This window comes from Flavobacterium sp. P3_A6, assembly GCF_056403035.1.
This window is the reverse complement of the sequence record NZ_JBFUGG010000015.1, coordinates 1-57,671: the sequence shown is the minus strand read 5'-3', so window position 1 is coordinate 57,671 and position 57,671 is coordinate 1. Positions and strand designations below refer to the sequence as shown.

General features: G+C 32.5%; 45 protein-coding genes (1 of these 45 running past the window's edge). 11 read left to right on the top strand and 34 right to left on the bottom strand.

Going from position 1 to position 57,671, the window contains the following annotated elements; translation table 11 throughout:
• Together AC1DVP_RS14710 and AC1DVP_RS14705 are read right to left on the bottom strand one after the other, a co-directional pair.
• On the bottom strand, positions 1 to 488 hold the 5' portion of the coding sequence (locus AC1DVP_RS14710) for a PhoH family protein (protein WP_477184241.1). 466 nt of this gene lie to the left of the window's left edge; only the first 488 of its 954 coding nucleotides appear in the window; its start codon is at positions 486 to 488; its stop codon lies off the left edge, out of view.
• A 143-nt stretch (positions 489 to 631) separates the two neighbouring features.
• Entirely contained in the window at positions 632 to 889 is a 258-nt protein-coding gene (locus tag AC1DVP_RS14705; RefSeq protein ID WP_477184240.1) for a hypothetical protein, read from the bottom strand.
• Between the two features lie 127 nt (positions 890 to 1,016).
• On the opposite strand from AC1DVP_RS14705, the gene AC1DVP_RS14700 reads away from it, so the two are divergent.
• From AC1DVP_RS14700 to dnaN, 5 genes are all read left to right on the top strand, one after another.
• The gene (locus tag AC1DVP_RS14700) at positions 1,017 to 1,847 is read left to right on the top strand and encodes an SAM hydrolase/SAM-dependent halogenase family protein (RefSeq protein ID WP_477184239.1); all 831 of its coding nucleotides are present in this window, start codon (positions 1,017 to 1,019) and stop codon (positions 1,845 to 1,847) included.
• A gap of 111 nt (positions 1,848 to 1,958) precedes the next feature.
• Positions 1,959 to 2,255: a putative quinol monooxygenase gene (locus AC1DVP_RS14695; protein WP_477184238.1), complete on the top strand. Its 297-nt coding sequence runs from the start codon at positions 1,959 to 1,961 to the stop codon at positions 2,253 to 2,255.
• Between the two features lie 47 nt (positions 2,256 to 2,302).
• A complete protein-coding gene (gene gldF, locus AC1DVP_RS14690) occupies positions 2,303 to 3,028 on the top strand; it encodes a gliding motility-associated ABC transporter permease subunit GldF (protein ID WP_477184237.1) in 726 nt (241 codons plus the stop codon).
• The gene (gene gldG / locus AC1DVP_RS14685; RefSeq protein WP_477184236.1) at positions 3,028 to 4,713 is read left to right on the top strand and encodes a gliding motility-associated ABC transporter substrate-binding protein GldG; all 1,686 of its coding nucleotides are present in this window, start codon (positions 3,028 to 3,030) and stop codon (positions 4,711 to 4,713) included. Before gldF ends, gldG begins: the two co-directional genes overlap by 1 nt.
• Before the next feature lie 107 nt (positions 4,714 to 4,820).
• Positions 4,821 to 5,939 (top strand): DNA polymerase III subunit beta, encoded by a 1,119-nt coding sequence (gene dnaN, locus AC1DVP_RS14680; protein WP_477184235.1) that lies wholly within the window; start codon positions 4,821 to 4,823, stop codon positions 5,937 to 5,939.
• 145 nt (positions 5,940 to 6,084) lie between these two features.
• Here the strand turns inward: dnaN and AC1DVP_RS14675 are convergent, their stop codons facing one another.
• From AC1DVP_RS14675 to AC1DVP_RS14655, 5 genes are all read right to left on the bottom strand, one after another.
• Positions 6,085 to 6,666 (bottom strand): porin family protein, encoded by a 582-nt coding sequence (locus AC1DVP_RS14675; RefSeq protein ID WP_477184234.1) that lies wholly within the window; start codon positions 6,664 to 6,666, stop codon positions 6,085 to 6,087.
• Between the two features lie 40 nt (positions 6,667 to 6,706).
• Positions 6,707 to 7,483 (bottom strand): membrane metalloprotease, encoded by a 777-nt coding sequence (locus tag AC1DVP_RS14670; protein ID WP_477184233.1) that lies wholly within the window; start codon positions 7,481 to 7,483, stop codon positions 6,707 to 6,709.
• Between the two features lie 308 nt (positions 7,484 to 7,791).
• A complete protein-coding gene (locus AC1DVP_RS14665) occupies positions 7,792 to 9,564 on the bottom strand; it encodes a MutS-related protein (protein WP_477184232.1) in 1,773 nt (590 codons plus the stop codon).
• Between the two features lie 110 nt (positions 9,565 to 9,674).
• Complete coding sequence (locus AC1DVP_RS14660) at positions 9,675 to 10,514, bottom strand: universal stress protein (protein ID WP_477184231.1); 840 nt, start codon at positions 10,512 to 10,514, stop codon at positions 9,675 to 9,677.
• Positions 10,515 to 10,805: 291 nt separating this feature from the next.
• A complete protein-coding gene (locus AC1DVP_RS14655; protein WP_477184230.1) occupies positions 10,806 to 11,633 on the bottom strand; it encodes a universal stress protein in 828 nt (275 codons plus the stop codon).
• 181 nt (positions 11,634 to 11,814) lie between these two features.
• Between AC1DVP_RS14655 and mnmE the strand changes: the two genes are divergently transcribed.
• The 4 genes from mnmE to AC1DVP_RS14635 all read left to right on the top strand — a co-directional run bounded on the left by mnmE (position 11,815) and on the right by AC1DVP_RS14635 (position 14,566).
• A complete protein-coding gene (gene mnmE, locus AC1DVP_RS14650) occupies positions 11,815 to 13,227 on the top strand; it encodes a tRNA uridine-5-carboxymethylaminomethyl(34) synthesis GTPase MnmE (protein ID WP_477184229.1) in 1,413 nt (470 codons plus the stop codon).
• Positions 13,228 to 13,575: 348 nt separating this feature from the next.
• Positions 13,576 to 14,019 (top strand): helix-turn-helix domain-containing protein, encoded by a 444-nt coding sequence (locus AC1DVP_RS14645; protein ID WP_477184228.1) that lies wholly within the window; start codon positions 13,576 to 13,578, stop codon positions 14,017 to 14,019.
• Positions 14,016 to 14,330 (top strand): hypothetical protein, encoded by a 315-nt coding sequence (locus tag AC1DVP_RS14640; RefSeq protein ID WP_477184227.1) that lies wholly within the window; start codon positions 14,016 to 14,018, stop codon positions 14,328 to 14,330. The genes AC1DVP_RS14645 and AC1DVP_RS14640 overlap by 4 nt, the downstream gene beginning before the upstream one ends.
• Before the next feature lie 20 nt (positions 14,331 to 14,350).
• On the top strand, positions 14,351 to 14,566 hold the full coding sequence (locus AC1DVP_RS14635; protein WP_477184280.1) for a phage integrase SAM-like domain-containing protein: 216 nt from the start codon (positions 14,351 to 14,353) through the stop codon (positions 14,564 to 14,566).
• 128 nt (positions 14,567 to 14,694) lie between these two features.
• On the opposite strand, the gene AC1DVP_RS14630 is transcribed toward AC1DVP_RS14635, so the two are convergent.
• A complete protein-coding gene (locus AC1DVP_RS14630; protein ID WP_477184226.1) occupies positions 14,695 to 15,234 on the bottom strand; it encodes a GNAT family N-acetyltransferase in 540 nt (179 codons plus the stop codon).
• Positions 15,235 to 15,965: 731 nt separating this feature from the next.
• Here AC1DVP_RS14630 and AC1DVP_RS14625 point away from each other — a divergent pair.
• Together AC1DVP_RS14625 and AC1DVP_RS14620 are read left to right on the top strand one after the other, a co-directional pair.
• Positions 15,966 to 18,110 (top strand): tetratricopeptide repeat-containing sensor histidine kinase, encoded by a 2,145-nt coding sequence (locus tag AC1DVP_RS14625; protein WP_477184225.1) that lies wholly within the window; start codon positions 15,966 to 15,968, stop codon positions 18,108 to 18,110.
• A 3-nt stretch (positions 18,111 to 18,113) separates the two neighbouring features.
• Positions 18,114 to 18,755 carry a response regulator gene (locus AC1DVP_RS14620; protein WP_477184224.1) on the top strand — a complete coding sequence of 214 codons (642 nt, stop codon included), beginning with the start codon at positions 18,114 to 18,116 and terminating at the stop codon, positions 18,753 to 18,755.
• 6 nt (positions 18,756 to 18,761) lie between these two features.
• Here AC1DVP_RS14620 and AC1DVP_RS14615 read toward each other — a convergent pair whose 3' ends face one another.
• From AC1DVP_RS14615 to AC1DVP_RS14490, 26 genes are all read right to left on the bottom strand, one after another.
• The gene (locus tag AC1DVP_RS14615) at positions 18,762 to 19,682 is read right to left on the bottom strand and encodes a PorP/SprF family type IX secretion system membrane protein (protein ID WP_477184223.1); all 921 of its coding nucleotides are present in this window, start codon (positions 19,680 to 19,682) and stop codon (positions 18,762 to 18,764) included.
• 3 nt (positions 19,683 to 19,685) lie between these two features.
• The gene (locus tag AC1DVP_RS14610) at positions 19,686 to 25,331 is read right to left on the bottom strand and encodes an HYR domain-containing protein (protein ID WP_477184222.1); all 5,646 of its coding nucleotides are present in this window, start codon (positions 25,329 to 25,331) and stop codon (positions 19,686 to 19,688) included.
• A gap of 160 nt (positions 25,332 to 25,491) precedes the next feature.
• Positions 25,492 to 26,379, bottom strand: coding sequence for an Lcl C-terminal domain-containing protein (locus tag AC1DVP_RS14605; RefSeq protein ID WP_477184221.1), 888 nt, complete (start codon positions 26,377 to 26,379; stop codon positions 25,492 to 25,494).
• Positions 26,380 to 26,390: 11 nt separating this feature from the next.
• Positions 26,391 to 26,870, bottom strand: a complete 480-nt coding sequence (locus AC1DVP_RS14600) for a T9SS type A sorting domain-containing protein (protein WP_477184220.1) — start codon at positions 26,868 to 26,870, stop codon at positions 26,391 to 26,393.
• Positions 26,871 to 26,998: 128 nt separating this feature from the next.
• The gene (locus AC1DVP_RS14595) at positions 26,999 to 27,673 is read right to left on the bottom strand and encodes a hypothetical protein (protein ID WP_477184219.1); all 675 of its coding nucleotides are present in this window, start codon (positions 27,671 to 27,673) and stop codon (positions 26,999 to 27,001) included.
• A gap of 2 nt (positions 27,674 to 27,675) precedes the next feature.
• Positions 27,676 to 28,068, bottom strand: a complete 393-nt coding sequence (locus AC1DVP_RS14590; protein ID WP_477184218.1) for a hypothetical protein — start codon at positions 28,066 to 28,068, stop codon at positions 27,676 to 27,678.
• Between the two features lie 120 nt (positions 28,069 to 28,188).
• Positions 28,189 to 28,944 carry a hypothetical protein gene (locus tag AC1DVP_RS14585; protein ID WP_477184217.1) on the bottom strand — a complete coding sequence of 252 codons (756 nt, stop codon included), beginning with the start codon at positions 28,942 to 28,944 and terminating at the stop codon, positions 28,189 to 28,191.
• Between the two features lie 257 nt (positions 28,945 to 29,201).
• Entirely contained in the window at positions 29,202 to 29,768 is a 567-nt protein-coding gene (locus AC1DVP_RS14580; protein ID WP_477184216.1) for a hypothetical protein, read from the bottom strand.
• 2 nt (positions 29,769 to 29,770) lie between these two features.
• Positions 29,771 to 30,559: a hypothetical protein gene (locus tag AC1DVP_RS14575; protein WP_477184215.1), complete on the bottom strand. Its 789-nt coding sequence runs from the start codon at positions 30,557 to 30,559 to the stop codon at positions 29,771 to 29,773.
• Positions 30,560 to 31,163: 604 nt separating this feature from the next.
• Complete coding sequence (locus tag AC1DVP_RS14570; RefSeq protein ID WP_477184214.1) at positions 31,164 to 32,252, bottom strand: hypothetical protein; 1,089 nt, start codon at positions 32,250 to 32,252, stop codon at positions 31,164 to 31,166.
• 267 nt (positions 32,253 to 32,519) lie between these two features.
• Positions 32,520 to 33,608, bottom strand: a complete 1,089-nt coding sequence (locus tag AC1DVP_RS14565; protein WP_477184213.1) for a hypothetical protein — start codon at positions 33,606 to 33,608, stop codon at positions 32,520 to 32,522.
• Between the two features lie 69 nt (positions 33,609 to 33,677).
• On the bottom strand, positions 33,678 to 34,853 hold the full coding sequence (locus AC1DVP_RS14560; protein ID WP_477184212.1) for a hypothetical protein: 1,176 nt from the start codon (positions 34,851 to 34,853) through the stop codon (positions 33,678 to 33,680).
• A gap of 7 nt (positions 34,854 to 34,860) precedes the next feature.
• Positions 34,861 to 36,780, bottom strand: a complete 1,920-nt coding sequence (locus tag AC1DVP_RS14555) for a hypothetical protein (protein WP_477184211.1) — start codon at positions 36,778 to 36,780, stop codon at positions 34,861 to 34,863.
• A gap of 17 nt (positions 36,781 to 36,797) precedes the next feature.
• A complete protein-coding gene (locus tag AC1DVP_RS14550; RefSeq protein WP_477184210.1) occupies positions 36,798 to 38,492 on the bottom strand; it encodes a leucine-rich repeat domain-containing protein in 1,695 nt (564 codons plus the stop codon).
• Between the two features lie 26 nt (positions 38,493 to 38,518).
• Positions 38,519 to 40,456: a tetratricopeptide repeat protein gene (locus AC1DVP_RS14545; protein ID WP_477184209.1), complete on the bottom strand. Its 1,938-nt coding sequence runs from the start codon at positions 40,454 to 40,456 to the stop codon at positions 38,519 to 38,521.
• Between the two features lie 37 nt (positions 40,457 to 40,493).
• Positions 40,494 to 41,654: a hypothetical protein gene (locus tag AC1DVP_RS14540; RefSeq protein WP_477184208.1), complete on the bottom strand. Its 1,161-nt coding sequence runs from the start codon at positions 41,652 to 41,654 to the stop codon at positions 40,494 to 40,496.
• An 895-nt stretch (positions 41,655 to 42,549) separates the two neighbouring features.
• A complete protein-coding gene (locus AC1DVP_RS14535; protein ID WP_477184207.1) occupies positions 42,550 to 43,689 on the bottom strand; it encodes a DUF7005 family protein in 1,140 nt (379 codons plus the stop codon).
• Between the two features lie 2 nt (positions 43,690 to 43,691).
• Complete coding sequence (locus AC1DVP_RS14530; protein ID WP_477184206.1) at positions 43,692 to 46,598, bottom strand: NHLP bacteriocin export ABC transporter permease/ATPase subunit; 2,907 nt, start codon at positions 46,596 to 46,598, stop codon at positions 43,692 to 43,694.
• A gap of 10 nt (positions 46,599 to 46,608) precedes the next feature.
• Complete coding sequence (locus tag AC1DVP_RS14525) at positions 46,609 to 48,807, bottom strand: NHLP family bacteriocin export ABC transporter peptidase/permease/ATPase subunit (RefSeq protein ID WP_477184205.1); 2,199 nt, start codon at positions 48,805 to 48,807, stop codon at positions 46,609 to 46,611.
• 9 nt (positions 48,808 to 48,816) lie between these two features.
• On the bottom strand, positions 48,817 to 50,079 hold the full coding sequence (locus AC1DVP_RS14520; RefSeq protein ID WP_477184204.1) for an NHLP bacteriocin system secretion protein: 1,263 nt from the start codon (positions 50,077 to 50,079) through the stop codon (positions 48,817 to 48,819).
• A gap of 13 nt (positions 50,080 to 50,092) precedes the next feature.
• Positions 50,093 to 51,628, bottom strand: coding sequence for a TolC family protein (locus AC1DVP_RS14515; RefSeq protein WP_477184203.1), 1,536 nt, complete (start codon positions 51,626 to 51,628; stop codon positions 50,093 to 50,095).
• Between the two features lie 39 nt (positions 51,629 to 51,667).
• On the bottom strand, positions 51,668 to 52,207 hold the full coding sequence (locus AC1DVP_RS14510) for a cyclic nucleotide-binding domain-containing protein (protein WP_477184202.1): 540 nt from the start codon (positions 52,205 to 52,207) through the stop codon (positions 51,668 to 51,670).
• A 226-nt stretch (positions 52,208 to 52,433) separates the two neighbouring features.
• Positions 52,434 to 53,087 carry a helix-turn-helix transcriptional regulator gene (locus AC1DVP_RS14505; protein WP_477184201.1) on the bottom strand — a complete coding sequence of 218 codons (654 nt, stop codon included), beginning with the start codon at positions 53,085 to 53,087 and terminating at the stop codon, positions 52,434 to 52,436.
• Positions 53,088 to 54,258: 1,171 nt separating this feature from the next.
• Positions 54,259 to 54,921 carry a hypothetical protein gene (locus tag AC1DVP_RS14500; protein WP_477184200.1) on the bottom strand — a complete coding sequence of 221 codons (663 nt, stop codon included), beginning with the start codon at positions 54,919 to 54,921 and terminating at the stop codon, positions 54,259 to 54,261.
• Positions 54,922 to 54,927: 6 nt separating this feature from the next.
• Positions 54,928 to 57,015 (bottom strand): tetratricopeptide repeat-containing sensor histidine kinase, encoded by a 2,088-nt coding sequence (locus AC1DVP_RS14495; RefSeq protein ID WP_477184199.1) that lies wholly within the window; start codon positions 57,013 to 57,015, stop codon positions 54,928 to 54,930.
• 52 nt (positions 57,016 to 57,067) lie between these two features.
• Positions 57,068 to 57,223: a hypothetical protein gene (locus tag AC1DVP_RS14490; protein WP_477184198.1), complete on the bottom strand. Its 156-nt coding sequence runs from the start codon at positions 57,221 to 57,223 to the stop codon at positions 57,068 to 57,070.
• Positions 57,224 to 57,671 lie beyond the last annotated feature (448 nt).

Here is a 57,671-nt window from a genome sequence, read left to right as displayed (position 1 = left end):
GCCGGTCTAGTAAGGATAATACGCTTGACTTGTTTTTCCTTCAGCGCTTTTACCGCCATGGCAACACCTGTATAGGTTTTTCCAGTTCCGGCAGGACCAACAGCAAAGACCATATCATTTTTCTCCATAGTATCAACCAGCAGCTGCTGATTAGGAGTCATGGCTTTAATGATTTTTCCGCCTACGCCATGAACTAAAATCTTGTCGTGACCAAATACTCGGGTTTCTTCTTGAGAATCGCTTTGAATAACTCGCTCAATTACATTATCATCTATAGTATTGTATCTGGTAAAATGTAACATCAAGCGCTGAAACCGCATTTCAAATTCATCTAAAACATCTTTGTCGCCAAATGCTTTTAGAGTTGTGCCTCTTGCGACAATTTTCAGTTTAGGATAAAATCTCTTAATTGACTCTAAATGAGAGTCGTGTGTGCCCCAGAAATCTTTGGGAGCAATGTCGATGAGCTCGATGATTCTTTCGTTCAAAATAAGAAGTTTTTAAGTTAATTAATTGATATTAAACTAATCAATTTTACGCTGCAATTATTATACCGCAGTTTTTAATTTCTAAATAAAGTAAATAACACTAAAAAACATCTTTTCTAAAATTTGGGTAATTCTAGTTCTAATTATACGTTAGCTTTTAATTTTTTTAACATTTCTTCATTCAACAAATCAGAAGGCTTAATTGATAAAATTTCACAAAGGTTGTTGTTAAGAAGCAACTCAATCTCTGTTCCATTAAATACTTCCATTTTTTCTTTCTTAACTTTAATTTTTTTGTCTAAAATATCTGACTTGGCCATTTTGTTTTCCATTTTTTTTTCTTGGCCAAATGAATTTACAGCACTAAATAAAAGAAATAAAATAAAAATAAACTTTGACATAGATTTTGTTTTAATTCAAATGAAATTGTGTTTAAATAAAGTATAAAATACTTTAGCTTTGCATTTTTCAAATTTAAGAAAAAATTAGTTTCGGTTACTGCAAAACTCAATAGTTATAAACAATTTTATGTCAATAATTACCCTTACCACCGATTACGGCTTGAAAGACCACTTTGTCGGTGCGCTGAAGGGAAAGATATTGTCTGAGTATTCTGATGCTTCAATTGTTGATATTTCGCATTACATCGATCCATTCAACACAGCAGAAGCCAGTTACATCATTTCAGCCTCCTATAACAATTTTCCAAAAGGGACTGTTCATATTATTGGAGTTGATTTAGAATCCAACAAAGAGAATCAGCATATTGTGATGCAATGGAACGATCATTTCTTTATCGCGGCTGATAATGGCATTTTAAGTATGCTTTCGCAAAAGATAATGCCGCAAAAAATAGTCGCCATAACCATTCACGATCGGCTTCATAGTGAAGCTACCGATTTGGATGTTTTTGTTAAAGTCGCTTGCCATATCGCAAAAGGCGGCGTTCTTAATGTTATTGGTAAAGAAATAAATAATCTAAAACAAGTAACCGATTTACAAGTAGTTTTATCAGATGATGGAAATCAATTAAAAGGAAACGTAATATATATAGACCACTTTGGAAATGTGGTAACCAATATTTCAAAAAAACAGTTCTTGGAATCTGTCAAAGGAAGAGATTATGAAATTGTATACCGAAACCAAACCATCAAGACTATTTTACCCTATTATTCAGCAATTGCCAGTTCCGATAAATATCCTGTAAAATATTATGAAGGTCAAAAATTAGCCATTTTCAATGAAGCCGGTTTTCTCGAAATTGCCATTTTCAGAAGTAATCCTCTAACCGTTGGTTCAGCGAGCACTTTATTAGGGCTTAATTATAGAGATGTTGTTTCGATACGGTTCAAAACTTAATGATTTAAAATTTTAAAAAAGAACCAAGAATAGAGAAAATAAAATTTTGAAATTGATATTGTAATTGCCATTGAAATTATCATTGTTTTTGCATTAAATAATAATATAAACATGTTTGTACGAATAGTAAAACTGAGTTTTCACGAGGAAAATATTCCTGCTTTTCTTGAAAACTTTGAATTAATTAAAAATAAAATACGGAATGTTCCCAGAAATCGTTTCCTCGAACTGTATCAGGACAAAAACAACAAAAGCATTTTTTTTACCTACAGTTATTGGGAAACCGAAACTGATTTGGAAAACTATCGCAATTCGGAACTTTTCAATGCTGTCTGGACTTTCACCAAACAATTATTCAATGCAAAACCGGAGGCTTGGAGCGTCGATAAATTAGTAAGTTTGCAATAAATTTTTAAATACAATTAAACGAATTAACAAATAACGAATAAACACAAATGAAATCAATCGTATTTCGCGAAATAAAATCCTTTTTTGGTTCCCCAATCGGGTATTTAGTAATTGCTCTTTTCTTAATTGGAAACGGCTTATTCCTTTGGGTTTTTGAAGGAGATTATAATATTCTAAATACCGGTTTTGCCGATTTAACACCTTTTTTCACTTTAGCACCATGGATCTTGATATTTTTAATTCCAGCCGTAACGATGCGCAGTTTTTCAGACGAAAAAAAACAAGGAACACTTGAATTATTGCTTACCAAACCCATCAGTCTTTGGGAAATTGTAAACGGAAAATTCTTGGGCGCTTTTTTATTAATCATAATGGCTATCATCCCGACTTTTATTTATGTGGAAGTGATCTGGAGTTTAGGTTCGCCTGAAGGAAATCTGGATTTAGGAAGCACTCTTGGTTCTTATTTTGGGTTATTGTTTTTAATCGGAGCTTATTCTTCTATCGGAATTTTTACTTCATCAGTTTCCGAAAATCAAATCGTTTCATTCATTATTGCGGTTTTTTTATGCTTCTTTTTCTATTTTGGATTTCAGGAATTGGCGTCTATATTACCTGGCTTTTCTTCTTTCATATCCTATTTCGGAATGCAGGATCATTACAAAAGCATGAGCCGAGGTGTTATAGATACTCGAGATGTAATCTATTTTATTAGTATTGCCGTTCTATTCCTTTCTTTCACAGTCTTTAATTTAAAATCTATCAAATCGTAATGAAAGCATTCAATATAAAAAACGCCAAATCATTATTGATTACTGTTGTGGCAGTTTTACTCTTGAACATCATAAGCAATTTCTTTTTTCACCGTTTTGATTTAACTCAAGACCATCGCTATACCCTATCCCCTACTACTTTAAAAATCATCAAAGAAGTAAAAGCCCCTTTATCCATAAAAGTGTATCTGCAAGGGGAATTACCTGCTGAATTCAAGCGGTTACAGCTGGAATCCAAACAGCTTTTGGAAGAATTTCAAGCTTATAATTCCAATATTATTATCGAATTTGTAGATCCGCTGGAGAACAAAGACGAAAGCATGGATAAAATTAAGGAATTGTATCGAAAAGGGCTTACGCCAATAAACATTACCGTTGACGATAAAGGAAAACAATCCCAATCAATGGTTTTTCCTTGGGCAATTGCAGTGTACAACAACAAAGAAGTTAACATCCCATTGCTAAAAAACATTATGGGAACTAATACGACTCAAAAAGTAATTGGTTCTGTTCAGCATCTTGAATATTCAATATCTGACGGAATCAATAAAATATCTAAAGGCAAACAAAAGAAAGTTGCTATCATAAAAGGAAACGGAGAACTAGAAGAAAGACACATTGCCAAATTCCTGATGCAAGTGCGCGAAAGTTATTTCATTGGTCCATTTACATTAGATTCGGTTGCCAAAAATCCAGCGGGAACTTTAAAATCATTACAGAATTATGATTTGGCCGTCATTGCCAAGCCAACCGAAGCTTTTACGGATGAAGAGAAACTGGTTCTGGATCAATTCATCATCAACGGTGGGAAAACCCTTTGGCTGATTGATCAGGTCAATGCCGAAATGGACAGTCTTTACAACCCAACTGGGGCAACTTTGGCTTTTCCAAAAGATTTGAACCTAAATGATATGTTCTTCAAATACGGAGTTCGCATCAATCCTGAGTTGGTTAAAGACGAACAAGGAAGCCCTATAAAACTAGCCAGCGGAGAACAAGGAAGCGGTACACAATACCAGGATTTTAATTGGAAATTTGCGCCTCAGGTTTATCCTATCAGCAAACACCCGATTGTTAAAAATCTGGGGGGCATCAAATTTGATTTTGCCAATGCAATGGATACTTTGAAAAACGGAATTACAAAAACGGTTTTATTGCAGTCTTCCCCTTATTCTAAAAAAATAGGAACTCCAGTCCAAATCAGCCTAAATATGGTTGCTGAGCAAACTTCTCCTGCTGAATATCTGAATAAAGGAAACATTCCGATGGCGGTTTTACTGGAAGGTTCTTTTCATTCTATGTTTGAAAACCGTGTTTTGCCATTTGAAGAAAAAACATTTGCTGTCAAAGGAAAAAAGAGCAAAATGATTGTGATTTCGGATGGAGACATCATAAAAAATCAATTGGATAAAACAGGACAGCCTGTCGAGTTAGGATACGACCAAAGATCAGGAAATTTATATGACAATAAAGATTTTATGATGAATTGCGTCAATTACCTTTTGGACGACACCGGACTTATTAACATTAGAAGCAAGGATCTCGATTTGCCTCTATTGGATAAAGAAAAGGTTTATGAAAACTATACTTTCACTCAGTTCCTAACTATCGGGATTCCAATCGTATTTTTAGGGCTATTTGGTCTAGGATTTACATTCCTTAGGAAAAGAAAATACAGCAAATAGATGTTAATAAAAAATTTGCAATACTAGAATAGTTTACAATATATTTGTAAAAGTGTATTCTAAATTTTATTTAAAAAAAGTACACCATTAAAAACAAAACAATACAGATGAAATTTATAGTATCGAGTTCGTACTTATTAAAACAATTACAAGTTTTAGGTAGCGTTATCAACAGTAACAATACTTTGCCAATCTTGGATAACTTCTTATTTGAATTAAATAATAACGAATTAACTGTTTCGGCATCCGATTTGGAGACTACTATGTCTGCCACATTGTCTATCGACTCTACCAGTAAAGGAAGTGTTGCAGTACCTGCAAAATTATTATTGGAAATCCTTAAAACTTTTCCGGAACAGCCCTTAACTTTCACTGTTGAAGAAAACAGCACTATAGAAATCAGTTCAAACTCTGGAAAATATGCTTTGGCGTATGCTCCAGGAGAAGAATTTCCAAAATCTGTAAACTTAGAAGAGCCATCAGTAACACTTGTTCCAGCTGATGTTTTAGCAACTGCTGTCAGCAAAACCATTTTCGCCGCAGGAAACGACGATTTGCGACCGGTAATGTCAGGGGTTTTCTTTCAATTTTCCCCAGAAGGCTTAATTTTTGTGGCAACAGATGCCCATAAATTGGTAAAATATGCCCGCACCGATGTAAAAGCATCGCAAGTGGCAGAGTTTATTATGCCAAAGAAGCCTTTGAACATTTTAAAAAGTATCCTAAGCACCTCCGATGCTGAAGTAAAAATAGAATACAACGATTCGAATGCTACTTTCTCTTTTGACAACTACATTTTATTATGTCGTTTAATAGATGGAAAATACCCAAATTATGAAGCTGTTATCCCAAAAGAGAATCCAAACAAATTAATGATGGATCGTTCTCAATTCTTGAGTTCTGTACGTCGTGTTGCTATTTTCTCAAACAAAACAACACACCAGATTCGTTTGAAAGTTGCCGGAGCCGAATTGAACATTTCTGCCGAAGATATCGATTACTCGAACAAAGCAGAAGAAAGATTGACTTGTGATTACCAAGGAGACGATATGCAGATAGGTTTCAACTCACGTTTCTTGACCGAAATGCTGAACAACCTGCAATCAGACATGATTATGCTGGAAATGTCATTACCTAACAGAGCCGGAATCCTAACTCCAATAGATGGACTGGAAGAAGGCGAAACTGTAACCATGCTCGTGATGCCAGTAATGCTAAACAGCTAGTTACCTCAAAATACTAAACTAACCAAAACCATTTTTATATTTGAAAAGACCGAAACTTCTAACCAGAGTTTTGGTTTTTTTTGTTTTCACCAAAATCAAAAAGGATTTGACTTATGAATTTAAGTCAAATCCTTTTCTTGTTTAATTACAAATCAAATCCAACATAAAACTGCCAAACCCGATTATATGCTTTACTACTATCGTACAAATCTCCCAAACCTAAATGATAACGTACTCCAAAACTTATATTAGAATTTGCTTTAAATCCTGCCCCAAAATTCATTCCCCAATCAAAACTATCCGGGTCATACTCTTGGGAACTACTCAAAAATCCATTATATTCTTCTTTATGCTTAATAGCTAACCCAATTTGGGGACCAGCTTCTAAAAAGAAATTCCTTGAAGGATAAGCTTTAAGCATTACCGGAAAATTGATATAATCCAATTTTTGTTTAAATGTTCCGCCGGCATCTTTTATCTCATATCCTTGTTGTGAATACAATAATTCAGGCTGAATAGAAAAATTTTCACTGATAAAAGATTCACCGTAAACCCCAATATGAAATCCATGGCGCTGATCTGTTTCACCATTCCCATCAAAACTTACTGAGGCCAAATTATATCCCCCTTTTATTCCTCCACTCATTTTATGACCATAATTTTGTGATTGGGATACTGTTATTCCCCCAAAAAATAGAGCTATTGCTAAGTAGGTTGCTTTTTTCATGCTTTTTTGTTTTAATTTTCTAATTTCTATATTCTAAATTTTACTTTCCTCCATTTGCTCTGAGATCGGCGATACATTGGGCATCTAATTTTGGTACTGTTCCGCCTGAGACCATATTACCAATACTGCTTCCGGACTCTGAATCCCAATACATCAAACAGCTTTGCACATTGCAATGTTTTGAATGGGCAGTATCTTCATGATTAGTTTGCATTTTTGCCCCCAAATTAACCAACCCAAATAAGTGTCCAAATTCATGCTCAATGACTGTCGTTTCTAGTAAACTTCTACTTGGTTGAAATGGGCTGCTACTTAATCCCTGAATAGTTTTTTCAAAAATCACAAAAGAAGTATTTCTGTAAGCCGTTCCCAAAATATAGGAAGTGCTTGTATTACTGGACGAAGTTCCATCGACAAAAAAAGCCCAAACAGCAATTTGATTTGAAGAATTATATTCCGTTCTGTTGGCATCTTCTATCGCAACAATTTCCTGATTGGTAAACGTCGCTTTTCCTGGTGAGGCAATAGGTTTTTTTACAACATTTATTCCAAGAGGTTTATTCACTCGTTCACTCAAAAAAGCAACAAAATTATTGATTGCTGTAGCTGACGGTTCATATCCTTGAACATAAGCCACTTCAATAACCATACTTTTGAAAGTATCATCGGCCAGTAAATCATGGGATGAGGCCCCTAATGTTTTTTGATTATTGGCAACCGGATTCCCATCTACATTCATTCCGCCTTCATCATCTTCTTTGGAACAAGAAATGACTAAGACAAAAAACAGTATCAAAGCAATAATTTTTCCTTTCATCTTTTCATTATTAATTAAAAACAGCAGTCTCCAAAATCAATAATAATTGCTAAAAAAACTTCAAATCAATATTGGTTAAACGTATCTAAGAGGTGTTGGGATATAAATTACAACACTTACTATTTCTAATAAACTCAAATTAGATATTAAAATTGTGGCAGGAAATCTGATTTTTGACAATACAAATGCTAATAAAAGAACAAAACACCAATTTGTTTTCTATTTAAAATACTGAATTTTAATATTTTAAATACAGTTTTTAAAGAGTGATTTCTACCGATGATAAAAATTCAAAATAAATTATTTTTTTAAATAACCCCCATCTTTTTCATCAGGAAAGTAGCACTTTTGTTTTTACAAATACCATCGCGAAGTCGATAGTCAAAATGCAGTTCATTGTTGCTTATTTCGACTTCGAAGCATTTGTTGGTGAGAATATCTGGAAACTCATTGGTGGTCAAACAAACCTCTATATCGTGTGTAGCAATAGCTCCGATGGCTTTTTTGGCAATTACTTTTTTGACCACTTCAATAGTTCCGTTTCGTTTATCATCGGAATTGGTACCTCTCAGGATTTCATCCAAAAGAACAAATGCAGGATTCGCTTCCAATTCGTCCATGATTTGTTTCAAACGCTTAATTTCGGCAAAAAAATACGATTCACTGTCGGATAACGAATCAGAAAGACGCATAGAGACTAAAACAGGTAAAGGATGCACATTCGCACTGCTAGCACAAACAGGCGAACCTATTCCGGAAAGCACCATACTAATTCCTAAACTACGCAAAAAAGTACTTTTCCCGGACATATTTGAACCTGTCAAAATCATAAAAGATTGCGGCTGAAACTGCACCTCGTTTCCTACTCTAGTCACTGGATTTAATAAAGGATGGCTTAGATTAGAAAAAGAAAATTCATAATTAGAATTCAATTCAGGACACACAAAATCTGGGTTATTATAACCAAAATTTGCTAAACTATTGAGCATTTCAAACTCACCTATAACTTCTAGCCATTCTTCCAAAACCTCAGAATGTTCTTTTTTCCAAGCAATCATCGATTTTAAAACGTGAAGATTAAAAAGAAATGTTCCGTTAAATAATAAAGCAGTAACAAAATTCCCAATAGTTTCCATATTAGAAAACAACTCAGCTAATTTTTGAAGATGCGCGCTGGCCTTTTGGTTTTTAAAGTTTAATTTTTGCTGCAAATCTTTCAGTTTCTCCGACTTAAAATTTTCATTTTCAATTTTTTGAACTAATAAGCTGTATTGACTAATTATTGTATTAATATTTTCGGATTGTGCAATTTCCATTTGAATTCGCTTTGTAAAATTCCCCAAAACACCTAAATTAATTACAAACAAAAAAGATGAATACGACAAGAAAACCATGTTTGAAGTCACCAAATAAGCTATAAGGCAACTTGCAAAAAACGCTGGAAATAAATACGAAATTACCACAGCTCCTTTAGATAACGGTTTACTATTATATACTCTCCACTTCAACAAGGTTTTATAAAACATTTCACTGTCGTGTCCAACTTTAGCGACAGCCAAAAACTCCTGACGCCAATTTAACTTTTCTTTTAATTCCTGTACTGCTTGATGATTTTTGAGTATTTCATCATTTGGCAAAAGAGTCAATAATTGCTTTGCCAAAGTTTTTTTTCCAATAAAAGTGGCTGTTCTGTTCAGATTTTGAAATAATGAATGTTCTCCAAAAATATCCAAATCATAAGCATACGGATGATGAGAATCATTGAATTCGGCACCGTTTTCAAAAGGGATTAATTTTCGTTCCAAATAGGTGATTTCATTTTCATTGATTTCGACCAGAGCAGTTTTTATTTTTTTCTGAAATGATAATTTAGAATGAATTCTTATCAAAATAACAAAACCAGCAAACAATACAATTGCCATTATGACAAACACTGATTCGCTGGTTTTTATGTAATAAAATATGCTCCCTAAAAAAATTAAAATACTAATAAACCTTAGAACGCTAATAGTATTGTATTTGTTATTGATTGTTTTTAACTCCTGAGAATAGCTTTGACTATTGCTTTTATATATTTCCATCTTTTGATTTAATGATATACAAATGTAGGAAATCAGAATTTCAATATCAATGGCAATATCAATTACAATGACAATTGAAAAATCTTAAATCTTTTTTTGCTTTCTGCAATCTATTCCTCATCCTCATGCATCGCCAATACTGGAACAATTGAAATATTGGACATTTTTTGAGTGAGGCTTGGATTAAACAGCTCAGAGAAGAAATTTCTTTTGTGGGTTATCATTGCCAAAATATCGATGTTTTTATGGGATACAAAATCCAAAATAGTTTCTTTAACCAAATCACTATTCGTAATTATAAAGTCAACGGCTTCGTTCCCGAACTCATTTTTCCATTGATTTATTGTTTCCTCGGTAACATCTGATTTACTCGTTTTTACATACAGACACTTAACTTTTGCATGGGCTTTTTTGGCAATTTTAAGAACTTGTCTCAAAGCCGATTTGTCTTTGTCTCTAAAACGTGTTGTAAAACCAATTGTTTTGATTTTAGTGAATTCGGATTCAACAGGAACGCTAAGTACCGGGACGTTTACCGCTGTTACTACCGACCCCGTATTAGAGCCTATAAAAAAGGATTCCCATCCTGTGGCTCCTGAAGTTCCCATGATAACAAAATCAATATTTTCTTTTTCTATGGCTCTTTTAATACTGTAAATTAAATCGCCTTCCATGATTTTATGATTGAGTTTAATGTTCTCCAAATGCTGTTTTTGAGCCAATTCACGAAGCTTTGGAATTTCACCTTTAAACATATCGTACTGTGCTACCTGCAAAGAATCTAAAATGTTATAATAGTTATCTGGAATAAATTGATTGTCAATAATGGGCAATTCGAAAGTATGCAATAACAGCAGTTCTCCATTGACAATCTTTGCAAATTCTAAAGCGTGAATAAAAGCATTATTGGCGACTTCAGAAAAATCGGTTGGAAATAAAATCTTTTTCATTGTATATGAATTAAAAGTTTAATTAATACGAAATTGTTCTGCCACATATTTTCTTACTTCATTAATTAGTTTTGCATAGAACTAATTTTGTTATTCAGCGAACACGTGAAGGATTACTTCACTTTTTAATTTATTATCATAGGAATTCAGTAAATTCCATTTGAAACTGGCTTCCAAAGTAGCCCGAATAGCCCGACCGCGTTGAGGAAAGCAGCTGTATAAACGGTACTCTAAATAAGCCTCTTTTTTTAACGGGGCGCACCCAAATTGTAAAGACCATCCATCATATAACTACTTAATGGATAAAAATGGTATATTGATATTAACAGCCAGTTTTTTGGAAAGGCTCACCTGAAACATTTTTTCAAAAAAACCCTTGTGCTTTATATGAACAGCAATCATATTTATGTTTTTTTGCTGTATGAAATCTAAAATTGCTCCTTCGGTATCATCGCTTAAAACGGAATGAAAAGCAATATTGGAATCATTGAAAACATTTTTAAAATCGGCTGCAAAATCATCATTATGCACCTTATGAGGCGGTTTTATATTCAAGCAGTCGATGTGAGCGTTTAATACTTTAGCTAAATTTTGTGTTTTTTCCAAGGCTTCAATATCCTCAAAATGGTACTTTGTTGTAAACAATATCCTGTTGATAGTCTTGTATTCACAATTTTCGGGAATACCCAAAACGGTGATTTTGGATTCATCCATTATTTTTGTCAGTGTAGTTCCCAAAAATATTTGTCTTAAATGGGTTGCTCCTTTAGTCCCCATAACAATAAAATCAATCTTCTCTTTTTTGGAAATCTGGAGAACTTCGGCAACCAAATTGCCCTGCATAAGAACGTTACTAATTGGAATATGCCCTAAATCATTGGCTTGGGCTATGTTTCGCAACAGAGGTACTGCATCTTTGTAATTTTCGAATTCGCCCAATTCTTCATACTCATAAATTTCCTGTAAATAAATAGAAACATCTAAATATGCGGGTGAATCTGGTTCGTAAACATGGAGAGTTATAATCTCGCCATTTACCGCATCGGCTAGTTTTAATGCATAAATAAAAGCGTTTTTTGAAACGTCTGAAAAATCAGTTGGAAACAGTATTTTTTTCATAATCATCTATTTAAGCAGTAATTAATAATAAATATAAAGTTACAAAACTTAATAGAAAAAAAAGCATGATAATTGTCATTTACAGCTTTTTAGCAGATCCGCTGTGAATGATGAATTGCGAACTGAACAGCAAACAGCCGTCAGCCAGAAAAATTGTTTACTTTTGCATAAATTTTAAGTTATGATTAAAAACGATTCTATAGTTGCTTTGGCCACTGCTTCGGGAGCAGGAGCTATTGCAATAATTCGGGTTTCCGGAGAAGACGCCATTACTATTGCAAATTCAGTTTTTAAGTCTGTAAAAAACAAGGATTTAACCACACAAAAAACACATACGCTGCATTTAGGCCATATTGCAGATGGAGAAAAAACATTAGACCAGGTTTTGGTTTCCATTTTCAAAAACCCAAATTCCTATACAGGCGAAAATACTGTCGAAATTTCCTGTCATGGCTCAACTTATATTCAACAGCAAATTATTCAATTATTGCTTCGAAAAGGCTGCCGAATGGCCGATGCGGGTGAATTTACCTTAAGAGCATTTTTGAACGGTAAACTCGACCTTTCGCAAGCTGAAGCTGTAGCTGATTTGATTTCGTCTGACAATGAAGCTTCTCACCAAATTGCGATGCAGCAGATGCGTGGCGGTTTTTCTAACGAAATTGCCAAACTGCGCGAGGAATTATTGAATTTTGCTTCGCTAATCGAATTAGAATTAGACTTTGCAGAAGAGGATGTAGAGTTTGCCGACAGAACACAATTTCATGAATTATTGAACCGAATTGAATTTGTCCTAAAACGTTTAATTGATTCGTTTGCCGTCGGGAATGTTATTAAAAATGGAATTCCCGTTGCCATTGTTGGTGAACCGAATGTTGGGAAATCGACTTTGTTAAATGCTTTGTTAAACGAAGAACGCGCTATTGTTTCGGAAATTGCAGGTACAACGCGCGATACGATTGAAGATGAATTAGTTATTGGCGGTATTGGCTTTCGATTCATTGATACAGCGGGAATTCGCGAAACGGCGGATGTTGTAGAAAGCATCGGAATCAAAAAGACCTTTGAAAAAATAGAACAAGCGCAGGTCGTTTTATTTTTAGTTGATGGTTATCAGTTGCTGGTTGATAGTAAATTGAACTCGTTAAAAATTGAAATTGAAAAAATAAAAAATAAGTTTCCGCAAAAAGCAATTCTAATTATAATAAATAAATCGGATAAAATTTCGCAGCAAGAACAATCAAATATTAACCAACAACTGACAACTGACAGCCAACAACCAAAAACCATTTATATTTCTGCTAAAGAAAAAATTGGCGTGGATAATCTAAAGAATGAATTGCTTTCTTTTGTCAATACCGGAGCTTTGCGCAATAACGAAACCATTGTTACCAACACGCGTCATTACGATTCTTTATTAAAAGCCTTAGATGAAATTCAGAAAGTGAAATTTGGCTTGGAAACTAATCTTTCAAGCGACTTGATGGCACTTGATATTAAGGAAGCGCTGTATCAATTTGGGATGATTACAGGTCAGGTTACAAATGATGAGCTGCTGGGGAATATTTTTGCTAATTTTTGCATTGGAAAATAGATTTCACAAAACATCACAAAATAAAACAAAGAACCCCAGTTAAAATGTCATAAAACGGCATTTTAACTGGGATTCTTCTTTCTGTTTATTTAGCTTTATTTGCAGATAGTTTGTTCCTTTTTGTACCATTATTGTACCACGGAAAAAAAAATCCCGATGTGGATTTTTTTTGGTGAGATTATGACACATAGAGAGACACATAGACACAATGGGACACAAAATTAGTCACATTATGAGTTCTAAAATGAGGTCATCAGAATTTGTGAACACTGCAAAAAACAGTTCACAGCCAGAACAACTCGGACACGATATTGTTCACCCATTTGCAACAGTCGTGGTTATAAAGCATTGGTACGTAAAGGAAAAGTGGAAAAAAGCAATAACGAAACCGTTCAGCTTTTAAACATAGATTTGGAAAAAACAAAGTCGCTTGAGTTTCTAAAAATTACTCAGGCAAGCCTTCTTTTCGGGATCAGCAGGAGTACTATTTACAGGTTAGTTAACAATGGATATCTGGACATTGCAAAGTTTGGCAAACGGACTGTTCTCCGCAGATGCGACCTTGAAGCTTTCTTTGCTATTCCCATTCAGGATGTTACTTTGAGGACTGGACAGCAATTTCCTGGGTTTGATAATTGCTATACTATCACGCAAATTCAGCAGAAGTACAATATTTCTTCAGGAGCACTCTATCTATTGATTCAACGGCAGGGTATAGTAAAATATTCCGTTGGAAAGTTCACCTGTGTAGCCAAACAGGATATTGATATAATTTTTAATGCTGGAAGATGAAAAATATAAATGTTACGCTAAGAAAAAGAAAGCTGCCAAGTGGTAAGATTACATTATATCTTGATTTTTTCCCTGCAGTCTATAACCCTAAAACTCGTGAATTCTCACGAAGAGAATATTTAGGCTTGTATCTGGTTTCAAAACCTAAAAATAGTATTGATAAAAAAATGAATTTAGAGAATCTGTGCAAGGCTGAAATTATCTGTGCAAATAAGGTAAATGAACTCAATAAGCAGCAAATCTATACCCCATTTGAACAAGAGCGCCTTCGTCTGATTGAAATCGGAGAAAATCATTTCTACAGTACTTAAAAAAAACAGCAGAAAGTAAAATTGGCATTAACAGTGAAATCTGGAGGTCTGCAATTATCCACTTTGAAATGTTTCTTAACAATGAGGATATATTGATGCGGGAAATTGATGTCACAGTTATTGAAGATTTTAGGGAATACATTGTCGTTAAATTCGCATCTTGTTTAATTTTTAGTCAACCTATTTATAGGACAAAGTACTGTCAAAAACAGAAGACAACGTCTCACTGGTTTTAATCTGTATGGCTTTTAGTCACCGGCCATTGCTAATATACTGAAAAGCCAAAAAAAACGACATTTAAAAGAAGAAATATTAGCAAAAAAAATCCTACACACTATAGTATAAACTAGCTGTTGTGGTTCGTTTATTTATTTTTCCATTCAATTAAATCTATTCTATAAATATTTACCGACATCCCTTTGAATTCGGTTTTTTTATATTTTTTCATTCCGTTCTTTTTTGCAACTTTTTCAGAACTTATATTTTCAGTATGAATTATTGATATTAAACTTTCTGAAAAGTTACTCTCAAATGCAAAATTTTTACATTTTTCAGTTGATTCAGTTGCAAATCCTTTTCCTCTGAAATTTGGTAAAATAGAATATGTAATTTCAATTTCTTGTTTCCCTTCAATTTCTCTTAATAAAAGTCCACTTTGTCCAATAATTTTATTTGTATTTTTTTCTATCAGTATATTTTGTCCGCCTAAATCATTTTTATATCTATCAAATGTCATTTCAAACCAAAGTCTACATCTTTCATTTGGTGTCTCAATTTTGTCAACTCCTAAAAATCTACAAACTTCATTGTCTTTGAACAATTCAATACAATCATCAAAATCTTCAATATTTAATAGCCTAAATTTTAACCTTTCCGTTTCTTGTCCTTCTAATGTATATTTCATTCTTTCATTCTTTAATTCTTATTCTACAATTTATAAAACTATTTTGGTTTGGTTTCTTTTTTCTATTCTGTTCGGTCAAAATGACGCACAACTTGTGGTTTGGTGTTAGTTAGGGAGCCTTCGTTTAATCAAATGTAAAAACTAAAGACCGAACTTACAAGTATAAAGCCACCTTTTTTTGACTAAAATCCAATTGCGGCAAGCTGTTTTACAATAATCTTTTTTGAGGCTACACATATCTAAGTAAGTCGAAAGTTTAAAAGTCATAAAGTCAAAAGAAACAATATTGTCAATAGTGGTTTAAAATCAATCTATTACTTCATATTGGTTCATTTTAAAATACGACATTAATATATTGATTGTTACTTATTTCCAATAAGTACTCTGAAAATTTTATCAAAATTAGGGACTTGCTTACATATTGTAATAAGGTCTTTATAGCTGATTTGTTGATTCTTTCATGGCATCAATCCTTAGTTCAGAAGATTATTTATTGTTCTAGCATTTTCATTTTTTTAAGATCATCTTTCAGGTTTATGTACTTATTTGCACTAAACTCAAATCTTTTTCTTAAATATGTTGTTCTGTAACCTATCTGAGAGGACATGTTGGGGGCTTTTAAAACGATTACTATAGTGCAGTCTGAATAGTTGGAAAAAAATATTATATTTGAAATCAATGTTATTTTTTAAAACTTCAAAATACTAAAAGATTAGTATATTTTACTTATTATGTGTCATCTGTTAAAAAAAATCATTTTTATTAGTTTTTTATCTTTTTCCTGCGCTTTAATAGCACAAGAAAAAGATAAAAGTCCCAATAATACATTAAAGACAAATACCCTTGAACTTCAAGAAAAACGAACCATTGACGAAGCAGTTAATCTATTAAACAAAAATGAGGACAAAAAAGCATACAAAACCGCACACCGCCTTTTAAAAAAATCTAAAACAACAGCTACTTTAACTAATGCCAACATTATTTTAGCCCAATATTTCAACAAAAAATCTAGTATTGATTCCTCTCTTTTTTACACCAATCAAGCCCTAAAATTTAATACTATTGCTAATGATTCTCTTCGACATCGGCTGTATGCTTTGGGTTATAATTTATTAGCAATCAACAATAGAAAAAAAGGGCTTCTAGATGAAAGTAAAAAATGGCATATTAAAGGAATCGAAGCATCCCAAAAATACAAAGAAACTGATTTATACTACACAAACCTACATGGCTTAGCACTAATTTATAGCGATTTTGGCGATTACACAAATGCCTTAAAACTTTTTAAACAATGCTTGGATTATAAGCAAGATGAAGAAATAATTCTGGGAAGCTACATCAATATTAGCGATATTTATAGCGAATGGAAGGAGTATGACAAATCTAATTCCTATTTACATAAAGCAAAAATACTAAGTGACAAAATCAATAATTACCAAGGAAAAGCAGTTGTATGCATCAGTTTAGCAACCAATTATCAGTTGCAAAACAAAATAAGCGAAGCTATTCCTTTATTTAATGAAACCATCAAAATTGCCGACAAAAACGAATTGCCTCAAATAGCATTAATTGCTCGGTTGAATTTAGGCAAAATACTTTTAGATCAAAGCAAACCTGAAGAGTCCAGAATCATTTTTTTGAATGGTTTAAATGATGCCGTGAAATTGGGGTATTTAAATGAACAAAATCAGATTTATAACTATCTAAAAGACATCGCTATTGCTCAAAATAATTATGAAAATGCCTATTATTTTACGAATGAATCAACTAAAATAAAGGATTCAATCTCGCATCTTCAAAAAGATAAAGAGATTAGCGAATTGGAAGTAAAGTTTAAAACTTGGCAAAAAGAAAAAGAGATAAGTATATTACAAATCGAAAACAAAGCCAAAGCTTTAGAACTTGAAAACAAAGAAGAAGCACTGTCGTCCTTAAATCTTCAAAAAGAAGTTAACCAAAAAAGAAACGAAAATAAAATCTTAAACTTAAATAACATTTCGCAAAAAAAAGCCAGCGAAATTATATCACTCAAAAAAGATCAGCTCCTGAAAATGGCAGAAATCAATTGGCAAAAAGCAACAAAAAAAATAACACTCTATTCTTTTTTAGCTGTTTTAATCCCAATCATTGGCTTGCTCTTTTTGTATTATCAAAGGCTGAAAAACCAGCGTTTACTCAATCAAAATGAAAAAGTTATTAGTGAACAAAAAATAATTTCACTAGTAAAAGATCAAGAATTAAAGTTAATAAAAGCAGCCGTAAAAGGACAGGACAATGCTCGAACTAAAATTGCCAAGGAGCTGCACGACAGCATCGGTGGAAATCTTGCTGCCATAAAACTACAGCTCAACTCGATTGACAGCAAACCTAATGCTGTACAAAGCATTCAAAAACAATTGGACGAAACCTATCAGCAAGTTCGGGATTTGTCTCATAATTTGATTCCGGAAAAATTCAATCAAAATAATTTTTCTAACCTGTTGGAAGAATATCTAAAAAATCTAGCGGGAATCAACAACTTAAAAACTTCCTTCTCCGCTTATCCAAAACCGAAGATTGATTTGATAGCCGATAATCTGCAAATGGAAATTTACAAAATCATTCAGGAATTAGTAACCAATACGCTCAAACATGCCAAGGCAACCACCATTGATTTGCAACTGAATTATATAGAAGATAACCTCAATATTTTATTTGAAGATAACGGAATTGGATTTGATTCGCAAAAAAAAGAGGGCGGAATTGGTTTCAAAAACATCCATAGCCGATTGAGTACTATTTCTAGTTCCATGGAAATTGACTCGATGCTAAAACGGGGAACTATTATAAACATTGATATTCCGTTAAATAACTCCCATTTTAAGACCAACACATAAAGCATGGAAAAAATCAAAATTATTATCGCCGACGACCATACGATGTTTCTAGAAGGCATTGTTTCTTTATTGGAAAATGAAGAACGTATTTGCATTTTGGGAAAAGCGACTAACGGAAAAGAAGCATTCAAAATAATAAAAAACAGCATTCCTGACATCATCTTACTGGATATCAGCATGCCCGAAATGGACGGAATTGAAGTAACCAAAATCATCAAACAAAAATTCCCTTCCATCAAAATATTGATTGTAAGCACACACAGCAACATACAAATGATTGCCAAACTCATACGTATGGGAGTAGATGGTTATTTGCTAAAAAATGCCGAAAAACAAGAACTCCTCCACGCTATTGAAACCATTCAAAACGGAGCCACTTATTTTTGTAAGGAAGTCACAGAAAAAAATGACGATAACAATTCTAAAATAAAAAGTGAAACCCTCCAAATAACCGAATTGAGCAACAGAGAAAAAGAAATCCTTATTCTTATTGCTCAAGAGTTTACGGGTAATGAGATTGCAGAAAAAACATTTATTAGCCTTAATACAGTTAATACCCACCGTCGAAATTTAATTTCAAAACTCAATGTAAAAAACACGGCAGGATTAGTAAAGTATGCTATAGAATACGGGTTGCTGGATTGAACCAAACTACCTTTCAAATCCTTTTCCAAGACGATAGTTTAAAACAAGACTATGTGTGTTATTAATAGTAGCACTTTCCAATGAATAGTTGTACGAATACATAATTCTCCAGTGATCGGATAAATAAAAACCAGCAAGGAAATTCACGGCTGAACTGCTTCTGTAACCTGCTCCGACTTCGACTATGTTTTTATAATTAACCATTAAATTAAAATCGGCTTGAAGCGGAGCCCCAGAGACGTATTTGATCAAAGCACTTGGATTAACCATTACTTCTTCAAATTGATTGGTAAAAAAACGATAGCCCAGATACCCATAATAATTGTTTTTTATATTTAGATTCGTCTCATTAGATAAAGAAGAACCAAATAGATTGGGAGCAGAGAGACCTAAATAAATATGGTCTTTATTATACAAAAAACCAATGCCTATATTGGGTATTAACGTATGAATGTTTTCTTGAAAATTAGGGTCATTTTCAATTCCTAATTCCAGTAAATTTTCATCATATATGGAGGCTCCGGCGGTAATTCCAAAAGAAATAATATTAGGATCATAAGCCCACCATTTGCCTTGAGCATATTCGGAATCAAAAAAAATTTTATAGGAGTAAGCACCAAAAAAATTGGTGACACTCGAAACTCCTATTTGATCTCTAGACACTCCAGCAGCTAGCCCCACATGTTTGGATCTTAAAGGAGCGTTCACTGTTAATTGCGTATCTCTTGCGCCACCCTCAATGGAATAAAAATTACCAGTACTTATTAATGTAATGTCAATATCTTCATAATAGCCCGCATGAGCAGGATTAATGACGACTGTATTGTAATTATAATTTGCAAAAATTGGCGTTTGCTGTCCTTGAATGCTATTGGAAACTATTCCAAATGCAATCAGAATAGTTAGCTTAAAATAATTTGGATTCATTAATTATCGTTTTAAAACAAGGTAACCCCTGTGCTTTTTTAAATGAGATGCTACTTCGGTTTTTATTTCAAAAAAGTAAGTTCCTTCTGGAAGCAAATCGGCTCCAAGGTTTCTTTTCCTGTTAGCAACACCGGTAAAAACGTTGGAGGTATTGTTATATCCTTTTATTTGGAATACTAAGTCTCCCCATCGATTGTAAATGGAGACTTCATTTTTTGGAAACTGGTCGATTGTATCAATGTACCAAAAATCATTTATACCGTCGTTATCTGGTGAAAAACCATATTTTGTGTCGTCTTTTTGTTGCTGTTCTACATAAATGGTAATAGCATCTTCAGCCATACAGCCCTCAATATTTTTGAAAATAACGGTATATGTAGTCGTTTCTAATGGACTGGCAATAGGATTACTGATTGATGAATTATTCAATCCTGTCATTGAATTCCAATTAAAACTTCCTTCGGTAGTTGCAGCTGCTTGGAGAGGAACTTGTTCTCCTTCTTGAATATAAACATCGCTGCCCGCATTTACTGAAACTGAATTTTCGAATAATTTGAAACTGCACTTTGAATTATTTTTACTGGCATCTGTTGCCGTTATCGTAACTGTCATCCCAACTGTAAAAGGACTTCCTGCCAGTGGACTTTGTGTAACAATAGGATTGGCGTCTTGATTGTCTTTAACCGTTACTAACGTTGTATAATCAGGAATTTTTGTTGTCGAGCAAGCTATGTATTGGTCAGACAAACATGCTATTTTTGGAGGTTCCGTATCTGCTATTTCATTTACGACCAAAGAGCAAGAGCCTATATTTCCCGAAGCATCTTTGGCCGAAATCACGACCGTCATTCCATTTGTAAAAGGACTACCGGCAATTGGATTCTGCGTGATTATTGGCGAAGCATCACAATTATCGCTAACCGTAACGGTAGAAATATAACTTGGCAACACTGCTCCTGAAATGAGGCTTTTGTTTCCCGAGCAAATAATGTTAGGCTTTATAATATCTGCGGAAGCATTAACAATAAAACTACAATTAGAACTATTATTTGAAGCGTCTTTGGCGGTCATTGTAATTGTCATTCCATCCACAAAAGGGCTTCCAGCGATTGGATTCTGCGTGATTATTGGCGAAGCATCGCAATTATCAGTTGCTGTAATTAATGGAATATAATTTGGAATTGTAGCGCCGCAAGATAATGTTTGGTTGCCAATGCAAGTGATGACTGGCTTAGTCACATCTGCGGAAGCGTTGACTAAAAAACTACACACTTCTGAATTATTCGAAACATCTTTGGCGGTCATTGTAATTGTCATTCCAGACACAAAAGGACTTCCAGCGATTGGATTCTGCGTGATTATTGGCGAAGCATCGCAATTATCAGTTGCTGTAATTAATGGAATGTAATTTGGAATTGTAGCGCCGCAAGCTAAAGTTTGGTTGCCAATGCAAGTGATGACTGGCTTAGTCACATCTGCGGAAGCGTTAACAATAAAACTACAAGTTTGGGTGTTATTCGAAACATCTTTGGCGGTCATTGTAATTGTCATTCCAGCCACAAAAGGACTTCCAGCAATTGGATTCTGCGTGATTATTGGCGAAGCATCGCAATTATCAGTGGCGGTGATTAATGGAATGTAATTTGGAATTGTTGTACCGCAAGCTAAAGTTTGGTTGCCAATGCAAGTGATGACTGGCTTAGTCACATCTGCGGAAGCGTTAACCAAAAAACTACAAGTTTGGGTGTTATTCGAAACATCTTTGGCGGTCATTGTAATTGTCATTCCATCCACAAAAGGGCTTCCAGCGATTGGATTCTGCGTGATTATTGGCGAAGCATCGCAATTATCAGTGGCGGTGATTAATGGAATGTAATTTGGAATTGTAGCGCCGCAAGATAATGTTTGGTTGCCAATGCAAGTAATGACTGGCTTAGTCACATCTGCGGAAGCGTTAACCAAAAAACTACAAGTTTGGGTGTTATTCGAAACATCTTTGGCGGTCATTGTAATTGTCATTCCATCCACAAAAGGGCTTCCAGCTACTGGGCTTTGTGTTACAGTTGGCGAAGGGTCTGTATAGTCAGAAACCGTTACTAAACTTATATAATTTGGAATTGTTGCACTTCCGCAAGCTAATAACTGATTGGAAGGACAAGTTATCGTTGGTGCTTGTGTATCTCCAACTGATGAAATCGTAAAACTGCAAGTAGCAAAATTAGATTTGGCATCTGTAGCCGTAAGCGTTATGGTTTGTGCTCCTCCTGTATAAATTGTTCCTGCAACTGGATTTTGAGTAACAACTGGACTGTTGTCACAATTATCGGTAACGGTAATGGCTGTTTTATAATTTGGTATTGCTGAGCCAACAGTCAAAACCTTATTATTTGGGCAATTTGTGATGACTGGTTTTTCGATGTCTGGAGCAATTTGTTTTCCAAAAACTACATAAGCAAAACCAGGATCGTTATTTATATTGTATCCAGAATAATAATCTTTAGTGCTTCCTATAATAATATCATCTATGCCATCTTTATTTACATCTCCTGCAAAATTTCCCGCATAGTTTACAGTATAACGCAATTCAATTTTTAGCGCATCGTTAGGTTTATAAGTGTAATAATCGCTGTTGGCAGACCAAGTACTTTTGCCATACAAAACAGTAGCAATTTGATCGGTTGTAAAAATAAAATCATCAAAGCCATCTTTATTAAAATCTCCAGCAGGACCAAAAGAATAGATCGTATTTGTGTTAGTAATTCGGAATCCGTTTGTGCCATTCAGAGTATTCAAATCTAAACTAACAGGAATAGAAGTACCTCCAAAAACAATATTGCCTTTAGAGAAAGCGATATCTTTGTAGCCATCTCCGTTAATATCACCCACTTTTGAAACGGCACTATAACCCGATAATGGATTTGCAGAATCTTCTACTCTAAAGCCATTGGTGCCATTAATACTTGAGATATTGAAAATAGCAGGAAATGGATTTGCACTTCCATATACTACATATTCTCGACTGTTCTTTCCTCCAATGGCAATATCCGGAATGCCATCGCCATTAATATCCCCTAATCCTGTTACAGATGGTCCTATCCTATTTGGGTTGGCGTTACCTTCAATAATAAAACCATTGCTACCGTTAATATGATCTGTATTTAATGCAGAAGGAAAAGTAGGAGAGCCATAAATAATAGTACACTTACCGTTATGTGTTGTAGCATCCCCATCAGATACAATTGCAATATCACCAATTCCGTCTTTATTAAAATCACCAATAGCATCAATACTGTAACCAAAATATTCATTTTTGGTTTTTACACCGCTTATGGTAAAACCATTTGTGCCATCTAACGTTGAAACAAAGAATTCTGGAGAAAATGCGGTGCTTTTTCCATAAATAATATATACATAACCTAAATTTCCATTAGAATCCCATACACCAGGGTTGCTAAGCATCAAATCTCCAATTCCGTCACCGTTTATATCTCCTGCGCTTCCTACGTCATAACCGGTTCTGACGTAAATAACAGCAGGATTGGTATTTCGAATAGCAAAACCATTGGTTCCATCTAAAAGTCCTAAATCGATATTGGGCGGAAAACCGGATGCTTTGCCGAAAACGACAAAAGCGCTACCTCTAACCTGTGGATATTCTGTTCTGTTTGGTCCTTGAAAATAAAAATCTTCTCCAGTTGCACCAACAATAAAATCAGCAATACCGTCTGCGTTGATGTCTCCAACAGTATTTACACTATATCCCGTTTTGGCACTGTGTTTTTCCCCATAAATTGTAAATCCAATTGTGCCGTCAAGATTGCTCGTTTGAATTCTATCTGTTTTACAATCTATTGTGGTTGTTTGGGTTCTTTTTTTTACCAAAAAAGTACAGGATTCTGTATTTCCAGATTTATCGGTAACGGTGATTGCAACATTTGTATCTGCCGTAAACAAGGTGCCTCTAGGAGGTGTTTGAGTGAAAATCAAATCTGCACTTTGGGTACAATTATCACTTACAGATTGCAAATAAGAAACATAATTAGGCAGCGTAGCGTTAGGATACAACTCTTGATTGGTTGGGCATGTTATCGTTGGTTTTTGCGTATCAAAGCGATCTAGTTTTTCGCCATAAAAAATATAAGCATTTCCTTTTCTATTATAATAATCCTGGGTAGCAATAGACCCAATAATAAAATCATTGGTACCATCATTATTAAAATCACCAATTCCTGCCACATCTTGCCCAAAACGATAAGATGAGCTAACATCTTCATCATTATAAACCTGATAACCTACTGCATCATGAATCCTATCTTCCGCGAGAGTTCCTACTGCGGTTGTGCCTCCAAAAACGACATAAACAGCACCCAGTTTTGAAATCCCTCCATTTGTAGCAGCGAAAATAATGTCTGAAATACCATCTTTATTTATATCTTTTAAACCATTAACCACTTTTCCAAATGCGAAATAGTCTTTGCCCTGAACAATAACTCCCGTGCTTGGTGTGATGCTAGAAGCAGAAAACGTAAGCGGAAATGTGTTTTTCCCAAAAAGAATATAGACTTCGCCAGAATTGATAAAACCGTTTACTGTTTTGCCTGGTGCCCCAAAAATTATATCATTTATTCCGTCATTATTAAAATCTCCTGCTCCTGCTACAGATGTTCCCATTCCGGTATATTGTCCAGAATTGGTTACTATAAATCCCTCTGTTGGTGTTAGTGAATCTAATTTTAATGTAGTCGAAAAACCTGAACTTTTACCAAATACAACAACAACTCTACCTACATTAGTTTCTGTTCCTTCAGTATAACTTGGAAAGCCCAGAATTAAATCATCTATACTGTCGTTATTGATGTCCCCTGCATTTCGTACTATTGATAAATAACCACTACCTGATTTTGAAAAACATTCTATTTGATAGCCATTTGTTCCGTTGATACTCGAAGTAGCCGTATTTGATATCCCTGTTTTTCCAAAAAGCACAATATAATTTATTTTGGAGTTTGCAATCGTAATTAGAACCACGTCACTAACCCCATCCTTATTGAAATCGCCTGCATCACTAACACCCGAAACCAAAGTATAAGCGTTTTGATCCACAGTAATAATAGCTCCATTGGCTGGGTTAATATCTGTTCTGTTGTATGAAGGTAAAAAAGTCGTTTTGGAACCGAAAAACACAAAAGCAGTACCTTGACCAGAAGGATTATAATTATCACCTACAATTATATCATCAACGCCATCGTGGTTAAAATCGCCAGCTGTACTTATCATTGCACCTAGTTTTTCGCCAGCAGTTACTCCTTTTATCACAAAACCATTTGTGCCGTCAAGAGTACTAACATCAAAGGTGGTTGTAGAAAGGCCTGTCTTACCAAAAATGACATAAATTGTACCTACATCTGTAAGTCCTCCAGCATCAACTCCAGGAGCACCAATCATAATATCGGCAATACCATCTCCATTAATATCTCCAGCACTTTTGGTTGTCGATCCTAGATGGTCATTTGCGGTTTTTCCTTCTATAGAAAAACCGTTTGTGCCGTTCAAAATCGTATGAGGCACTTCAGGACATCCTTGACCATAAGAAACAAAACTATTCAGCAACAGTAGTGCAATAATTAGATTGCATATTCGGATTCTCATTATTAAAAATATAGTATTTCTCAACATCTAGTTTTTCCTTTTAATTTAAAAAGCAAAACTAAAAGTTGAGAAAATCATATCCATCACTATAAATGATGATTTTGTATTTTGAAAAGAAGATTATTCGAAATAATTCATATCTCCATTATGCTGCAAGAGGCTAAAAAGCTCTTATAGCACGTATTCTGTTTGAATTTGATTTTGATGTAGAAACAATAGATCCTCCGCCAAAATAAAAAACTTCTGCAATGCTATCCAAAAGTTCGGTACTACTCCAGTACGTCGAAGTACCATCCATTGCTAATAGCGTATTGCTGGCTAATCGTAACGTTTTTTGAACATAATAACGATGTTGATACAACAAACTTAATTCGTCAATACTAGGCAAATACCAACCCGTTCCCAAAGTAGCAATATAGGTTGGTATTGCTCCTCCTGTAATTAAAGAAGTATTATAAGCACCATCTTCTGTACGGTCGGCACCAAACCAATAACCACCAGTACCATTTAGCCAAACTCCTGTTGTCTCTGTGTTGGCAACTATTAACCCGTGTTCCAAACCATCGCTTCCTCGGTAAATTTCAAAAATAATGCCTCCATTAAAAGGTTCACCGAGATAATGGGCAAAACCAGACACTGTGCTGCTCGAATTTTTAGCATACAAAGCATAAGGAACACTCAACAATTGGCTCGATCCAGAAATAGTATATGAACTGCCTCCTGCTGGGTCAGTTTCTGTTTTTATAAAATAAGATCCTGCTCCCCAATTTATAGTAGCAAACGTACCTGACACTACTGTTCCTGTACCTATTTCAACACTAACCAAACCATTTGCATTTGTGGTTGCAGTTTGTGTTTCTACATACACTGGAGTTCCTGTGCCCGAGGTACGCAGGATGCTTATCCGCATTCCTATTGTTTGATTGCTAATTAGCGAATTATTTGCATTACGAATTACGGCTTGGTAACTCATTTTATTTGGCGCTTGGGCAAAAGAAACTGTGCTTATTAGTACTATTATTGCTATAATGGACACTATTTTTTTCATAATATTAGACGCTAATTTTTAATAATTTTAAATGCTTTCATTATTTTATTATTTTGATTTACGTTTAACAAATAACTTGCTCGACTAAATCCTGACATTTCAACTTCAGTCTTTTCATTTTGAATTTTACCCTCTAAAAGTAATCTTCCGAATAAATCATATAATTGATACGTTAAACCTATAATTTCGGTATTTTCTACAACTATGTTTAACACATCGGTAGTTGGATTAGGATATATTTTTCCCTCTAACTTTATATCAAACTCCTGGTTTCCCAACACAACTTGAATTTCAAAAGGTTGTTGTACTCCAGTAACCGCAGATTCTTTAATGTCTATAATGTTAGTATACACCATTTGCCCCACAGAATAACTTACACTCCCACCCGTACCCAAAACATTCTTACCCGAAGCCGTTGTGCTGCTTTGTGCATTTGTGGCTGCAATTCCCAATCCAAGTAGCAGTAAAGGAATAAAAAATCTATTTTTCATAATGCCTAAATATTTATTTTACAATCTATCCGTTTTTTTTCAGCAAATCTAAAAGCATTGCATTTTTATAAAGTCACTATAAATGATAATTTCCTTTTTCAAAAAAATAGATACTGAGGTGTTTTTTGTTATAGTAGATTTTCAATAGCGATTTTGATTCTTTCTTTTTCCTTAGATTCAAGAATTGATAAAGGTGAAAGAATTTGAAGATGCAATGTTTCTTCGTTTAGTGTAGTGCCATTAGATGTTCCAATAGTAATTTGAATATTTTTAATGGTGTTTTGAACCAATTTTTTACCCAATTCATCCGCAGTAAGTGTTTCAAAAATAGCAGGAAGATATCCAATGGTGCGCAATATATCACTACGGGAATTTTCAGGAAAAACATCAACATTCAGAAGCAATTGGGTTTTCTCTCCGATAATTTTTTCTAATTCGGTTTCACTATTTTTGATAGCTCGTTTGAGTTCCAAACACCCAACGATGGCGGTATTTTCCGGAGCAGCAAAAAACTTTAAATAATGACTCGGTTCGACAAGTGTAAGAGTTACAACTTGGCTACTAGAGACCAAAGTAATTTCGGATTTTGAGTAGGAATCGGGAATTCCCAGAATCATCAGTAAATGCTCGTTGGCATTTTTTTTGGAATGAATAATACTGCCACAAAGCGTGTTTCCTGTAGATAACAATAATTCCAGTTTGGGTAAACTGGAATTATCTTCTGTATTTTCAGCCAAATCAGCGAGTTCTGTAAACCAACTGGAGAAGTCTTTGAACAGATTCTTTTTGTAAGATGCAATCATAATTACAATAAAGCTTCTACATAGTTGGCAATTTGAGAATCAGTTTGAGAGCTAAAAGATCCTTGTACTAATTGAACTGTCAATGCTAATGTTTTGTCTTTCAATTCCATTTTTACATCATCATTGTTATCAGAATTAATTAGTTGGATAGTTGACATTTTATCCTGCAAAGCTTCTTTTCCCATATCATCAGAACATATTTTTTTTACAAATGATTCTAAATCATCAAAAACAATATCTAATCTTGTAAGTGGATACTGATCATAAGCGGTAAAAGTATCCCAGTTGATATCAACTTTAATATCATAACCTGCTTTGTCTTTTAGTTTTGCTTCAAAAGCTGGAAGTTTCTCTGTTTTAATTGATTCTGCTGTACGTTTTTCTGCTAATCCCATAGGTTAAATTTATTATTATTATTAATTGTTAAACTTTTATAATGCAAATCTACTCTTGTGATTTTCAGAAACACTCACTATTTATAGTGATTTTTCATTTAGGAATAGACTTAAAAAAAATTATTTTTTAGACACTAGTGTTGTTTCAAACGTAATATTATAAGTTCCTCCATTATAAATTTCTCTCATTTCAAGCCCAGTATTATTCAACTTAGTTATTTCAAGTTCAACTTCTTCATCCTTATTAGTAATCCACTGAGAATTTTCTATTTGGGTAATTAATATTTTAGTTTCTTCCTTGTCCTGCCATTTCCATGTGCCAAACTCTATTAAATTAAGTTTTGGAGAAGCAATACTAAAACTCGTAAAACAGGTTCCTGCCTTAGAAAAATTTATTAAATTAATAGTATCCTTAATAGACTCTTTTCTGGTAAACTTCCAGGTGTTATCACATAATAAATTGGTTTTAGGTGTACTTACAAATTCATCAGATTTAGTTACATTTAAATCATAAGTGTAGGTGTCAGATCCTTCATACTTAATTGAAAATTTAATATGGTTTGAGTCACTATCATCAAACTTAATAGTTCCAAAATTAGAAAGTAAAAAAATATCCGTATCTAAAATTTTATAAGTACCAAGCACAACAATTTCTTGTTCAGCTACTTTTGAAGTTGCAGGAATTTTATTCTTTGTAATAATATAATTTCCATTATTATCAAATTCAATTGATTTAAATTCGGTTGAATTTTCAGCAATCCATTTTCTGTTAATACTTTCTTTTTCAGAATCTTTTCTGCCGTAATCCGCTATAGAACAGGAAAACAAGCTGGTTATTATTAAAAGCGAAACAATAATTTGTTTTAATTTTTTCATTTTTTTGAGATTTATTTGTGAATTTTATTAATTTTAATTAAACGTGTTAGATTAATCCTGTTTTTACATTTCGTCAATCCAATCCGCAAAAGCTTGGACTCGTTCGATTATAATATCATATTAAGAAATAGGTATTTGTATCTTTAAGAATTCACAGTTTTCGGTAGCAAAAAGAGGACAAAAAGAAAAATAAAAATTAGTACGTAGAGATTGGTCGTTTCTATCATTTTTTAATCGTTTTAATTAAAATATCATTACTACAATTGCTGAATTTCTTCAAAAAAAATATCTTCGTATTTTGCTTTTAGATGTCTGTATACAAGTTCTGTAACCAGAATATAGCCTGGGTCTTCCTTTATCAAGAACATGTTCAAGTGTTCAGGTACTTTATTCGCATAAATTCCTACTTCGTAGTCATTAAGTGTTTTGGTACAATCAATTCGCCCCAGAATATTTAAAAAAAGGTAATTGTCTATGATTACCTCATTTTTCAAATCTCGAATAATGACAGGATGCATCTCAATATTGTCTATTCCTATTTCAAGAAGATCATTATAAAATTGTTTGGTTCCAATGAGTCCCGGTGAGGTAAAAAAAGTGGGAAATATGCCTGTTTCATCTTCATCGTCTAAATCACAAATTAGAGGGCCTTTGAAAGGCTCTCCATTATCACAGTCATTTGTATAGTCAATAAGAAGGTTTCCTGTATGTGTAATCAACATGCTGTGACTACGCATGAACAATGTGGCAGGCTCCGTGCCATCGTAACGGTACAATGGAATTTTGTCTGACATTGCATAATATTTCTTGGTTTTAGTCTTCATACTTAGTTTTGTTTTTTCTTATTCTCATCATTCAACTGATATTGTTTTACTAAATGATTGTCTATATACAAATCAACTTTATCATTGGGAAGTAGCACGATTTTCATGGGCAATGTTTTGTGTGACCGAATCCAAAAGCAATACTCAACAGTAGGTCCTTTTTCTTCTTTAAACAAACTATAGTCAAAGGGGAATTCCTTTTTAAATGATTGTTTTGCATTGGTTGAATAATTTCTAAAAATAATTTTATCAGCAAATCGTATGACCTGCGGGTATGGCTTTTCTTTGGATTTAGTTTGGATATCAGTACTATAATTATTGGATGAATTTTGAAATAAAATAGTATCTACATTGGGTATGCTTCCTGTTTTATCTATTAACTCTATTTCACATGAACTGAAATTTGTAAAATAAAAAGAAGCGCTATCAACATACTGATACACATATCGACCTATAAAAAAAAACACAATTAAAATTAACGGAAGTATAAAAACCATTTTTGGCAATCGGATATGGGTCAGGTAACAAACCACTGCAAAGCCACAAAGTAAGGAAGCAAAAATCACAAGCGTAGGCGTGATAAATTCTGAGCCGTTCGGGCCATTACTGCCTCCATTGGGCGTGGCATGTGACAGTGTCACATAAAAGAATGAAATAACAAATGCAATCAAACCTGTAACCACCAGCGCAACCGACCAATGTGTAAATCGCACAAAAAACCATTGCACGCCCGAAATAATCAGCACTAGAATGATTAACATCCCTACTATTTCCTTAAAATCTTCTCCCATTTGTTTAAATTTTATTTAAAATCTTTGTATTACCATTTTGACAAGTTTTATTACTATTGAAATAAATATCAGAAGTGGTAAAAAATAACCTGGCAGCAAAAGTATCATTCCACTATCTCCATTATAAGGTTTGCCGAAACGACCACAAACATAAATTAGTACACACCAAAAAGTAAAGAAACTGATTGATGATAAAAACCAATGCAGTATAAAATGCCGGTAATTATTTGTAAAAAGAGAAAGCAGGAAATTAATAATCAAGCAACCAGCAAACATATAGGCTCCGTAGCTAATTACAATAGTTTTTGAAAAAAAGGAGATTAACATTATCACTGCCAGCAAAATACATGCAATCAACAGTTGATAATAAACAAAATACTCGTTGGTAAAAAAAGTTGTTTTAAAATTATTCATAGTCATCACTTATAATAAAATTTGATTGGTTTTATATACAGCTTAGTTCTGCTGAAGTTTTTTTTTCGGTAATGTATGTTTTAGAATGCTGAATATTACCAATCCTTGCACTATCAAATAAATTTTTTAAACGTTCAGATACAATTGAGCAATCCATATGATGATGTTTTAATTTCATACCCAACTATTTTCAAGTTTGTTTAGTTCGACTCAATCTTGCTTCAATTCTCCCTGAAGTTTTTATTTCATTGAAAATTCCTGGCAAGTCTTCAGTCTTTCCTGAAAAAATGAGCCTATGTCTAAACCTTAAAAGTTTTATTTCCTTATCTTCCTTACTTATCGGGACTTCTTTGTTATTGGCGGAGTCTACCAGCAGCACCCCCTCTTTATTAAAGAGCTTTATTCCGCCATTTAAATAAATATGAAGAAGTAAAGGCTTTGTTTCTTTGCCTCTAAACATTCTCAATTTACTTTCAGGATACTTTTCCTGTTCTATTTTAAGTTTCTTAAAAGGGAATGGAATTTCGGCAGAGTAGCATTTATCTTCCACAAACGAAAACCAAGTGATTAAAAGCATGTCCGTATCAAAAGGAATTTGTACTAATTCTCTAAAAACTGCTTTATTTGTATAATGAATTTTGTCCATAACCTCAATTGTTTGGGGAGAATAATAGTCGAGATAATTATTTATTTTAAAATTAGAAGATTTTCTATTTAAAGTATTTACAAACTGAATGTTATCTACGCAACAAATCAACTCCAGATCATGATTAACATCTAAAATTAAGGTTACATACCCTACTGCTTGTCGCCATTTGATGTAATAATAGTTACTTATTTTTATAGCAAAATATAAAACAGGTAATCCAAACAAAACAAACAACCATAAATAGAAATAAAGAGAATTAAATTGGTTTGTTTTTTGATATATAACCAATAAGTAAAAACCAAAATCTGTAATAAATAAGACAATAAATACTATTAAAAAAGTACTGAAATAATAAATTATTTCGAATATAATGGATAAAACTTCTAAGCTATTATTTCTGTTATTTCCACTATTTCCATTTGGAGTAGCATTTTTTAAACCATTATAAAAAAAATTAGCAACCAATGCAAGAATGACATTAAAAATAATTGTAGCCTTAACGTCTAAAAAATATAGTATTGGATAAGAAATACATGATGCTATCACAATGGGTAAAAACAGGTAACATATAAATTCTTTTAAATCAAAATATACTGGTTCTATTTTTTTATAAAATCTAATTTTTTTCATATGATAAATTGTTTTTTAACTGCAATAGCCCAATAGCGTAGTTTCCGAAATCGAAACTATCATTTCCAAACCAAATTTATAGGTATTGATTTTCTCTAACATCACTATTTATAATGATTTTTGTTAGTTTCTAAAATAGTATGTCAAGTTCCGTTTTGGTGCTTGGCAAAGAAACGGATTTCGATGCACAAAACTGTCTGCCAGCACAAAACTTGATTCGAAACACCATCTTCTTAGGCACAAAACCCACTTTTTGGCAAACTTCTGTTAGCGGTTCAACTTTCTTTTCGATTGTCTATTAAGTTTATTTTTTAATTCCTTCAGATAATTCAAAATAGCTTGTCGTTTTACTTGGTCATTACTGTTTAATTCTTTTTTGAAAAGGTCGTAATTAATGTTTACGAATAGTAATTCATTGTCTGCGTGGAAATAAGTCAATAGTTTCAGCCTGTTGAGTTTAACGTCACTAAACTCGGGGTCGTAAATTTTCTTATTTGTGTCGAATTTATATTTTATTTCTGTTGAGTCGTTTATGAATTCAATTTGATTTCCTAATATGTCTGTAAATTGATTTCTAAACACAAATTTGAGTTTCAATGGTTTCGTGTCCAAAATTGTTGATTCAATCCAATAAGTCCTTATGCTCCAAGAATTTTGCAGATTTATGTTTTCAATTTCTGTCAATGTCGGCAATAGCTCATCTTTGTCATAGCGGTAAAAATTAAATTGATTCCACCAAATACCTGTTCCGCTTTCATAATTTACCTTATAATAGAGTACTGTTTCATTGATTTCATTCTTGAAGTGTTTAAGTTCAAGCCCGTAACGGTGAAAAATTTTATGCTTTGCAATAACCTTATCAGATTTAAAAAAGTAAACATCATTATTCCAAGCTAATCCACCGTCATAGCCAATTGAAATGGCAAATTCGTTAAAGTCTTTTTTGTTATTGTCAAATGAGTAAAAGCCAATTGTTAATTTGTTGTCCTCCGAATTTGAAGCTAAGTTACTGCCTATTTCAAGTTGAGGGAAAATTCGTTTTGCTACGTCCAAATCTATTTCACCGCTTTTAATTGCTGTCTTTAACGCTTTAAAATCAGTCCGACTTAATTTGTTGTTTAGCTTTGTTTGATTGTTTAAAGTAGAGTCAACTTTGAATGTAAGTTTTTCAGTCCAGCCATTTGAATTTAAATTCCCAATACTGTCAAGTAATGTAATAAGTTCCTTTTCAGAATATTGAACGGTCTGAATAGAATTCGTTGAGTCTTTGTCGGCTGAAACATTTCGTTTATTGACAATTTGATTCTTACAAGCTGTTAACCCAAGTAATGCGAAAAAAATTATTATCCATTTCATTGTTGGTGTCGTTTTCTAAGCTGACCGCTAAATTTTTCATTGTATTGTACTGAATACCAATACTCTTAATTAAAGTCCATTTTCTTTTTTGTAAGCCGAAAGTTCTTTGTAAAAAACAGCTTCATTGCATTGTTCGAAATCGCGTGCCATTACCAAAAAAAAGTCTGTTTTGACAAATGACTCTGAAAAATCAAAATGCATTAATCGTTTACATACTTTCATATACGTTTTCATTACTTGTCTTGCCCAAAGATCGCAGGCTTCCTCATCCTGCCAAGGAATTTTTTCGCCATGTGCATTTGTAACCAAATAATTAGACTGAATTTCTATTGGATAAAAATCAATAGCGATTGAACTGGGTTCGTCGTTTTCAGAAAAATACTGCATATCTGGTGCATTATATAACTCATACAATTTCTTGTCTTCAAAATTGCCGTCTGTTGCTGAAAATGTACCAAAAGCAATCGTTGGCGGGAATGGTCCTTGCATACTGTATTCAAACAAGAAACAATATACAGGCTCTTTAATTTTTACTTTTTCAAGAATCTGATCGGCTATGTTTTCTACTAAAAAATCTTCTAACTCGACCAAAGTTTTTTCTATATCTTTTATTTCCAAATCTTTTTCGAACAATATGCGTATTCTTCCATCAGAGGCTGTTTCTCTAATACGTGCTAAATTGCCTTCGGCATCAAAATCCAATTCGCCAATGCAATGGTGTTCATAATTAGGCCACTCCAATTTGTAACTTTTAATGAATTGTCCTTCGCAGGTATAGGTTTTTAAAGAAATACCATACTCGGTACATTCTACAAACTGATGAGGCAAGCCGTCTTTTAAATACAGGTAACTCAGGTTGATTGCCTTTAAATCTTGATTGTTTTGGTAAACACAAAAACTTTTTTGATACGCTTCTGTATATTCGTAGATTGTGCTATAGAAAATATCGTCTCCGTAATATTGTTTTTTAAGATACGTTTTTCTGTTTTCGAGATTGATTTTGTATTCGTACAAATCATCTGTTTCAGGATTAAAATCTTCTTCATTTTCTATAAAAAACTTAGCATCCGGAGATAAAACTTCGTTAGCAAGCTGAGAAAAGTAAGGTTGTATTTCAAACAGATTGTATATCGACTGAACTGTAATCCTATTTTTATCTGATAAAACAACGCGCTCTTTTTCTCCAAATGTACTGGCTATTGCATTAAATTCTTCTTGTATTTTGGTGTATAATGTCTCGTTCATGCTATTTTTATTCAATAATAAAAGGGGGTCTGTTTCTAATTTCTTCTTTTCGTTTTTTCCAATAAACTGTTAATTCTTTGGCAGACATGGTTCTCATTTTTTCCCATTTTACTTCAGGATTATAATAATAATTCTCGCTGATTTCTTCCATGAATGATTTTGTTTCACTCAAAAAAGCTTTTAATTCCTTGAAATCAGCATCCTCAAATTGGGCCATCAGAGCTTCAACTTCGGAATCGGCACAGGATTCGTGCAAAATCAAACTTTTGGTAAGTTCAAGAATAGCCTGTTGCTCGTTTTTTTCATACAGTGCAATCCGCATTAACAATAAATAAGGATAACTCAGGAACCCTTCTGACTGAATTTCTACATCATTAGCCATACTTTTTAATTCGGACAAGGTTGGTTTTGTTATGTTTCCCTGATAGGTAAAACAGTATTCCAAAAACTCGGCATAATGGAGGTTGGCAGAAGGATGTAATTTTATCTGTTCGATGTGATTTTCATAAAGTAATTTTGCTTGCTCGATTGCTTTATCGGCTAATATACATTCCTGTTTTTCGATGTGAATTTCAGCAATCTCTTTCCAAAGATTAGATAAGAAATAGACTTCCAAGGCACAATCTGCTGAAGCTTTCATTGCACGTTCGTACAGTGATATTGTTTTTTCCAAGAAATCGATGCGCTTCGTTCTGCTTCCTATTTGATTGAAAAACGAGGCACATTCATATAAATCTATGCTGGTAATTTCGTCGGGAGTATAGTCCAAAGCTTTTTCTGCCCAATGCGTAGCAATCGTTTCGGGAAAAACATTTTCGATTTCTTTCCACTCCAAATGTTCTTGTAAATGTTGGTATGCCAAGGCAATTTGATACGAAATCACTCCTCCCAATTTATTTTCCAACATTTGTGTATCTACAATACTCTTTTTTTGTGCTTCTGCCTGTGCTTGGTTTATTTTTTTGTCTTGCTCGAAAGGAGTATAAATCAATTCGAAGAATAAAGACCAAGATGCTTTTTCTGGGTTAAAATCTATTGCTTTTTCAATTTCTAAAACGGCTTTTTCCCAAAAGGGCAAAGCATTTTCGGGCTCAGTTTTCATCATCCAACGGTAAGCAATAGCAAGCAAACGATGAATCTCTAGTTTTTCTTCGGGCTGTGAAATCAAATAATTTTCAAAAGCTTCAACAGTATCTTTTAAAACAGCAGGAGCTTTTTGGGGTTCTTCATTACAGGCTTGTTCCAATAAAATATGTTGGGCAAAGCTACGGTGCTGTCCTTTTTTTTCATCCAATAAAATTTCCATATTCTCTACCATAGGAAGTAAATATTGAATACCTGTTTCTATGAGTTTACCGCAGGCATGGTCATAATTCATATCCCAAAACAAGTCATTATAACCATTGATTGCCAAGTCTTCTTTTTCAGTTTTTGAAGTGTATATGGTTTTAGTTTGTTCAAACAGTTTGTCTAAACCATCGATATTGTAATTGGAAACGCATTTTTTAATTTCTTCATGAAAAACAGAAATCACATAAGGTTCATCCAACACAGCGTTTGTAACCACGGTGTGCCTCAGATAAATCATATAATTTTTATCTGAAAGCGATTGAAAATATTCTTCATCGATAAAAAAATACTTAAAATAAATAAGCTCTTCGTTATCTGTTTTTTGCTTGCGAATTGTTTCAAATCTAACCTGAAGTTCTTCTACGCTACAAAACTCAAAATACGATTCGGACTCGTGATTGGTTCCCGTATTTTCAATCACAATAAACGGAAATATTTCCATCGGAATTTGATAATAAGAGGCGTGAGCTTGTGTCTCGACAGAGAGTGTTTCAAGATATAACGGGACTTGCTCTTCGTCAAGACAAACAGCAACAAGCCATGCTTCGGTATTTTGTGTGATTTTTATAACGTACATTTCAATGTTTTATGGAATTACATCCTATTATTTTTCATATAATCAAACAAATCTTTGTATTCAGGAGGCATTTTATTTTCCAGGACTTTTCCGTCATAGATATAAAGTCGTTTCATTTTAATCATGGAACTTGGTAAAGTAGTAATGTTTGTAAGTACCATATTTAAATTTTCCAGCTCCTCTAATCTATCTATTTCTTCTGGCAAAGTTGCAATTTCATTGGCTCCAATATTCAAGTGTTTTAATTTTTTTAGTTCTAAAACAACGGCTGGAAATTCATTTAATTTATTCGAAAAAAGATCTAAGTCACTTAACTCCGTTAGTTTTGCCAGTTGAGGAGATATTTTCTGGATGTTGCAGTTTTTCAATGACAATTGCTCTAGCATAGGAAATTTTGAAATCGCATCTGGAATTTCTGTTATTACGATACTCATTTCCAAATGGGTAAGGTTTTTAAAGCGCTCTATTTCAGGAAACCACTCGCGGCTATTTCTATCAATCAATTTGAGCGATGTTACCGCATCTGGAGGCAATAATAAAGCTTCTTGCAAAGTTATAGGCAGTGTGTTAAAATGTTCTTCTGTCATATCTGATGGTATATCTGCCGATGGATTCGTGTTGGTAGCAGGACGCACCACAAATACACCTCCGCCTAAACGATTTTCGCCTCGATCTTGGGCAGATTCCATAAATACCAGTGAATTCTTGGCGCGAATAGCTGCAGGCAATTGAAAGGTGCGAAGTCCTAAATTATAAACGAGTCCAAATTTTTCGACTTCTAAAATTTTAATCCTAAAAATTTCACCTCTGGTTTTAAAACGGACATATAGTGTACCCGAAGCTTCGCCAGGGACATAAATTGGAATTCCTCCCAGTTTTACAAGCCCTTGCCAACCAGAAGAATACGTATTAATGTATTTCTTGATGGCAAACTCAGGATTTAAACCCGTTCGCCAATGTACAAAAGGATTGGTATCGGTGGTTTCGAGCCAAATCATTTCTAATAAAGGCTCTGATTGTGGAAAAGTCTCTTTTTTTGAAATATTTGGCAGATAATAGTCCTCACGATTATTAGTAGTTCGGTTCTCTTGAAAACGACAAATCATACGACTGTCCTTTAATCCTGAAAGCAAAATAGCAGTCTTGCCTTGACGTTTGAAAATTACACCTGCTTGATGAAGATCGTCACCCGAAACCCGAAGGTTAATAAATTCAACATACTCGGACGATGTGTATAATTGTATAAAAAGTTTTTCGAAATCTCTTTCTCCCAAATCCAAGTTTGAGTTGTGTATTTCATCGTAAGGCAGCACATCTTTTTTTCCTGTTTCTAAAAAAGGAATATATGATGCAGCTCCGTAAAAAGAGCCACTTCGATAAGAAAAGTTCAAGGGAGTTTCGAACGTAACAACCTTGTTTCCTGTTTCATCCAGTAACGAGTATGCTTTTCCTGCAGGCTTTGTGTTTTTTTCATATACTCTAAAAGGTCCCGTTTCGTCCAAATCCGAACAGACCATATATCGCTTTAAGGACGGGATATAAAAGTAGTGCGGATAATACACACGTCCACGAAGCACAGGAGCCAGTTCATACTTTTGGGATTGACTTAAAATCGTATTGCGAAATAGGTATTTGTATTTCGAGGTATTTTGAGCTTTTACCACTAATATTCCGAGTAAAAATACTGGAATGAGTATATAAAGTGCTGTCATTTTGATCATAATTAATTTCTTTCGGATTACTGTTCTACACTCATTTTTATAAAGTCATGAGTTCCCTTACTTTCTAAAATAATATGCAGCGTTTCGGATTCATGCCCTAATTTTTTTGATTTTTCTGCATACTCCATTGCTTTTTTTGGGTCTTTTAGTTTACAATACATTTCGGCGAGATTGCACACATACAGTCCCTCTTTTGGATAAGATTCTATTGCTTTTTCAAAATACGATTTGGATTCTTCATAGCGCAGTTCCTCTTCCAACAGGCATCCATAATTGTTGTAAATATGCGCCAATGCACTTGGTTCGTGTTCTGTTTTTGTAATAAAATAATCCTTTTTGGCATAGCAGGCTTTAAAACCTTCTTTGAACCACAATAATCGGGATTCTAAAAAATAAGCATAACCATACCTTGGGTCTAATGCTAATATTGCATCACATTTTTCCTGAGCCAAAGCATATTTTTTGTTTCCAACCAATGCCCAAGCTTCTTTCAAAAGAGTACGTTTTGTTTCATCTTCGTTTTCGTCGAGCAAATGGTCATCCATACTTTGTTTACGGTCTTTATCAATTTGAATCTCCCAATCGGTAAACTTCATCGCTTTTTCATTAGCGGTAAGCGTAAATTTCAAATCCGTTTTTTGGGAAATATTTTCAAAAGCAAGGTCAAAAAAAACAGGAGTTTCTTCATTTCCGTCCGTCAGTTTTTGAATGCAGTGATAGAGTTTTTGATAATTAATACGTAAAGTCAACCAACGGTATAAATAATCTCCTCGATACACAATTTCAATTTTTTTGGGCAAGAATCGCATCATTGATTGCTCCAAAGTTTCTATTTCGCTTTTGTATTCCCGAAAAGAAACATCAAATACATCCAAATAATTATTGCCTTCAAGCCCCGAAATACGTATGCTCCAAGAAACCAATTTATTTTGTATTTGAAAGCGTTCTTCAATCCCGCTAGAAGCTCTAATTTTTTCTATTAAACCCGAAAAGGCTTTTGGGTCGTTATAATATTCGTGTGAATAACGATGGCGTTTTATTTTTTCATCTCGTATTTCTTCTGTAATTAAAGTTGGAGTACTGCTGAGATGATTGATTAAAACAGTATCACTATTGAATAATTTTATTCCTCCGTGGGCATGAATATGGAGATTGAGCGGTTTGGTTTTTTTGCCTCTCAAAACTGCCGAAACATTGGTGGGGTATTTTTCTTGTTCCAAAATCATTTTCTCGAAAGGAAATGGTAATTCGATATCATAATATGCATTCTCTATAATCGAATACCAAGACATAAAAAGTTTATTAGCGCCAAAAGGCAAATGTATGGTATCGCTAAAAGCACTTTTTTCTAAATAATAATTTCGGGTACTATTATCTTCCATTTTTTTCAACTCCGCTTCCGAATAGTAACAAGGTGCTTTTTCTAGTTTAATGTCGGACATCGTGCGTTTTGAAGTGTTTACAAACTGTACGGCATCAATATACGTGAGTAATTGGCTGTCATAATCTATTTTTAGAGAAACCTTTAAATAATTCAAAGCCATTTTTCTTTCCTGAAAATAAAAACGACCATATTTAAAAACAGAATAAACAGTGGGAGTTCCAAGCAAAATTAACAACCATAATAGAAAATAAAGTGTATTGAAAATACCCGTTTTTTGATAAACAACCAGTGTATAAACTCCGTAATCTACAAACAGCAATAATCCAAATATAAAGACAACTCTTGTCAAAAATTCAAAGGTTATTCGTTGGCTACTTCTTCCGTAATAATAGACATACAGATAAGAAAAAAAAGAGATAAAAAAATTAAAAAACAAGGCAATCCCCATACCTAGAAAATAGTACAATACATAGATGATAACGGAGGCAATAAAAATTAATGCTATTGGAAAAGCACTATCTCTATTAAAATAGACTTCTTTTGTTTTTTGATAAGAACTGTAATTTTTCATAATGAAAATAATACTTTTTTTTTACTGGAGTATGTAATTACTCTTCATCAGTTTCATATACTGCGGTATCATCTATAGCCAGTTTTTGTTGTGCTCTTTTAACAAAAATATTATCAGATTCGGCACCTAATGCACGCTGTGTTGGAGTTAGATTTCCGTTAAGCCAAATCATCATGTCCTCATTATTGGTAATTTGGTACTTTGTGCTCAATCGATGAATTGCTTCTTGGTACACTTCCCAAACTACTGGATTTTTTTCGTCTTTTTGTTTTTCAATTAAAACTGGCAAAGCATCCTGACAGCCTAGATCAGTCAATGCTAAAATGGCAAAAGTTGGCCGGCCGGCATTTTCATCATTTTGTAAATAAGCAAGTGCTTCGGTATGATTTTTTTCCAGATACCATTTGGCATACAATGTCTGATGAACATAAATATTTTCTTTGTAATGTTTTAACTTTTTCGTAATTGTAGCATTCAAAAACGTAATGACATCAATTGTAGCAGAATATAAAGTAAGCAGTAGTGCGATAAAACCCGAAGCCTGATTCATTCCATAACTTCTTTTTTCGTTACTGCTAAACGCATAAATGTCAAAAACAAGATTGGCAAATTGTTTCCTGTCTTCTTCCTTCAAAGAAGAAATTGCCTGAACCAATGCTAACAATGTACTGCCATCCGGGTCTGCGCTTGTGCTTGTGCCTTGCTTGTCATTTTCTTTTGCATATTTTTTGACATAATCAAAAGAGGTTTCAAAAAACAAAATAACGGCTTGTTTAAACTTTGGGTTATAATAAGCTTGCGCCAATGCAAAAAGAGATAGTTCGTTTACATACAATTGCTGAAAAAACAAAAAATCTTCGCCTTTCAAATAGTCGGTAGCGTATCCTAAAACTGTATTAAATGCTTGCTCATCGTCCAGTGCAATCATTACATTGTAAAGTCTGTCTATCTTATCGTCGGCAATAGCAATAATCTCTTCTCGAAGGGTTTCACTTTTAGAAATGCGGTAGTCCTCTAAGGCCAGATTAAGGTAAACTTCCTTTAATTGATTTTTAAATGCCTGAAAAGAATAAAAATCATCGGTATAATCACTGCTACTATAGGATGTTATTTTATCTATGATTGTTTTGTATTCATTTGGATGTTTTGAGACAAAATGGGTTATTTCCTGTTCTATTGTAATTTGAAAATTTTTCATTTTATTACTTTGTGTTAAAAATTATTTTTTTAGATTCCAAAGTAAGTGCATTGTCTTTGGCAACAATTTAGAGTCCAGATATTGGGTATATTTATAGCTATCGTTCTTCTTTCTCTATAAAAAAAACTCTGAATGAATCCCATTCGCTCATAAATAAAGTCTAGCTGTGGGTACACATTAATACATTTGCCATTTATTAAAATTGCACCACTCATTACTACTTTCGATTTTGTTTTTTTGGTACTGTCCGTACTTTTTCAAAAGTCGGGTTATTTCATTTAATGAGTCTCACTATTTATAATGATTTTATACCTAAAAGGGAGGTGAAATATTTAACAAAATATTATAGTTACTTTTTATAAATCTAACGCATTATTAGATGATTTACTTCATAAATAAACTGGGTAACTAAAAAATAATATGTTTAAACTACAAAATATAATAGATGGTTATATATTTAAATATACCGGCTATAAAAATTATTCGAAATTTAATAAAGAACCAGAATATAAATAATCAAGCCAATAATAATTTGAATAAATAAATTAAAATTCTGGTTGTTACATTAAAAATATATACATACCTAAGGAATAACTCGAAGCGCAAAATTGATAACGATGAGCAGAGTTGCTCACTTGCCGAAGCACTCGAAAAATAGGGTTTGTTTATCAATTCTACACTTGCCAATATGGGAATTTCCTTTTTATGGAAGCTTTTTCGTAAAAATATGACGGCTCATAGGCACTTTTTTTTAAATCTTGCCAATTTCAAGTCAGAACCCATAGCAGTGAGTTGATGCCCTAGAAATTATTCTAAAATATGCCAATCATCCAAAGTATTTAAATGAAGATAGTTTATGACCTATCAGAGGATAATATAAGAAAATATACTAAAATTAAGTTTCCTTTTTCAACCTTTTATAGTAATTATGAATAAGTAAAGCTGCTCCATTTGTAGATGATAATTCTTCTAAACTTGTTTCACAAAGGGCGTCTATTCTGCACATTTGATCTATCTCTGATTGTAACTTTTCGTGAGTTTCGTCAAAAATAGAAATGTTTTCAATTGCAATTTTAATTATTTTAATTAATTGTTTAAAGTCTTCTTGAGATAATTTATTGTCCAATAAATAATTTTCCAACCTTGCTCCTTGTCTATATTTAGGATACTCTTCAAGTCCCATAAATATTAACATCCATGATTTATTGTAGTGTCCAATAGTTTTTATAATTCCTATATAATCTGCAATTAACTCATCGTGTAGGTTATTTGATGCCACCCCGTATTTTTTAAGTGTATATAGATGTGTGCATTCATGTTCTTCTCTTATCGAAATGGAATAGGATAACCATAAATTTTCAGTCAAACCCAATTGTTTTGCCGCTACATTACTATAGGGTTTTGTACTTAGAATAATTAATTTATCTTTATATAAGCTCTTATTAGGCAAAACATTACAAGAAAACTCTTTGGCCCAATTTCCAAAAGTGTTAGTTGTTAACCAATCGTTTTTTAAAATAGCTAATCTCTCCCAGTTATTGATTCCATTGATTAATACTGCACCCATAGATAACGGAACATGTTTGGGGTTGTTTTTATATAATAGTGATTGTATAATTGTTGTGAAGTCTTCTTTATTTGGAACCGTTACTATTGGTATTTTACCTGCAATGCTTTTATGAATTTTAAAAGCTATATTTTTAGAATCATTTAGCTTTAGTGAAAAAGGCAGATTTATATTTTCTGTTTTTCCTCTTAAAACTATATCTTTATAAAATTCTGTTTTTTCTATGTCTATTTCTATTGGAAAATTCAATTGAGGATAGCATTTTTTTAATTCATTAAAAATTGTTTTATCTTCAGTAATTCTTTTTGAAATCCCTCCCCAATATTCAAGATCTATTTCATCTGCTAAAGGCGATATTGTGTGTTTTTTTGACCAAAATTTATTTGACAAGTAGGTTTTAAGCTCTTCAGAAAAATCAAGGTTAATACTATGGTCAATTTTTTTTAATAAAGGCAATTTATCTAACATTATTAAGCAATTTGGCGTTTGGCAAGTTCTGTAAATAATCCATCCATTTGTATTAACTCATCATAAGTTCCTGATTCTTTGATTTCCCCTTTTTCCAAAACAAAAATACGGTCAGCATTTTTTATAGTACTCAACCTATGTGCAATAACTATGCGGGTAGCTTGAAGTTTATCTAAACTTTCTGCAACAATATTTTGAGTTTTATTATCAAGAGCGCTTGTTGCCTCATCCATAAATAATAATCTAGGTTTATGAACAATTGCTCTAGCAATCATTAATCTTTGTCTTTGACCTCCTGAAAATGTACCTGCCCCTTCACTAATAAACGTATGCATTTCCATTGGCATATTCTTTATGTCATCTTCCATACCGGCCATGCGTGCCGCAGCCCAAGCATCATCTAATGTTAATTCTGAATTACCAACAATATTTTGATAAATACTACCTGACATAAGCGCTCCATTTTGTAACACTACACCTATTTGCCGCCTTGTAAGTTCTTTATTCATTTTCTCAAATATATTTCCATCATAGAATATAGAGCCTAACTCAGGATGTTCAAAACCTAAAAGGAGTCTCATAATTGTTGATTTTCCTGAGCCAGATGCACCTACAAAAGCAACCATTTCACCAGGTTTTATTTTAAATGTAATATTTTTTAAAATTAGAGGCTGATCTTCATAATATCTAAAAGATATAGAATTCAGTTCAATTTCACCTATTAATTCACCTGGATCAATACTTTCTTCTATAGATTCTGGTTTTTCTTCTAAAATTGGCTTTACTCTTTCGTACAGAGGAATAACACTAAGTGAAGAAATAAATGCCATACTTAATCTTAAACTATCATTTAAAAATTTATTAAAGGAAATGATAAAAGCCATAAATGATCCTACAGATAACATTCCAGAATTTTGAGAATTTAAAACAGTATAATATATAAATGAAAAAAATAATATACTTGTAAAAAGAGGATAAGAGCTATTAAAAACTTCTACAAAGTTTTGAAAACTACCTGAACTAAATCCTAATTTTTTTAATTTTGAAAACTTATCACCCCATAAAGAAAAAATTCTTTTTTCACCTCCAGTTATTCTTATTTTACTAATTCCAGATAAAAATTCGAAAAGGAAACCTTGAATTTCTCCTTCGTATTTAGACACCTCTCGATCATACTTCAATTTTAGCCAGCCCATTAAAACCATAAAAGCAATAGCAATTAAAGCAAGTCCAACTCCAACCCATGCTAAACTTGAATCATAATAAAAAAGAAGTAATAAGTTAACAAATGAGAATGCCCCACTAAGTACTACCGTCATAAGTGTATTAGAAAGGATTTGTCTAATTGAGTTAATACTTAAAACTCTATTTGTGAGATCACCTGCAGTATATTTTTTATAAAAAGTTACAGGTAAGCGAAGTATATAATCCATCACTCCCGCTTGTAGGTTAACACTTGATTTTGACTCTACTCTCATTTGTAAGACTCCTTGGGTAAGTTGCAGGCCAGCAGATACCAAACCGATAATTATCATAATCGTAAAGATTTCTAAATGTGTGGATTTATCTGCAGTTGGTATTACATCATCATATATCATCCCAGATAATACAGGAATTAATAAACCGATTAGACTTCCGAGTAAAGAAGCAACTAATAATAGTTTTGCGTCTTTTTTCACACCATTCATAGCGAAACTTAATACTTTTTTTATGGAATCCATTTTTATATCAAACCCAGAAAAAAACATATAGCCTATAGGTTCTAAAGATTCGGCTATTTCATTGTTAACAACTGTTTCAGTCCCTTTTGAAAGATTTTTGATTATGTAAGTTGTAGAATTTTGCTGTATAAGGGCAACAGGCTCATTAGACTCTTTTATAAATGCTAATAAATGCCCATTTTCATCTTTCCACCACACATCTCTCAAAATAATTTTTCGTATTCTTACTTTAGAACTTTGAGCAATAGCATATAGAAGATTGTTTGCGTTATTTATATCTGATTCAAAATGTTTTGGCTCTACAAATTTAAAGCCAGCATGTTCTCCAATTAATTGACATGTTAAATAAAGTATGTTTTGTTTTTGTGTTTTACTATTCGTAAAGTGATATAATTTTTTTTTACTGCCTGTAACTATGGATTTTATTTTTTCTAAAGTGTTTTTTAATTCTTCTTCCTGATAAATTAATTTATCATTGAGGTTGTTGTTTTCGAACAAACTATTGATCTCAATATTTTTGCAAAGCTGATTGTAAAAATGGGCTTGTACTTTTTCTAAGGAAATTAAAAAATTAATTTCATCTTCTAAAACTTCTCTAGTACTCATTAATTTTAATTCAGAACATTCGGACAAGGATTTAATCCATAACTTATTACAAACAGGAATTGGAAATTTAGGAACACCTTCAAAATTAATAGTTTCCTGTTCTGAGAAAACGGAAAGCTGTCCATAAATTAAACTTACCCAATTTATTCCGTGAGAAGGATATGCTACCGTATTTTGATTTAAAAAAAATATATTGTATTTATCTAATGTCTTATAAGTTTTTGGTGCATTATTTGAACTAATTTTAAATGAAGTTTTTAATATCCATTTATCGATCATGCTTGTTAGAAAAAAATGATCAATAGTAATAAGTTTATGTTTATTTATAGATAATAAAGTAGCTTCGTTTGAAAAAACAATTAAACGAGTATCATTCTTAGAGTCAGGAGATAGTAAACTAAATAATAAGTCTCCTTTTTTTGCGGAGTAAAGATATTTTAACCCGCATAAATACTCTCCTTTTTTATCAACTCTAACATAAAACACATTTACTTCACCAGAAACTACCATCCAAAATTTGTCTGTGCTATTAAGTATCAATGGTTCTTCAACTCCTATATATATTTTTTCATTCGTTGACATATCTTAATTTTTATTTTGTTTCTATCAATTTTGCATAAACACGATTTAGTTTTAATAATTCTTTATGGGAGCCTCGTTCTACGATTTTACCAAACTCCATTACAATTATCTCGTCACAGTCCATTATAGTGCTTAATCTATGGGCAACAATTAAACAAGTACATCCTCTTTTCTTAATATTATCCATCACAATTTTTTCTGTGGTAGAATCTAATGCGCTAGTAGCTTCATCCATAATTAAAATTGTAGGGTTGCAAACTAAGGCTCTAGCAATTTCAATTCGCTGGCGTTGCCCTCCGCTAAAATTTGAACCGCCTTCTAATACAGAGCTATCGTAACCATCATTTCTAGCAGCAATAACATCATGAATATCAGCATCTCTTGCAGAATTTACAATGTTTTTTTCAGGAATCATTGTATCCCAAAAGGAAATGTTTTCTTTAATAGTACCATTAAACACGAGGACTTCCTGATCTATTACCGCTAATGATTCTGTAATGATATGTCTAGGTATATGTCTTCTATTTTTATTATCAAGTAAGATATCTCCTTCCCATGGATCATAAAGTCCTGAAGCTATTTTTGCAACAGTTGACTTTCCGCTCCCAGAACCTCCAACTAATGCCACCCTGCTTCCAGGCCTTAATTTTAAATTAAAGTTCTCTATTAATGCAGGCATGGTGCGACTATATCCAAAAGTCACATTCTTCATTTCGAAATATCCAATCAATTTATTATTAATGAATTCATTATTTACCTTTTGAATATTTTCATCTTCATTGTCTATAAATTGTTTGTCAATTTCATAGTTCATTACATCATCAATACGTGCCATATCGCTTTCTGTTTCGTGCAACATGGCTCCTACTGATACTAGTTGATTTACGGGGGTAATAAAATTATTCATTAAATAAGTAAAGGCAACTAAAGCTCCTAAAGTCATTTCTCCTTCCATTATTCTTAAGGCACCTATTCCTAATATTAAAGTATTTGTTAAAGATAAAATTAGATTTGGAAGTATATTAAGCTTTATTGTTAACCATCCAAATTCCTGCTGAGCATTCATTACTTTAGCCAAATATCCTATCCAGTTAGTAAAAAAATCATTTTCTCTACCAGAGGATTTTAATGTTTCAATCATACTAATTCCAGAGGTAGTAGTACCTAACAACTTTCCATTTTCATTACTTAATCTTCGGCTTCCGTCTTTTCTAGCCGTTGAAACATACCTTAAGGCAACAACATTTAGTGTTGCCATAAAAACACCAATTAATGTCAAGGTAACATCATATGAGAACATTAAAATTGCATAAAAAATCACAACAATAAGATTTAATACAGCGTTTGCTAAATCCCCACTTAACAGTTTTGCTACTTTATCATTTAATGAGACTCGATTACCTATTTCTCCACTGTATCTTTGAGTAAAAAAAGCAATTGGCAAATGAAAAACATGCCAAAGAAATTTACTAGAAGTTACCAATGCAAGTTTTGTTTCTAATTTAAGTAAAAAGTATTGCTGGAGATAAACTAAAGAAGCATTAATAATTAGTAGTGCACCCATAATTAATAAAAGGGGCATTACAAAACCTGAAAAATTATTAATTAAATATTTATCTATAAATATTTTAAGGAATGATGGAATTACTAAACCAGGAATTACTAAAAACAAACTTGCTATAATAATATAGATAATACTTAATTTAGAATTAGAAATTCTTGAAATTAAAGATGATATTAATCCTTTTTTATCATTTCCTTTTTCAAATTCTTTTGAAGGGCTAAAGGTTAAAACAACACCTGTATAAGAATCATCAAATTCTTTATGACTCACATAATACCTCCCTTGTGCCGGATCACTAAGGTAGACTCTGTTTTTTGTAAACCCCTCTAGGACTAAAAAATGGTTAAAATTCCAGAAAATAATCGATGGAGTTTCTATTTGCATTAGTTTTTCAATAGATTTAGCATATCCTTTTGCTTCTAATCCAAATTCTTTAGCTGCTTTTAGGATATTTGTAGCCTTCAATCCATCTCGTGATACCCCACAAGCTATTCTCAATTTTTCTAATGGAACAAACTTGCCAAAATGTCCTAAAATAATACTTAAAGCTGCAGCACCACATTCAACGCTTTCCATCTGTAGAACAGTCGGCACTTTAACAGGTCTAGCTTGTTTTTTTATAAGTAAGGTTGTGTTATTTATCATTTTGATAGATCAATATAGGTCAAAAAATTTCTTAAATGCAGGAACAACTAATATTATAGGGGGCTCTCGCTTGATAGTAATTTTACCCAAACATGATGTGCCTTCTTGCAGAAAAATATCCGGCCCTTTAGCAGAAGTCCATTTATAACCACTATATGATACAGGATCCTTTTCAAAATCAACGTAAACTTCAAACAAAGGACCACCTGTTAAAAGTTGCTTTGTAAGTTGATCATTTTTAACGGAGGTTAGCATTCCTTGTTGGGTTATCGGAAAATCAGACACATAAGTTACTTTCCCTTTTATAAAACCATATTCTTCAGGTTGTACGGTCGAAGGTACAATTAGAGCTTCCATTCCTTTTTTAATTTTTTTCCCATCTTTGGAAGGGATATAAAGAATTCCTCTTAGTTGTGATTGTTTTGTGTTAATTGTATTTTTAAGTTTAAATAATGGAGATCCCACTGATACTACAATTCCAGCATCGGTTAAAACTTCAACTACTTCTCCGCTATAAGGGCTTTTTATATTTCTTTGGTTGTCATATCTTTCAGTTAAAAACTGAAGATTTCTTTCAGCTTCTGCAATTCTTTGGCTTTGTAATGTAACTTTCTGCTGCATATCAAATCCCAAATCATTTTGTTGACTGGATGTTTCTACGATTTGTCCTTTCAATCTTTCGATTGTATTTTTGGATGCCTCTATCTGTTGTTTTGTATTTGCAACTTGCGATTTAGTTATTAAACTTTTATCAAGAAGTACATTCTCTGATTCCAATTGATTATTCAGAAATACGATCTTCTTTTTTTCTGATTCAATTTCGCCTTTAATACTTACACGTGATTGACTAATTATTTTACCTTGTAATTGAGTGCCTTGATTTCCATAAGACGTTAGCTTTTCCATTTCAAATTTTCTGTCTGACAATACCACTTTTGCATCTTCTATTTGTTGAAATAGTTCTGGTTGTCGTATTGTAGCGATAATATCTCCTTTTTTAACGTTATTACCTATAGCTACTTTTAACTCTACTAATTGTCCTTGTGCAGTAGCAACTACTTCATGAACGTCTCCACCTAATACAACCCCAACTACATTTAATTTTGTTTTTACGGTACCCATAAATGACCACATTAACGCTGTAAAAATCGCTACTATAATTGTAATTAGAGCTATCCATGCTTTTGTGCCAGTGACCTTAATTAATTGATCTAATTTTTCTGGAGTAGAAAGTTTCTCTAATGCCGATTTTCTAAAAAAAGTTGCTGACATAATTTATATATTTTTAATTTTCCGTGTTAGGAATAGTATAAAATGCATTTTGTGTAATTTTAAAACCAAGATCTTCTTTAGAAATAAGAGTCCCTGTTTCGTGTCTAAGAATTATGATTGCATTTGAAAATTGTTGCTGCGCGTTTAAATTCTCTAATTCTGAAGAAGTTAGTCTTTCTTGAAATATGATTAAATTTAAAAGAGTAGTTAAACCTGATTGAAACTTTATCTGTTCATTATTAAAAGCATTTTGGAAAAAATCAAAAGCTTCTTTTGATTTTTCAAGAATTACAACACTGTTTTTCAAGTTATTAATAGCTATATCAACATTCAGTTCAATATTTCTATGAGTGTTTTCATTTATTATGGACTGATTTTGCAAAGCGATTTTACTTATTGAATAATTCCCTTTTGCCAGATTGTTATTCAGTGGAAAAGAAAATGTTAGTTTAGCTCCACCTCCCATATCCTGACCTTGATTGTTAGTAAGAGAGGCCCAGGATTTATCAACACCGTTTCCAACGCTTGCACTTCCATAAAAAGCAAATGCTGATAAATTTAATTGAGGCTTTAGGTTGTTTGCTGCTATTAGATTTTGAAGCTCTATTGCTTTATATTCTTCTCCAATTGCCTTTACGTCACCTCTTTTATCCTTAGCAATTTTAATAAATGCATTTTTATTAATAGCTTCATTATATCCAGATTCTATGACAGTTGGAAAATCATTAATAGGAATATCTAATCTTTGACTTTCTTCATCGATTAGACCAATAGCTCGTCCTAAATTTAATCTTGCATTATATAGATCTTGTTTTGCAACAGCAGTTAACCTTTCCTGATTACTTAGATCGGCATTGACCTGAGCTAAATCACTTTGTGGTTTTTTATCCGCTTTTACAAGTTCAGTAGTCATGTTTAATACTTCTCTTACCCTATTTTCATTTTGAATATAAATTGACAGACTCTTATATGCAGTATAGTAATTCCAATAGGCAATACCAATTTGCTCAATTTCATAAGAATTTGCAAATTCATAATTATATTTACTTTTATTAATATAAAAAACAGATGCTTTTTCTGACGCTGTAGTTATCTTTGCTCCTCTTCCCCTTAAAAGAGGTTGGGTTAATGTAAGATTAACAGTACTGGAATGATTACCATAAAAAGCGCCAACATATTCAGCAAAGGCGTTATAAGGATAATTATTATTATTATAATTATACTTTAAACTTACATCTACTATTTGTCCAGTACGTAATGTTTTTTGTAAATCAGTTGAAACACCAAATGAATTATTTCTTAGAGTTTTATCGATGTATTTATTTCTAGAATCAGCATTAAAAAGATTGTATTTTTCATTTTGGTAGGTAACTTCAGAATTTAAGTTAAAATCAAATACACTTTTTTGAAGTTGAAAACTAGCTTCGGCATTTTGGATAGAGTAATTAGCGCTTTTTATGGTTGGATTTTTATTAAATGCAATACTTGAGACCTCTATTAAATCACACTTAATTTTAGACTGACTATATAAAATATTACTTGTAGTCAATAAAATATAAAACAAAAAGTAATTCCTCATATTTGAACCTTAATAATTAACACCTAACTTCACCTCGGAAAACCTATTTAATATTTGCCCGAAACGCGCCCCGGCTTGAGAAACCACATCCAATACTTTGGTATCAATTAAATCCTCTTCTTCGGTAATCCCATATCCTAACTGATCCGTTGTTTTTCTCAACCTATTAGAAAGAAACAATGCTAATGAGTAATAAAAATTAGCTTTAAAATCTGGATTTGAAGAAAGTCTTGCTTCTATTGCATTTCGGGATATTTTATAAACTACAGAGGTTTTTTTTGAAATAACAGAAACTGATGGAGGTCTGGATTCTAAGAAAGACATTTCACCTACAACTTCTCCTGCTCCTAAAAGTGCAATTTCTTCGCCCTCAATTTCATTTGAACAAATTGACAATTGACCTGATAATAAAATGTATAAATTATCTACATAGTTTCCTTTTTGGATCAGTGTATCTCCAATTTTTAATTCTATTTTTTGGCCATTATGGATCATCCATTCCAAATCTTTGTCATTTAATTGGCCTAGGAAAAAAAGCACTCGTTTCATAATATATATTTTTAAGGTTATGATTATTTAGTTATGCTATATTTAAAAAAATTTCATTAAAGAATCTTACAGGCTTTTACAATCAGTAATAATTATGGAGTGTTTAACAACCGTACATTAATACCGTCTAAATTATTCTCGTTTAATTCAATATCTTTTTAAAGTAGATTTAAAGGAACTTCAGATGAAATTCTGGATTTGATTAATACTTTTTTATTACACTCTTTTAGGCTAATGAGTTTATTAATTCTTTGGGTGATATATCATATTGATCACTGAACAATTTTGAAAAATAATGAGAATCATTATATCCAACAGAATAAGAAACTTGAGAAATGGAATCTTGAATATAATTATCGATTAGTTGCTTTGCTTTATGTAATCTTAATATGCGTATGTATTTATTAGGGGTTAAGTAAACTAAATTTCCAATTTTTCTATGAAGTTGTCTTTCACTTACAGCCATTTTACACGATAATTCATATAAATCAAGATCGTTCTTAGAAATGGAATTATAGATTTCTTTTTCTAAGCTTATTAACCAATTTTGGTCTTTTTTTGTAACTTTTTCCGGAGTTATCTTATTGGAGCATAAATCCTGAACATTCTTATTTGATTCATAAATATCAAAAATATCGGGTCTCCTTTGTATTGTTAAGCTTACTGAATTAGACTTAATTTCATTCAATATTTCCTCTATAAGATCATTAATTTCATTACTACTAGAAAAAATAATTTCATTTTTAATCTCGTTCCCAGTTGTGCTAGGTGTGCTAGCAGTAATAATAGAATCTAATGGACTCTTTATATGTAAGAATAGATGATTTAAAATATCTGGTGAAGACCAATCTATTGCAGTTTTTTTTGCTATTGTATTCATGATTTGTAATGGTAATTAATCCTATTGGTTATTAATTTTCAACAATCAAGTACTGATACGTTTTTAGGCAAATTCAAAGACTTTTGACTTTTCTTTTGCAAACAAAACATTGTTTTGTTTGCAACTATCTTAAATACAGATATACAAAACAATCAATACGCTTTTATTACTTTATAATCACTCTGTTTTATCGGTTTTTCTATACTCCAAAATTTTAGTTGCAAACAATCCTGAAGTGATTTAATATGTCAAAACTACTGCAAGAGTTTTGTATGGTTTTACACTTAAAGTGTAAAAAAAGTTAAAATTAGTATGTATTCAGCATCTTGTAAGCGGGTGAATCTAAATAAAACCGAACACCTCACAAGAAACGGAATCTCGTATTCACTCCAATTCGTTGTAAATATTTAAAGTTATTTGGGTGATTTTTACAAAAAAAAACGGTAAACATTCAGCTACAAAAAATACCGCAAAGTTCGCAAAGATATCATTCTAGCTCTTTCAGTTTGTTAACAAAGAGTAAAACAAACAATATCTGCTTTGCATACGTAAATTTAAAAGGGAATAATTCATCTTTGCGAACATTGCGATAAAATCAGTGCAAACAAGTCGTTAGCAACAGGTTGAATGGTTACAAAAACATCTCCTCTTATGACGAACAACAGCTAAGGGAGAAATGCCAAGTTTTGAATAAAATTTTTTAAATACGGATGAAAATGATATTGGAGAAACGAAGGATCGCCGGAAAATGATTTTGTATAAATCTGGAGACACTATATACAATTATTAAAATTTGTCTGAATCCAAAGTAAAAACATCTATACCTTGACCTAGAGCCATTTGTAATTTATTTAGCAAAGTCTGATGAAAAACAAGCGTTTTCTATCCAGATCAAAGAAGTAGATATTTAAGATTATGCATCTAGCTTTTTAGTGCTTCTGCATAAATATTGCACCGTTTATTTGTAGTCAAAAGGATTAATATTTTTATAATTTATTATGAAATAAAGTTTTTCCAAATAGAAGAGCTTAGTTTGTATCAAGTTCTGAAATCAATAAATTCAGCAACTTGCAATACATTTATGAGTTTTTAAGTAGACAACTTATAAAGTGTTTGTAGTGTGTTTTTTTCCTTCGTCGAATGACGTATTAAACAAACACATTAACCCTCTCTATATCATTCGCAATAATCTACACTCACGCAAAATGTCTTCGTCGTTGCCTTTATCAATGCCTAAAATATCCTTTATTTTACTTTTTCGTTTTTTAACAGTGTCTTCAGAAACTTTTATAGTCTTTGCAATAGTTTTTATTTGACATCCATTAGAAATAAGTGTTATGATTTGGCGGTCAACAGAATCAAAATGACCTTCGGCTAACAGGCGTTCAGTTTTTGCCTTTTTGGCACTTTTGCTAAAATAGTTTTCACCAGTCATGACTTTTTCATAAGCCAACAACAATTCTTCATCGTCGAGATCAGTTTTGACCATAATTCCGTTGACTTCTGTTTTTTGATAAATGTTGTACAAAATAACACTTTCAAAATGCGAAGTAATAATTAATGTTTTTGCACTAGGAATATATTTGTGAACTAAAAGTGCTAAATCGCCACCATTAGAAATATCCTTTTCGGGAAAAGATGGTATACTATAATCCAGCATTACCAAATCAAAAGGAATTGGTTTGGTTTCATTTGAAATACAATCGTAAGCATCTTTGCAATTGTTTGCAGAATAAAACTCTAACTGATGCCCTAAGTTATTGTGAGAAAGAATTGTTTTATATCCAGTAATCATTGCAGGATGATCTTCAACTATAAGTATTTTTTTTGTCATTAGTGTTTAAAACTCAAAGCTATAGAATTCTATTGGAATTGACAAATTTATTTTTGTACCTATATTTTGTTTCGATTCTATAGAGAATTGCCCCTTAAGTTCCATTGCGCGATGATTCATGTTTTTTAATCCAATTCCTTTTTTTGTTTGAGTTACATCAAAACCTTTGCCATTATCGGAAATTTGAATACTTATACCTGTTCCGCCTTTAGCAATTGCAATTGTAATTATATTAGCATCGGCATATTTATTGATGTTTTGTAATGCTTCTTGAAAAATTCTGTAAAGATTCATTTTTATATTTATATCGACCAACGACCAGACTATTCTCGGATCAATTTCTATGCTTATTTCAGCTATTGGGTTATTACTCAATTCAGTGAATAATGCTTTTATCATTGTTTCAAAATCATCAGATCCTGAAAAAACAGTAGTGTTTAGTTCGTGTGTCAGGTTGCGGATTTCTTCTTCGATATTTTTCATCTCAGCAATATGTACCAAATGTTTTTTTATTGATTCCGGTGATTGACTATATTTTATTTCGTATAAATTCATTCGTATTGCCGACAATTTTCCAATTATCCCGTCGTGCAGTTCTCTAGAGATGCGTTGTTTTTCGATAAGTTTGCCTTCTTCCATTTTTTGCTGATTTGAAAGCATCAAATTATAAATTTGCGAATCATTTAGAGCTTGTTCTTGTTTACGAAACAATTTTTCAAGTCTGATGTTTTTGTTTTTGTGATATAAAATAATTAACAATAATAATAATACCAAGCCACTTATGGTAGCATATAGAATGAATTGTTTAGAGATTTCATTTTTTTTATTCTCAACCATTTTTTTTTCTTGAATTATTTGGTCGGTTTCAAATTCTATCCGGGCATATTTATTACGAGAAGTACGTTCAACATCTTGAAGACTATCTTTAAGATGAATGTATTTATTTGTATAAAAGAATTTTTCTTGAGGATATGCAAAGGGCAATAAATTAAGGATTCTGAATTCATCTTCAAAAAAATTATTTTTATGTGCTTGCAATTGTGCGTCATTTAAGTAGAATTTGGCTTTTAAAGTGTCTTTTTGATTTAAATAATATTCACCTAAATAGATTTTTGAGGTAATCTGAACAGGAATATTATCTATTTTGTCGCCAATTTTTAAAGTTTCTTCAAATTGTTTTAATGACGATTTGTTACCTAGTTTAAATTTAGAATAAGCCAGTTTATTGGTAAGATAACAATAAATTGGAGGATCTATTTTTTTGAAATCTGCTATAGCTAACCCTTGTTTTGCAAATGCGATCGCTTTTTTATATTTCTGGGTTTTTACATATATATTAGCAATATGATTGTAGGGCTGGCATTTGTAAGATAAATAATTTGAATTTGTTTTTAATTTTTCAGAAATCCTAATAGCTTTGTTGTAATAATCTACAGCTTTTTCATAATTATCCAGACCAACAAGCGTACTTCCTAAAGTGAGATAACAATTGTAAATCAGTAGATTATTATTTTTTTCAATACCAAATTTTAATGCTTCAATCGCTAATTTTTCAGCCCCTACATAGTCATTTTTAAAAGATAATATTTCTGCTTTCCATATCTTTACATTACCCAATAAATTCTCATTCTTTTTTTTTAAAAGGACTTTTTCTGATTTTGTAAAGTAATAATAGGCGGAATCATATTTTGTTTCTTTATTATAAACAATTGCAATACTGTAGCTTGTATTTTGAATACCTTCGTTGTCTTTTAATAAAATTGATTTTCTATACAACTTTTGCAATAAGTAAAGACATTTATGATCCTCCCCAAGTTGTAAAAATGAATCTGCCAATTCAAAATAATAGTCAGCAGACATAACTAAAGTGTCATTTTTTTGAATAATTTCAGAAGCTAATAATGCCTTTTCTAACCTTTCTTCTTTAGTTTTGTTTTTGTTTGTCGAAGTAGAAATCAACGAATCTAACTTACTAGCGTTTGAAGCGTAAGAATTTTCATTTTTACGTTCGCATCCAATAAAAAAAATACTAAAAATCAATATTGTTGTGAATAGTTTCAATCGTGTTTTATTAAAATAATCGTAAAAGTACATTTTTTTTAACTTTTTAATATGTTTAAAAAAATAATACAAAAAACTAAAAAGGTTACTTTTTTGGTGGGATCATGCTACCAGGATTATTTGGGTCAACATCAGCTTGAACTTGAACTTTAGGTTTGTCAGTTTCAATTTCGTCAGCAGTACAAGAATTTAAAGTGGCTAATAGAGATATAATGGCGATAATATAAAAAAAATGTTTCATGGTGTCTTAGGTTTTGTTTAGAAAATGTTTGTTTGAGCAACAGCTTTGTAATAATTATTGCAGTTACTAAAAAATGTTTTTCAGGAATTCCTCGTTCTTGTAATATTACATGACAAATCTATATCGATTCTAAAGTTTGGCTTTAGACTAAAAGTGTAAAAAATGTTAAAATTCCCACTTTTCATGGTATTCCTCTTTGAAAATAGTTTAACTATTTCCGGTAACAAACAATAACCTTTTAAGAAAGAAATTTAGATTTGACTTGATAAATCAGCAATAAAAATGGGTTCACTTTACCACTGGAATAGGTAATAAGAAAATGTTGCCTTTTTTTTTATTCTAGTAGTAGTAGTAGTAGTAGTAGTAGTAGTAGTAGTAGTAGTAGTAGTAGTAGTAGTAGTAGTAGTAGTAGTAGTAGTAGTAGTAGTAGTAGTAGTAGTAGTAGTAG

What these genes read in the sequence shown, in the direction of transcription:
- AC1DVP_RS14705 (WP_477184240.1), bottom strand. Translation starts at nt 889, where the DNA reads ATGTCAAAGTTTATTTTTATTTTATTTCTTTTATTTAGTGCTGTAAAT.
- AC1DVP_RS14700 (WP_477184239.1), top strand. Translation starts at nt 1,017, where the DNA reads ATGTCAATAATTACCCTTACCACCGATTACGGCTTGAAAGACCACTTT.
- AC1DVP_RS14695 (WP_477184238.1), top strand. Translation starts at nt 1,959, where the DNA reads ATGTTTGTACGAATAGTAAAACTGAGTTTTCACGAGGAAAATATTCCT.
- gldF (WP_477184237.1), top strand. Translation starts at nt 2,303, where the DNA reads ATGAAATCAATCGTATTTCGCGAAATAAAATCCTTTTTTGGTTCCCCA.
- gldG (WP_477184236.1), top strand. Translation starts at nt 3,028, where the DNA reads ATGAAAGCATTCAATATAAAAAACGCCAAATCATTATTGATTACTGTT.
- dnaN (WP_477184235.1), top strand. Translation starts at nt 4,821, where the DNA reads ATGAAATTTATAGTATCGAGTTCGTACTTATTAAAACAATTACAAGTT.
- AC1DVP_RS14675 (WP_477184234.1), bottom strand. Translation starts at nt 6,666, where the DNA reads ATGAAAAAAGCAACCTACTTAGCAATAGCTCTATTTTTTGGGGGAATA.
- AC1DVP_RS14670 (WP_477184233.1), bottom strand. Translation starts at nt 7,483, where the DNA reads ATGAAAGGAAAAATTATTGCTTTGATACTGTTTTTTGTCTTAGTCATT.
- AC1DVP_RS14665 (WP_477184232.1), bottom strand. Translation starts at nt 9,564, where the DNA reads ATGGAAATATATAAAAGCAATAGTCAAAGCTATTCTCAGGAGTTAAAA.
- AC1DVP_RS14660 (WP_477184231.1), bottom strand. Translation starts at nt 10,514, where the DNA reads ATGAAAAAGATTTTATTTCCAACCGATTTTTCTGAAGTCGCCAATAAT.
- AC1DVP_RS14655 (WP_477184230.1), bottom strand. Translation starts at nt 11,633, where the DNA reads ATGAAAAAAATACTGTTTCCAACTGATTTTTCAGACGTTTCAAAAAAC.
- mnmE (WP_477184229.1), top strand. Translation starts at nt 11,815, where the DNA reads ATGATTAAAAACGATTCTATAGTTGCTTTGGCCACTGCTTCGGGAGCA.
- AC1DVP_RS14640 (WP_477184227.1), top strand. Translation starts at nt 14,016, where the DNA reads ATGAAAAATATAAATGTTACGCTAAGAAAAAGAAAGCTGCCAAGTGGT.
- AC1DVP_RS14630 (WP_477184226.1), bottom strand. Translation starts at nt 15,234, where the DNA reads ATGAAATATACATTAGAAGGACAAGAAACGGAAAGGTTAAAATTTAGG.
- AC1DVP_RS14625 (WP_477184225.1), top strand. Translation starts at nt 15,966, where the DNA reads ATGTGTCATCTGTTAAAAAAAATCATTTTTATTAGTTTTTTATCTTTT.
- AC1DVP_RS14620 (WP_477184224.1), top strand. Translation starts at nt 18,114, where the DNA reads ATGGAAAAAATCAAAATTATTATCGCCGACGACCATACGATGTTTCTA.
- AC1DVP_RS14615 (WP_477184223.1), bottom strand. Translation starts at nt 19,682, where the DNA reads ATGAATCCAAATTATTTTAAGCTAACTATTCTGATTGCATTTGGAATA.
- AC1DVP_RS14610 (WP_477184222.1), bottom strand. Translation starts at nt 25,331, where the DNA reads ATGAGAATCCGAATATGCAATCTAATTATTGCACTACTGTTGCTGAAT.
- AC1DVP_RS14605 (WP_477184221.1), bottom strand. Translation starts at nt 26,379, where the DNA reads ATGAAAAAAATAGTGTCCATTATAGCAATAATAGTACTAATAAGCACA.
- AC1DVP_RS14600 (WP_477184220.1), bottom strand. Translation starts at nt 26,870, where the DNA reads ATGAAAAATAGATTTTTTATTCCTTTACTGCTACTTGGATTGGGAATT.
- AC1DVP_RS14595 (WP_477184219.1), bottom strand. Translation starts at nt 27,673, where the DNA reads ATGATTGCATCTTACAAAAAGAATCTGTTCAAAGACTTCTCCAGTTGG.
- AC1DVP_RS14590 (WP_477184218.1), bottom strand. Translation starts at nt 28,068, where the DNA reads ATGGGATTAGCAGAAAAACGTACAGCAGAATCAATTAAAACAGAGAAA.
- AC1DVP_RS14585 (WP_477184217.1), bottom strand. Translation starts at nt 28,944, where the DNA reads ATGAAAAAATTAAAACAAATTATTGTTTCGCTTTTAATAATAACCAGC.
- AC1DVP_RS14580 (WP_477184216.1), bottom strand. Translation starts at nt 29,768, where the DNA reads ATGAAGACTAAAACCAAGAAATATTATGCAATGTCAGACAAAATTCCA.
- AC1DVP_RS14575 (WP_477184215.1), bottom strand. Translation starts at nt 30,559, where the DNA reads ATGGGAGAAGATTTTAAGGAAATAGTAGGGATGTTAATCATTCTAGTG.
- AC1DVP_RS14570 (WP_477184214.1), bottom strand. Translation starts at nt 32,252, where the DNA reads ATGAAAAAAATTAGATTTTATAAAAAAATAGAACCAGTATATTTTGAT.
- AC1DVP_RS14565 (WP_477184213.1), bottom strand. Translation starts at nt 33,608, where the DNA reads ATGAAATGGATAATAATTTTTTTCGCATTACTTGGGTTAACAGCTTGT.
- AC1DVP_RS14560 (WP_477184212.1), bottom strand. Translation starts at nt 34,853, where the DNA reads ATGAACGAGACATTATACACCAAAATACAAGAAGAATTTAATGCAATA.
- AC1DVP_RS14555 (WP_477184211.1), bottom strand. Translation starts at nt 36,780, where the DNA reads ATGTACGTTATAAAAATCACACAAAATACCGAAGCATGGCTTGTTGCT.
- AC1DVP_RS14550 (WP_477184210.1), bottom strand. Translation starts at nt 38,492, where the DNA reads ATGACAGCACTTTATATACTCATTCCAGTATTTTTACTCGGAATATTA.
- AC1DVP_RS14545 (WP_477184209.1), bottom strand. Translation starts at nt 40,456, where the DNA reads ATGAAAAATTACAGTTCTTATCAAAAAACAAAAGAAGTCTATTTTAAT.
- AC1DVP_RS14540 (WP_477184208.1), bottom strand. Translation starts at nt 41,654, where the DNA reads ATGAAAAATTTTCAAATTACAATAGAACAGGAAATAACCCATTTTGTC.
- AC1DVP_RS14535 (WP_477184207.1), bottom strand. Translation starts at nt 43,689, where the DNA reads ATGTTAGATAAATTGCCTTTATTAAAAAAAATTGACCATAGTATTAAC.
- AC1DVP_RS14530 (WP_477184206.1), bottom strand. Translation starts at nt 46,598, where the DNA reads ATGTCAACGAATGAAAAAATATATATAGGAGTTGAAGAACCATTGATA.
- AC1DVP_RS14525 (WP_477184205.1), bottom strand. Translation starts at nt 48,807, where the DNA reads ATGATAAATAACACAACCTTACTTATAAAAAAACAAGCTAGACCTGTT.
- AC1DVP_RS14520 (WP_477184204.1), bottom strand. Translation starts at nt 50,079, where the DNA reads ATGTCAGCAACTTTTTTTAGAAAATCGGCATTAGAGAAACTTTCTACT.
- AC1DVP_RS14510 (WP_477184202.1), bottom strand. Translation starts at nt 52,207, where the DNA reads ATGAAACGAGTGCTTTTTTTCCTAGGCCAATTAAATGACAAAGATTTG.
- AC1DVP_RS14505 (WP_477184201.1), bottom strand. Translation starts at nt 53,087, where the DNA reads ATGAATACAATAGCAAAAAAAACTGCAATAGATTGGTCTTCACCAGAT.
- AC1DVP_RS14500 (WP_477184200.1), bottom strand. Translation starts at nt 54,921, where the DNA reads ATGACAAAAAAAATACTTATAGTTGAAGATCATCCTGCAATGATTACT.
- AC1DVP_RS14495 (WP_477184199.1), bottom strand. Translation starts at nt 57,015, where the DNA reads ATGTACTTTTACGATTATTTTAATAAAACACGATTGAAACTATTCACA.
- AC1DVP_RS14490 (WP_477184198.1), bottom strand. Translation starts at nt 57,223, where the DNA reads ATGAAACATTTTTTTTATATTATCGCCATTATATCTCTATTAGCCACT.